52 protein-coding genes, 2 tRNA genes and 3 pseudogenes (1 of these 57 only partly in view) are annotated in these 56,355 nt (G+C 62.2%); 23 read left to right on the top strand and 34 right to left on the bottom strand.

Translation table 11 applies throughout. The annotated features are described in order from the left end of the window. Positions 1–780, top strand: partial view of a cell division protein FtsZ gene (gene ftsZ, locus ABT24_RS01280; RefSeq protein ID WP_276729040.1) — the 3' portion only. 408 nt of this gene lie to the left of the window's left edge; only the last 780 of its 1,188 coding nucleotides appear in the window; its start codon lies beyond the left edge, outside the window; the stop codon is at positions 778–780. Between the two features lie 338 nt (positions 781–1,118). Further along, positions 1,119–2,045: a UDP-3-O-acyl-N-acetylglucosamine deacetylase gene (gene lpxC, locus ABT24_RS01275; RefSeq protein WP_276729044.1), complete on the top strand. Its 927-nt coding sequence runs from the start codon at positions 1,119–1,121 to the stop codon at positions 2,043–2,045. A 13-nt stretch (positions 2,046–2,058) separates the two neighbouring features. Here lpxC and ABT24_RS01270 read toward each other — a convergent pair whose 3' ends face one another. Next, a complete protein-coding gene (locus tag ABT24_RS01270; RefSeq protein WP_276729047.1) occupies positions 2,059–2,499 on the bottom strand; it encodes a DciA family protein in 441 nt (146 codons plus the stop codon). A gap of 173 nt (positions 2,500–2,672) precedes the next feature. On the opposite strand from ABT24_RS01270, the gene secA reads away from it, so the two are divergent. The 4 genes from secA (at position 2,673) to ABT24_RS01250 (ending at position 8,146) form a co-directional block, all read left to right on the top strand. Then, positions 2,673–5,462, top strand: a complete 2,790-nt coding sequence (gene secA, locus ABT24_RS01265) for a preprotein translocase subunit SecA (RefSeq protein WP_013104542.1) — start codon at positions 2,673–2,675, stop codon at positions 5,460–5,462. A 67-nt stretch (positions 5,463–5,529) separates the two neighbouring features. Then, positions 5,530–6,765 (top strand): bifunctional glutamate N-acetyltransferase/amino-acid acetyltransferase ArgJ, encoded by a 1,236-nt coding sequence (gene argJ, locus ABT24_RS01260; protein ID WP_276729051.1) that lies wholly within the window; start codon positions 5,530–5,532, stop codon positions 6,763–6,765. 89 nt (positions 6,766–6,854) lie between these two features. Next, positions 6,855–7,736 (top strand): ATP-binding protein, encoded by an 882-nt coding sequence (locus ABT24_RS01255; protein WP_276729178.1) that lies wholly within the window; start codon positions 6,855–6,857, stop codon positions 7,734–7,736. Further along, complete coding sequence (locus ABT24_RS01250; protein WP_276729052.1) at positions 7,733–8,146, top strand: NUDIX domain-containing protein; 414 nt, start codon at positions 7,733–7,735, stop codon at positions 8,144–8,146. Before ABT24_RS01255 ends, ABT24_RS01250 begins: the two co-directional genes overlap by 4 nt. A gap of 36 nt (positions 8,147–8,182) precedes the next feature. Here ABT24_RS01250 and ABT24_RS01245 read toward each other — a convergent pair whose 3' ends face one another. The 6 genes and pseudogenes from ABT24_RS01245 to pilB all read right to left on the bottom strand — a co-directional run bounded on the left by ABT24_RS01245 (position 8,183) and on the right by pilB (position 13,751). Beyond that, the gene (locus ABT24_RS01245) at positions 8,183–8,428 is read right to left on the bottom strand and encodes a DNA gyrase inhibitor YacG (protein ID WP_276729054.1); all 246 of its coding nucleotides are present in this window, start codon (positions 8,426–8,428) and stop codon (positions 8,183–8,185) included. 28 nt (positions 8,429–8,456) lie between these two features. Beyond that, positions 8,457–9,209 carry a cell division protein ZapD gene (zapD, locus tag ABT24_RS01240; RefSeq protein WP_013104547.1) on the bottom strand — a complete coding sequence of 251 codons (753 nt, stop codon included), beginning with the start codon at positions 9,207–9,209 and terminating at the stop codon, positions 8,457–8,459. 115 nt (positions 9,210–9,324) lie between these two features. Further along, a complete protein-coding gene (gene coaE / locus ABT24_RS01235) occupies positions 9,325–9,945 on the bottom strand; it encodes a dephospho-CoA kinase (protein ID WP_276729057.1) in 621 nt (206 codons plus the stop codon). After that, on the bottom strand, positions 9,942–10,811 hold the full coding sequence (locus tag ABT24_RS01230) for a prepilin peptidase (RefSeq protein WP_276729060.1): 870 nt from the start codon (positions 10,809–10,811) through the stop codon (positions 9,942–9,944). Before ABT24_RS01230 ends, coaE begins: the two co-directional genes overlap by 4 nt. Beyond that, positions 10,811–12,031, bottom strand: a complete 1,221-nt coding sequence (locus ABT24_RS01225) for a type II secretion system F family protein (RefSeq protein ID WP_276729063.1) — start codon at positions 12,029–12,031, stop codon at positions 10,811–10,813. The genes ABT24_RS01230 and ABT24_RS01225 overlap by 1 nt, the downstream gene beginning before the upstream one ends. A gap of 14 nt (positions 12,032–12,045) precedes the next feature. Beyond that, positions 12,046–13,751, bottom strand: a pseudogene (gene pilB / locus ABT24_RS01220) (type IV-A pilus assembly ATPase PilB). A gap of 403 nt (positions 13,752–14,154) precedes the next feature. On the opposite strand from pilB, the gene ABT24_RS01215 reads away from it, so the two are divergent. From ABT24_RS01215 to rlmD, 7 genes are all read left to right on the top strand, one after another. Then, a tRNA-Leu gene (locus ABT24_RS01215) sits at positions 14,155–14,247 on the top strand. An 82-nt stretch (positions 14,248–14,329) separates the two neighbouring features. Further along, complete coding sequence (surE, locus tag ABT24_RS01210; RefSeq protein ID WP_276729066.1) at positions 14,330–15,085, top strand: 5'/3'-nucleotidase SurE; 756 nt, start codon at positions 14,330–14,332, stop codon at positions 15,083–15,085. 233 nt (positions 15,086–15,318) lie between these two features. Then, positions 15,319–15,933 carry a protein-L-isoaspartate(D-aspartate) O-methyltransferase gene (locus tag ABT24_RS01205; protein WP_276729069.1) on the top strand — a complete coding sequence of 205 codons (615 nt, stop codon included), beginning with the start codon at positions 15,319–15,321 and terminating at the stop codon, positions 15,931–15,933. Between the two features lie 29 nt (positions 15,934–15,962). Continuing rightward, a complete protein-coding gene (locus ABT24_RS01200; RefSeq protein ID WP_276729074.1) occupies positions 15,963–16,928 on the top strand; it encodes a peptidoglycan DD-metalloendopeptidase family protein in 966 nt (321 codons plus the stop codon). 8 nt (positions 16,929–16,936) lie between these two features. Next, entirely contained in the window at positions 16,937–17,992 is a 1,056-nt protein-coding gene (gene rpoS, locus ABT24_RS01195; protein WP_276729076.1) for an RNA polymerase sigma factor RpoS, read from the top strand. A gap of 58 nt (positions 17,993–18,050) precedes the next feature. After that, positions 18,051–18,860 (top strand): 3'-5' exonuclease, encoded by an 810-nt coding sequence (locus ABT24_RS01190; RefSeq protein ID WP_013104556.1) that lies wholly within the window; start codon positions 18,051–18,053, stop codon positions 18,858–18,860. 19 nt (positions 18,861–18,879) lie between these two features. After that, positions 18,880–20,328, top strand: a complete 1,449-nt coding sequence (rlmD, locus tag ABT24_RS01185) for a 23S rRNA (uracil(1939)-C(5))-methyltransferase RlmD (RefSeq protein ID WP_276729082.1) — start codon at positions 18,880–18,882, stop codon at positions 20,326–20,328. Between the two features lie 63 nt (positions 20,329–20,391). On the opposite strand, the gene ABT24_RS01180 is transcribed toward rlmD, so the two are convergent. From ABT24_RS01180 to ABT24_RS01100, 17 genes and pseudogenes are all read right to left on the bottom strand, one after another. Next, positions 20,392–21,093, bottom strand: coding sequence for a Bax inhibitor-1/YccA family protein (locus tag ABT24_RS01180; protein WP_013104558.1), 702 nt, complete (start codon positions 21,091–21,093; stop codon positions 20,392–20,394). Between the two features lie 138 nt (positions 21,094–21,231). Beyond that, on the bottom strand, positions 21,232–22,176 hold the full coding sequence (locus tag ABT24_RS01175) for a carbohydrate kinase family protein (protein WP_276729086.1): 945 nt from the start codon (positions 22,174–22,176) through the stop codon (positions 21,232–21,234). A gap of 5 nt (positions 22,177–22,181) precedes the next feature. Continuing rightward, positions 22,182–23,702, bottom strand: coding sequence for a lysine--tRNA ligase (gene lysS, locus ABT24_RS01170; protein WP_276729090.1), 1,521 nt, complete (start codon positions 23,700–23,702; stop codon positions 22,182–22,184). Between the two features lie 110 nt (positions 23,703–23,812). Next, complete coding sequence (locus ABT24_RS01165) at positions 23,813–25,063, bottom strand: MgtC/SapB family protein (protein ID WP_276729093.1); 1,251 nt, start codon at positions 25,061–25,063, stop codon at positions 23,813–23,815. Positions 25,064–25,082: 19 nt separating this feature from the next. Continuing rightward, the gene (locus tag ABT24_RS01160; protein WP_050985890.1) at positions 25,083–25,571 is read right to left on the bottom strand and encodes a GspH/FimT family protein; all 489 of its coding nucleotides are present in this window, start codon (positions 25,569–25,571) and stop codon (positions 25,083–25,085) included. 188 nt (positions 25,572–25,759) lie between these two features. Beyond that, a complete protein-coding gene (locus ABT24_RS01155) occupies positions 25,760–26,227 on the bottom strand; it encodes a type IV pilin protein (protein ID WP_276709232.1) in 468 nt (155 codons plus the stop codon). Between the two features lie 14 nt (positions 26,228–26,241). Beyond that, positions 26,242–29,097 carry a pilus assembly protein gene (locus tag ABT24_RS01150; RefSeq protein ID WP_286737292.1) on the bottom strand — a complete coding sequence of 952 codons (2,856 nt, stop codon included), beginning with the start codon at positions 29,095–29,097 and terminating at the stop codon, positions 26,242–26,244. Continuing rightward, complete coding sequence (locus ABT24_RS01145; RefSeq protein WP_286737291.1) at positions 29,036–30,022, bottom strand: hypothetical protein; 987 nt, start codon at positions 30,020–30,022, stop codon at positions 29,036–29,038. Before ABT24_RS01145 ends, ABT24_RS01150 begins: the two co-directional genes overlap by 62 nt. Before the next feature lie 52 nt (positions 30,023–30,074). Next, the gene (locus ABT24_RS01140) at positions 30,075–30,662 is read right to left on the bottom strand and encodes a pilus assembly PilX family protein (protein ID WP_276729099.1); all 588 of its coding nucleotides are present in this window, start codon (positions 30,660–30,662) and stop codon (positions 30,075–30,077) included. Between the two features lie 3 nt (positions 30,663–30,665). Beyond that, positions 30,666–31,706, bottom strand: coding sequence for a PilW family protein (locus ABT24_RS01135; protein ID WP_276729102.1), 1,041 nt, complete (start codon positions 31,704–31,706; stop codon positions 30,666–30,668). Then, complete coding sequence (gene pilV / locus ABT24_RS01130) at positions 31,703–32,230, bottom strand: type IV pilus modification protein PilV (RefSeq protein WP_276729105.1); 528 nt, start codon at positions 32,228–32,230, stop codon at positions 31,703–31,705. The genes ABT24_RS01135 and pilV overlap by 4 nt, the downstream gene beginning before the upstream one ends. Next, a complete protein-coding gene (locus ABT24_RS01125; protein ID WP_276729179.1) occupies positions 32,202–32,705 on the bottom strand; it encodes a pilus assembly FimT family protein in 504 nt (167 codons plus the stop codon). Before ABT24_RS01125 ends, pilV begins: the two co-directional genes overlap by 29 nt. Positions 32,706–32,868: 163 nt before the next feature. Beyond that, a complete protein-coding gene (locus ABT24_RS01120; RefSeq protein ID WP_276729109.1) occupies positions 32,869–33,717 on the bottom strand; it encodes a UDP-2,3-diacylglucosamine diphosphatase in 849 nt (282 codons plus the stop codon). A gap of 51 nt (positions 33,718–33,768) precedes the next feature. Next, positions 33,769–34,178 (bottom strand): annotated as a pseudogene (locus tag ABT24_RS01115) (peptidylprolyl isomerase). 22 nt (positions 34,179–34,200) lie between these two features. Further along, on the bottom strand, positions 34,201–34,668 hold the full coding sequence (locus ABT24_RS01110) for a peptidylprolyl isomerase (protein ID WP_502689008.1): 468 nt from the start codon (positions 34,666–34,668) through the stop codon (positions 34,201–34,203). A 176-nt stretch (positions 34,669–34,844) separates the two neighbouring features. Then, a complete protein-coding gene (locus ABT24_RS01105; protein WP_276729116.1) occupies positions 34,845–36,188 on the bottom strand; it encodes a L,D-transpeptidase family protein in 1,344 nt (447 codons plus the stop codon). 68 nt (positions 36,189–36,256) lie between these two features. Beyond that, a complete protein-coding gene (locus ABT24_RS01100; protein ID WP_276729119.1) occupies positions 36,257–37,351 on the bottom strand; it encodes a nuclear transport factor 2 family protein in 1,095 nt (364 codons plus the stop codon). A 176-nt stretch (positions 37,352–37,527) separates the two neighbouring features. Between ABT24_RS01100 and cysS the strand changes: the two genes are divergently transcribed. The 9 genes and pseudogenes from cysS to ABT24_RS15635 form a co-directional block, all read left to right on the top strand. Next, complete coding sequence (gene cysS / locus ABT24_RS01095; protein ID WP_276729121.1) at positions 37,528–38,910, top strand: cysteine--tRNA ligase; 1,383 nt, start codon at positions 37,528–37,530, stop codon at positions 38,908–38,910. After that, complete coding sequence (locus ABT24_RS01090) at positions 38,910–39,575, top strand: DNA-3-methyladenine glycosylase family protein (protein ID WP_041608863.1); 666 nt, start codon at positions 38,910–38,912, stop codon at positions 39,573–39,575. Before cysS ends, ABT24_RS01090 begins: the two co-directional genes overlap by 1 nt. A gap of 57 nt (positions 39,576–39,632) precedes the next feature. Continuing rightward, a complete protein-coding gene (locus ABT24_RS01085; RefSeq protein ID WP_276729124.1) occupies positions 39,633–40,610 on the top strand; it encodes an acetyl-CoA carboxylase carboxyltransferase subunit alpha in 978 nt (325 codons plus the stop codon). Between the two features lie 61 nt (positions 40,611–40,671). Further along, positions 40,672–41,658: a tRNA lysidine(34) synthetase TilS gene (gene tilS / locus ABT24_RS01080; RefSeq protein WP_276729127.1), complete on the top strand. Its 987-nt coding sequence runs from the start codon at positions 40,672–40,674 to the stop codon at positions 41,656–41,658. Between the two features lie 81 nt (positions 41,659–41,739). Continuing rightward, a complete protein-coding gene (locus ABT24_RS01075) occupies positions 41,740–42,993 on the top strand; it encodes an aspartate kinase (RefSeq protein WP_276729129.1) in 1,254 nt (417 codons plus the stop codon). Between the two features lie 114 nt (positions 42,994–43,107). Next, positions 43,108–43,198 (top strand) — tRNA-Ser (locus tag ABT24_RS01070). Between the two features lie 160 nt (positions 43,199–43,358). Next, entirely contained in the window at positions 43,359–44,561 is a 1,203-nt protein-coding gene (locus ABT24_RS01065) for a tyrosine-type recombinase/integrase (RefSeq protein WP_156054205.1), read from the top strand. A gap of 84 nt (positions 44,562–44,645) precedes the next feature. Further along, positions 44,646–45,257 (top strand): LysE family translocator, encoded by a 612-nt coding sequence (locus ABT24_RS01060; RefSeq protein ID WP_112487929.1) that lies wholly within the window; start codon positions 44,646–44,648, stop codon positions 45,255–45,257. A 111-nt stretch (positions 45,258–45,368) separates the two neighbouring features. Next, positions 45,369–45,495, top strand: a pseudogene (locus tag ABT24_RS15635) (Tn3 family transposase); the annotation flags it as partial. A gap of 139 nt (positions 45,496–45,634) precedes the next feature. Here ABT24_RS15635 and ABT24_RS01050 read toward each other — a convergent pair. From ABT24_RS01050 to ABT24_RS01005, 10 genes are all read right to left on the bottom strand, one after another. Continuing rightward, complete coding sequence (locus ABT24_RS01050; RefSeq protein ID WP_112487931.1) at positions 45,635–46,201, bottom strand: DUF2867 domain-containing protein; 567 nt, start codon at positions 46,199–46,201, stop codon at positions 45,635–45,637. Then, the gene (locus ABT24_RS01045) at positions 46,194–46,739 is read right to left on the bottom strand and encodes a DinB family protein (RefSeq protein WP_112487932.1); all 546 of its coding nucleotides are present in this window, start codon (positions 46,737–46,739) and stop codon (positions 46,194–46,196) included. Before ABT24_RS01045 ends, ABT24_RS01050 begins: the two co-directional genes overlap by 8 nt. 243 nt (positions 46,740–46,982) lie before the next feature. After that, positions 46,983–47,546 carry a MarR family winged helix-turn-helix transcriptional regulator gene (locus tag ABT24_RS01040; protein WP_172981003.1) on the bottom strand — a complete coding sequence of 188 codons (564 nt, stop codon included), beginning with the start codon at positions 47,544–47,546 and terminating at the stop codon, positions 46,983–46,985. Beyond that, positions 47,515–48,129, bottom strand: a complete 615-nt coding sequence (locus tag ABT24_RS01035; protein WP_112488560.1) for a gamma carbonic anhydrase family protein — start codon at positions 48,127–48,129, stop codon at positions 47,515–47,517. Before ABT24_RS01035 ends, ABT24_RS01040 begins: the two co-directional genes overlap by 32 nt. A gap of 528 nt (positions 48,130–48,657) precedes the next feature. Beyond that, a complete protein-coding gene (locus tag ABT24_RS01030; RefSeq protein WP_112487934.1) occupies positions 48,658–49,227 on the bottom strand; it encodes an NADPH-dependent FMN reductase in 570 nt (189 codons plus the stop codon). A 180-nt stretch (positions 49,228–49,407) separates the two neighbouring features. Continuing rightward, the gene (locus ABT24_RS01025) at positions 49,408–51,027 is read right to left on the bottom strand and encodes an ABC transporter permease (RefSeq protein ID WP_276729145.1); all 1,620 of its coding nucleotides are present in this window, start codon (positions 51,025–51,027) and stop codon (positions 49,408–49,410) included. Between the two features lie 39 nt (positions 51,028–51,066). Continuing rightward, positions 51,067–52,053, bottom strand: coding sequence for an ABC transporter substrate-binding protein (locus ABT24_RS01020; RefSeq protein WP_276729149.1), 987 nt, complete (start codon positions 52,051–52,053; stop codon positions 51,067–51,069). A 28-nt stretch (positions 52,054–52,081) separates the two neighbouring features. Continuing rightward, positions 52,082–53,143, bottom strand: a complete 1,062-nt coding sequence (locus ABT24_RS01015) for an ABC transporter ATP-binding protein (RefSeq protein ID WP_276729152.1) — start codon at positions 53,141–53,143, stop codon at positions 52,082–52,084. 11 nt (positions 53,144–53,154) lie between these two features. Next, a complete protein-coding gene (locus ABT24_RS01010) occupies positions 53,155–54,474 on the bottom strand; it encodes an OprD family outer membrane porin (protein WP_276729155.1) in 1,320 nt (439 codons plus the stop codon). 299 nt (positions 54,475–54,773) lie between these two features. Further along, positions 54,774–55,193 carry a tautomerase family protein gene (locus ABT24_RS01005; protein ID WP_276729158.1) on the bottom strand — a complete coding sequence of 140 codons (420 nt, stop codon included), beginning with the start codon at positions 55,191–55,193 and terminating at the stop codon, positions 54,774–54,776. A gap of 96 nt (positions 55,194–55,289) precedes the next feature. Here ABT24_RS01005 and ABT24_RS01000 point away from each other — a divergent pair, with 96 nt between their 5' ends. Then, positions 55,290–56,228 carry a LysR family transcriptional regulator gene (locus ABT24_RS01000; protein ID WP_276729161.1) on the top strand — a complete coding sequence of 313 codons (939 nt, stop codon included), beginning with the start codon at positions 55,290–55,292 and terminating at the stop codon, positions 56,226–56,228. Positions 56,229–56,355: the final 127 nt, after the last annotated feature.

The following is a 56,355-nucleotide window of genomic DNA, read 5'->3' as shown; positions in this document are numbered from 1 at the left end:
CGCCCGTTCGACTTCGAGGGCTCCAAGCGCATGGCCAACGCCGAGCAAGGCCTGGCCGAGCTGGAGGCCAATGTCGATTCGCTCATCGTCGTGCTCAATGAAAAGCTGCTGGAGGTTTACGGCGACGACATCAGCCAGAAAGAGGCCTTCGCCAAGGCCAACGACGTGCTGAAGAACGCCACCGGCGGCATTGCCGAGATCATCAATGTGCCGGGCCTGATCAACGCCGACTTCGAGGACGTGAAGAGCGTGATGGGCGAGCCGGGCAAGGCGATGATGGGCACTGCGGTGGCCAGCGGCCCCGACCGCGCCCGTCTGGCGGCCGAGCAGGCTGTGGTCTGCCCGCTGCTCGACGGCGTCGATCTCTCGGGCGCCAAGGGCGTGCTGGTGAACATCACCGCAGACGACTCGCTGCGCCTGGGCGAAACGCGCGAGGCGATGAACGCCATCCGCGCCTATGCCTCGCCGGAAGCCAACATCATTTTCGGCACGGTCAACGACCCGACCATGGGCGATTCGCTGCGCGTCACTGTGCTGGCTACCGGCTTGTGCGGCAAGGCTGAAAAGGCCGCGCCGGAACTCACCATCATCCGCACCGGCACCGACAACATGCCGCTGCGCACGCAGGGCTATGGCGGCCAGGCCGGCGCGGACCCCTATCAAAGCCCGGCGATCTGGCGCAGCGGCCGCGGCGCACCGTCGGCGCATGTGAACGCGCTGATGCAAAGCGGTATGGAGGAAATGGAAATTCCGGCTTTCCTGCGCAAGCAGGCGGACTGAACCTTTCCGCGAAAAACGCGCCCGGTGACGGGACGCGGCGATGCACTGTGGCGGCATGGGCCGTACCGCAGAGCTGGCCCGTCCCCCCGACGGAGTGACCCGACTCCGCATGGGTTTGTCGCCGCCGCGCAGGAGCAAAGGCGTTGCTGCGCTCTGACAGATCACCTCCCTGTCAGGGCGCGGCAACGCGGGTCAACTAAGCGGGTCAACTACGCGTGCCAGCAACGCTGGCCGAAAGCGCCTCGGTGCTCCTTCAGGGTCTTCAGCAGAATTCAGGCTTGGCACCTAGAATGCATAGCATCTGGCAATCAAATTTAGAAATCCCATAAGTTATTGACATGTTGGCGCAACGCACCATTCAATCCGTCAACCGCGCTGTCGGCGTGGGTCTGCACAGCAGTGAGCGGGTGGAACTGACCCTGCGCCCCGCCCCGCCCGATACGGGCATCGTGTTCACTCGTACCGATCTGAGCGAGCCGGTCGAAATTCCGCTGAGTCCGTTTGCCGTGGTGGATACGCGCATGGCGACCACCCTGGGGCGCGACGACGTGAAGATCCACACCGTTGAGCATTTGCTGTCGGCCTGCTCCGGTCTGGGGATCGACAATCTGTATATTGACGTCACGGCGGAAGAAATCCCCATACTCGACGGCTCAGCGTCTTCGTTCGTCTATTTGCTGCAATCGGCAGGCATCGCGCTGCAAAACGCACCGAAAAGATTCATACGCGTACGCAAGCCCGTTGAATTTCGGCTCGGGCAAGGCAGCGACCAGAAATGGGCGCGACTGGAGCCCTACGACGGCTTCAAGCTGAGTTTCGACATCGATTTCGACCACCCTGCCGTCAATCAGACCGCGCAGTCCACGGTGTTCGAGCTGGGGCGCGACTCGTACGTGAAAGACATCGCCCGCGCTCGCACCTTCGGCTTCATGCGCGATGTCGAAACCCTGCGCAGCAATGGGCTGGCGCTGGGCGGCAGCATGGAAAACGCCATCGTCATGGACGAATACCGCGTGCTCAACCAAGAGGGCCTGCGCTTCGACGATGAGTTCGTCAAACACAAGACGCTCGACGCCATCGGCGATCTGTATGTGGCGGGCAAGGCGCTGATCGGGGCGTACAGCGCCTTTCGCAGCGGCCACATGGTCAACAACCTGCTGCTGCGCGAACTCTTTGCCGATGAATCCAGCTACGAGATCGTCAGCTTCGAAGACGCCGCCCGCGCCCCTGCGGCTTTTCGCGCCGTTCCCACCTTCGCTTTTTGACCGTTCGAAGGCCCTAGTCGGCCTGCTCCAGCAGTTGACGCAATCTTGCCTTGACCGCATCCGGGCATGAGGGCGGCTGGGTCGCTGCCGGGGCCGTTTGCGGCCCACGCTCTGCCCGTGGCTGTACCCGGATGCGCATGTCGCGCAGGGCAAAGCCGCGGTCTTGCAAGTGCCGCAGCAGGGTCGGCTTGAACTGACTGAGCTTGGCAGCCACCGAGCTCGAACTGGCGGTCAGGCTCCACACCCCGTCCTGCCAGCGCCCCGCCTGCACGCCGTCCAGCAAAGCCGGGGGTAGCAAGGGACGGGCGGATTGCCACATCTGGTGCGAAAGCGTGGCCGCATCGCGCAGCGCGGCTATGGGCGGAGAAACGCGCGCCCAGGCCGATAGCGATGCGGCGCCTTTTTGGATAAAAGGCGCAGGCGACACGGTGGCGGATGGACGTTGGGTGGGCATGGGAAGATGGAACAGACTGGAAATCCTGGAGTCCACCCCCATTGTGCCAGGGTGCGGACGGTAAAAACGCACGCATACAATGAAATGTTCTCGGAAAACTAGGCGGGTGTCAGCCGCTTCGGTCTTCCCTCAAAACCAAACTCAAAGACTGCGGGCCTGGAGTCCGCCTTCCCATGCCAGTCAAATTCCTCACCAGTCTGTTCGGTAGCCGCAACGAACGTTTGCTGCGCCAGTACCGGCGCGTGGTCGAGCGCATCAACGCCCTGGAACCGCAATTCGAAAGACTCAGCGACGATGAACTCAAGGCCAAGACCGCCGAGTTTCGCCAGCAAGTCGCAAATGGCCGCAGTCTCGACGATCTGCTGCCAGAGGCCTTTGCCGTGGTGCGCGAAGGAGGCAAGCGGGCGTTGAAAATGCGGCACTTCGATGTGCAGATGATCGGCGGCATGGCGCTTCACAACGGCAAGATCGCCGAAATGCGTACCGGCGAGGGCAAGACCCTGGTGGGCACGCTGCCGGTTTATCTCAATGCGCTTTCAGGCAAGGGCGTGCATGTGGTCACGGTGAACGACTATCTGGCCCGGCGCGATGCCGAGTGGATGAGCCGCCTCTACACCTTCCTCGGTTTGAGCGTGGGCATCAACCTGCCCAATATGACCAAGCCAGAGAAGCAGGCGGCCTACGCTGCCGATGTGACCTACGGCACCAACAACGAGTACGGTTTCGATTACCTGCGCGACAACATGGTGTACGAGCCGGCCGAGCGGGTGCAGCGCGGGCTGAACTATGCGCTAATCGACGAGGTCGACTCCATTCTGATCGACGAGGCGCGCACGCCGCTGATCATTTCTGGTCAGGCTGACGACAACACCGATCTTTACAAGAAGATCAACGTCATCGTCCCGCGGCTGGAGCGTCAGATCGGCGAGGAAGACCCGATCACCGGCAAAGGTGTGGAGAAACCCGGCGATTTCACCGTCGATGAGAAAGCGCATCAGGTGTTCCTCACCGAGTCGGGCCACGAAAAGACCGAGGCCATCCTCACCGAAATGGGGCTGATTCCCCCGGGCACCACGCTGTACGACGCGGCCAACATCGCGCTAATGCACCATGTGTATGCGGCGCTGCGCGCCAATCACCTCTACCACCGCGACCAGCATTATGTGGTGCAGAACGGCGAGGTCATCATCGTCGATGAGTTCACCGGCCGCATCATGGCGGGCCGCCGCTGGTCCGACGGGCTGCATCAGGCGGTGGAAGCCAAGGAAGGCGTGGACATCCAGAGCGAGAACCAGACGCTGGCCTCGATCACCTTCCAGAATTATTTCCGCATGTACGCCAAGCTCGGCGGCATGACAGGCACCGCCGATACCGAAGCCTTCGAGTTTCAGGAAATCTACAAGCTCGAGACCGTGGTCATCCCGACCAACAAGCCCATCCGCCGCAAGGATGCGCAGGACAAGGTGTACAAAACCGCGCACGAGCGCGATCTGGCCGTGGTCGAAGACATCCGCGACTGCCACGAGCGCGGCCAGCCGGTGTTGGTGGGCACCACCTCCATCGAGAGCAGCGAAAAACTCTCGATGCTGCTGCAGCAGAAAAAGCTGCCGCATCAGGTGCTCAACGCCAAGCAGCACGCGCGCGAAGCCGAGATCGTGGCGCAGGCCGGACGCCCGGGCATGATCACCATCGCCACCAATATGGCCGGTCGGGGCACCGACATCGTGCTCGGCGGCAATGTGGAAAAACAGTGCGAGATCATCGAGGCCGACCCCAATCTGTCGGACGAGGAAAAAGCCGCCAAGGTGCACACCCTCAAGAGCGAATGGCAATCGCTGCACGACCAGGTGATTGCCGCAGGCGGTCTGCACATCATCGGCACCGAGCGGCATGAAAGCCGCCGGATCGACAACCAGCTACGCGGTCGTTCCGGGCGGCAAGGCGACCCCGGCTCCACCCGCTTTTACCTCTCGCTCGATGACGCGCTGATGCGCATTTTTGCCGGCGACCGCGTCAAGGCCATCATGGAACGGCTGAAAATGCCCGAGGGCGAAGCCATCGAAGCCGGCATGGTGACGCGCTCGATCGAGAGCGCGCAGCGCAAGGTCGAGGCGCGCAACTTCGACATTCGCAAGCAACTGCTCGAATACGACGACGTGTCCAACGAGCAGCGCAAGATCATCTATCAGCAGCGCAATGAACTGCTCGACTCCACCGAGGTCAGCGAGCAGATCACCTCACTGCGCCAGGGCGCCTTCTCCGATCTGGTGCGCGCCTATGTGCCCGAGCAGAGCATGGAAGAGCAGTGGGATATTCCCGGCCTCGAAAAAGTGCTGCGCGATGAATGGCAGATCGAGCTGCCGCTCAAAGAGTGGCTGGAGTCTGACGAGAACATGACCGATGAGGACGTGCTCGAGCGCGTGCTCGAAGCCGCCGACACCGCTTACTCCACCAAGGTCGATCTGGTCGGACGCGACAACTTCGCCCAGTTCGAGCGCGTGGTGCTGTTGCAGACCCTCGACCAGCAATGGCGCGAGCATCTGTCGTCGCTCGATCATTTGCGCCAGGGCATCCACCTGCGCGGCTATGCGCAAAAGCAGCCCAAGCAGGAATACAAGCGCGAGGCGTTCGAGCTGTTTGGCATGATGCTCGATTCGGTGAAGTCCGAAGTCACCCGCGTGCTGATGACCGTGCAGGTGCAAAGCCCGGAGCAGGCCGAACAAGCCGCCGAGAACATGGAGCAGCAGGCGCAGCGCATCCACATCAACTTCCAGCATGCCGATGCGACATCCGGCATTTCCGTGCTCGACAGCACCGAGGCGGCGCTGGCCGGCATGGCCGTCGCAGGCGGCGCCGCCGCTGCATCGCTGTCGGAAAATCCTTACCCCAAGGTCGGTCGCAACGACCCCTGCCCTTGCGGCAGCGGCAAGAAATACAAGCATTGCCACGGCAAGCTGAGTTGAACTTGGCTGCAGGGCCCGTCGGGCCTACAGCCCTTCCTGAATGGCATCACGTTGTGGAGAGTCTGTCATGGCGGTGAATCTTCAAGTCCCTGATCCAAGTCGCCTGCACGCCGTTGAGGGCGTTTTGCTGGGTGTCGCCGAGGCGCAGATCCGCAAGCCGGGGCGCAAGGATGTCACCGTCATCCAGATCGCACCCGGCGCCAGCGTGGCGGGAGTGTTCACCCAGAACCGGTTTTGCGCCGCGCCGGTGCAGGTGTGCCGCGAGCATCTGCAAAGCACGGGCGGGCAGGACGTGCGCGCCCTTGTCATCAACACCGGCTGCGCCAATGCCGGAACCGGCGCTCAGGGTCTGGCCGATGCGCGGCAGACCTGCGTGGAACTGGCGGGCCTGCTTGGTGTGCAGCCCGAGCAGGTGCTGCCGTTTTCCACCGGCGTGATTCTGGAGCCGCTGCCCATGCAGCGCCTGCTTGGCGGTCTGCCCGCCGCGATGGCCGCAGCGCGCAGCGAAGGTTGGCTCGATGCCGCTGCCGCGATCATGACCACCGACACCTTGCCCAAGGCGGCGAGCACGCAGGTGGTGATTGACGGCGTCACCGTGACGCTCACCGGCATCAGCAAAGGCGCGGGCATGATCCGCCCGAATATGGCGACCATGCTCGGCTTCATCGCCACGGATTGCGCAGTCGCGCCCGAAGTGCTGCAGCAGCTCACCCGCGCCGCGGCGGACGAGTCGTTCAACAGCATCACCATCGATGGCGATACCTCGACCAACGATTCCCTCGTCGTCGTCGCCACGGGCAAGACAGATCTGGCGAAAATCACCCACGCGGACAGCCCGCAGGCGCAGGCCTTGCAGGCCGCGCTCACCGCGCTAGCGCAGCAACTCGCCCAGGCCATCGTGCGCGACGGCGAAGGCGCCACCAAGTTCATCAGCGTGCGGGTCGAAGGCGCACGCAGCCGCGACGAGGCGCGCTTGGTGGCTTATGCCGTGGCGCATTCGCCTTTGGTGAAAACCGCGTTCTTCGCCAGCGACCCGAATCTGGGCCGCATTCTGGCGGCAGTGGGCTACGCCGGGGTGACCGATCTCGACGTGGAGGGCGTCGATCTCTATCTCGACGACGTGCATGTCGCCACGCGCGGCGGCCGCCACCCCGCTTACCGCGAGGAAGAGGGCCAACGCGTGATGAAACAGGCCGAGATCACCGTGCGCATCGCCTTGGGCCGCGGCGCGGCGGCGGCGACGGTGTGGACCTGCGATCTGTCGCACGACTATGTGTCCATCAATGCCGATTACCGCTCCTGAAACCCATGCCGACCCAAACCGGAACCCGCCGCAAGACGGCCCGCACCCAAGCCCGCGTTGAAGTGGATGCCTCTCGTGCCGATGCGCCAATGTCCATTGATCTGAGCGGCCAGCTTGCCGCGCTGTTTCAACGAGCCCATGGCCTGCTCGATCGGCTGGAAACGCTGCTGCCCACACCGTTATCCGGGCCCGATTGGGCGGCGTCGGTCGCCTTTCGCTGGATCAGCAAGGGCGGGCGCAAGCAGTTGGTGCCCGTGCATAAGCTCTCGCCCATCACTTACGACGATCTGATCGGCATCGAAGATCAACGCCGCAAGGTCGAGCGCAATACCCGCCAGTTCGTGCAGGGCAAGCCGGCCAACAATGTGCTCATCACCGGCTCGCGCGGCACCGGCAAATCGTCCCTGGTCAAGGCCAGTCTGAACAAATTCGCGCGCCAAGGGCTGCGTCTCATCGAGGTGGACAAGGCCGATCTGGTCGATCTGCCCGAACTCACCGACCTGCTCGCGGATCGTCCCGAGCGTTTCATCGTGTTCAGCGACGATCTGTCGTTCGAGGAAGGCGAGCCGGGCTACAAGGCGCTCAAGTCGGTGCTCGACGGCTCGGTCAGCGCGACTGCCGACAACGTGCTGATCTACGCCACCTCCAACCGACGGCATCTCATGCCCGAGTATCTGCAGGAGAACCTGAGTTACAAGCATCTCGAGAATGGCGAGATCCACCCCGGCGAAGTGGTGGAAGAAAAAATTTCCCTGTCCGAGCGCTTCGGGCTCTGGGTTAGTTTCTATCCCTACAGTCAAGACGACTATCTGCGCATCGCCGAGCATTGGTTGCGCGCCTTCGGCGTGGCCGACAAGCAGATGGACAAGGCCTTGCAGGAGTCGCTGGTCTGGGCGTTGGAGCGCGGCTCGAGGTCTGGCCGCGTGGCCTGGCAGTTCGCCCGCGACTGGGCGGGGCGCGGCGGGAAGTGAATCCGTCCCCGGCACAGCACACGCCGGTTGCGGTGGCGGTCGGGCTGATGGTGCGCGCAGACGGCGCCTTTCTCATGGCTTCGCGCCCCGAGGGCAAGCCCTATGCGGGTTACTGGGAGTTTCCAGGGGGCAAGCTGGAAGTCGGCGAATCGTTGCAGGACGCGCTGGCCCGGGAGTTTGAAGAAGAACTGGGGGTGCGGGTGCGGCAGGCCCAGTTCTGGCGCAGCCTGCGCGTGGACTATCCCCATGCCCTGGTCGATCTGCAGTTCTGTCGCATCACCGCGTGGGACGGCGAACCGCAGGGCCGCGAGGGCCAGCAACTATCGTGGCAAACACTGCCGGTCACGCTCAGCCCGGTGCTGCCCGGCGCGTTGCCGGTGTTGGAGTGGCTGGCGCAGGAGCGGGGCTGAACGCTGCGCACGGCTCGGTGCGCGCTCAGTGAAGTCTCAGTGGGGCTGGCCCCGGTTCTGAAGATTGCTGCGTTCGAGTTCTTGTTCGAGCGCGTCTATATCAGCGGCGTCGGGTTTGGTCGGCACGCGATAGCTCTCGCTGGCCCAGGCGCCGAAATCAATCGACTTGCAGCGCTCGCTGCAAAACGGTCGCCAGGGATTGCTCAGGCTGTAAACGGTGGGTGTGCCGCATTGCGGGCACCGCACCTTGGGACGCGAGGTAGGAGAAGAATCTGAGTCCATGGCAAGTTTCAAGGCCAATCAAGGACGATCAAGGACAAAGAGTCATGTCGAAAGGCACTTCATCCGTGCTGGGCGTGATGCGCCAATCGGCGTCAGGTTGCATGAAGCGCACCGACACCATCAGCCGGTGGCCGGTGATTTCCGGGATCAGGCCCAGAGCGCCGTCGATGCGCAGTCGCAGCAGTTGATACGTCTTGCCGGAGAGTTGCTGCTGGTAGGCGCCATTGACGGCCTGGATCTTGCGCGTACTGCCGGAGTCGCGCAGCAGACGCAACAGGAGTTCGATGCTGCTGGCCAGCGGTGCAAAGGACTGCAGCCATTGCGCCAGATTGCTCTGGCGCTGCTGTTGCGGCAAATGCTGCCAGGCGTAATAGGCGGGCAGGTCGAATTCACAGGTGCCGCCGGGAATGCCCGCCCGGCTGCGGATCGCCATGAGCCATTCGTTGTCCTGCAGGCTCTGGCCCACGCGGCCGTGCTGCTGACCGAGCGCCTGGTAGGCCTGATCGAGTTCGCCGAGCACGGCATCGAGCGCGGACTCGGCCACCGCCGGGTTGCCGCGATAGCCGATGAAGGTCTGCCGATGGCGTTCGAGTTCTTTGAGGATTTCAGACTTGAGATCCTGGCGGCTTGCGACATCCATGATCTCGAACAGGGTGACCAGCGCGAAATGGTGATGCTCCGGCAGGGCGCTTTGCTGCAACACATCGGCTCGGCGGAACAGGTGTTCCAGCCTGAGCAGGGTGCGCACGCGTTCGTGCAAGGGGTATTCGTACAGAATCACGGACCGATCCAGTGGGGTGCCGCAAGGGCTCAAGACCCTGTGCGAGAGATATTGGTTTTGTCGTCAGCGGGTGTTGCGGCGGCTGACCGCATTGTCCTGCAAGCCGCGACCGAACTCAATTTTTGTGCACAAGTTGCAAATACTGCGCATGCAGCAAGTCGACCTGATCGCTCAGGCTCTGCAGATCGCCGCTGTTGTCGATCACATCGTCAGCCACCGCCAGACGCTGCGCCCGCGTGGCCTGTGCCGCAAGAATGGCGTTGATGGTGGCAACATCCAGCCCCGAGCGCGCTTGCACCCGCGCGACCTGCATCTCGACGGGGCAATCGACCACGCAAAGGCGGTCGGTCTGCGGCCGCCAGCGCGCCAGATTTTCAACCAGCAGGGGCACGACGAAAACGACATAAGCGCCTTTCCGTTGAAAGGCGGCCTCGCGCATGGCCGCGCCGATGCGAGGGTGCAGGATGGATTCGAGCCGCGCGCGAGCTTGTGGGTCGCCAAACACCCGTTGGCGCATGGCGGCGCGGTCGAGCGCGCCGCTGGCATCGCAGATTTGTTCGCCGAAGGCCTCGATAAGCGCTGGCATGGCCGCGCCCCCGGCGGCGGTGAGCTGGTGGGCCAGCACGTCAGCGTCGACTATGGCGGCCCCGAGGGCGGCAAGTCGATCGGCCGCTGCCGATTTCCCCGAGCCGATGCCGCCCGTTAGGCCAATGCGCAGGCGGGGCGCCCGGTTCATGCCCCGGAGGCAGGAAGCAGCAGGGCCACCAGGGTGTTCGGCCCGATCAGCAGCAACAAAATGCCGGCGGCGGCGAGAAAGGGCCCGAAAGGAATCGGGCGGCCGCGCTCCGTCAGTTTGAGCAACTGCAAGGCGATGCCGATCACCGCGCCGCAAATGCTGGACAGCAAAATGATGGGCAGCAGCGCGGCAACGCCAAACCAGGCGCCGAGTGCAGCCAGCAGCTTGAAGTCGCCAAAGCCCATGCCCTCCTTGCCGGTCAACAGCTTGAAACCTTGGTAGACCGTCCAGAGCGCGAGGTAGCCGACAGCCGCACCCCACACCGCGCTGGAAAGCTGCTCCGGGTGCAGCCAGGCGTGCCACAGCAACCCGAGCCACAACAGGGGCAGGGTGATGCTGTCGGGCAGCAGCGTGGTGTCGAAATCGATCAAGGCCAGGGTGATCAGCGCCCAGAGCAGGACGATGTAGGCCAGGCTGTCCCCGCTCGCACCCCAGCGCACGACCACCGCCGCAGTCAGCAGTGCCGTGATGAGTTCGACCAGCGGATAACGCGGCGAAATCGTCGCGTGGCAACTCGAGCAACGCCCGCGGAGGAACAGATAGCTGAGCACCGGAATGTTCTCCCACCACAGGATCTGATGACCGCAGGACGGACAGCGCGAACGCGGTGCAATGAGATCGAAGCGCTCGGCAGCCTGGGTTTGAGCGTCCGGATGAAGTGTGGCGTGGGCGTCGGCCTGCCACTGTCGCTCCATCATCACCGGCAGACGGTAGATGACCACGTTCAGAAAGCTGCCCACCGCCAGGCCGAACAGCCCGGCGGCCACGATCCAGAACGTCAGCGGCAGCGCGCCGAAATCGGGCATCAACCGACCACCTTGCCGAGGTTGAAAATCGGCAGGTACATCGCCACCACCAGCCCACCGATGATCACGCCAAGGAACACGATGATGATCGGCTCCAGCAGGGCCGAGAGGTTTTTCACTAGCTCGTCCACCTCGGCCTCATAGATGTCGGCCGCCTTGCTCAGCATCGAATCGAGCGAGCCCGACTCCTCACCGATGGAGGTGAGCTGAATGACCAGCGGCGGAAACACCCCCTGCGTCTGCATCGACGTCGTCAGGCTGGTGCCGGTGGAAACATCTTGCTGGATTTTTTCCGTGGCGCGCAGATAAACGATATTGCCGGCCGCGCCCCCGACGGCATCGAGCGCTTCGACCAGCGGCACTCCGGCGCCGAACATCGTGGCCAGGGTGCGGGTCCAGCGGGCCAATGCGCCCAGACGCACCAGTTTGCCGAAGACCGGCACGCGCAGCAGCAGCCGATCCATGGTCTCCTGCATTTTGATGGACTTTTTCCACGACTGCAGAAAGAAGTAGCCGCCCAGAAAAATCGTGCCGAAAAGGATGTACCAGTAGTGCACGAAAAAGTTGGACATGGCCACCACCATCAGCGTGGGGGCGGGCAGGCTCGCGCCGAACTGCGAGAACACCTCGGTGAACACCGGTACGACGAACAGCATGATGATGGACACCACCACGAAGGCCACGACCATCACCGCAATCGGGTAGGTGAGCGCGCTCTTGATCTTGCTGCGGATGGCCAGCGACTTTTCCTGATAGGTGGCCAGGCGGTCGAGCACCAATTCGAGCATACCGGCCGTCTCGCCTGCTTCGACCAGGTTGCAATACAGCGCGTCGAAGTATTTGGGATGTTTGCGAAAGGCGTTGGACAAACTGGTGCCGGTTTCCACATCGCCGCGGATGTCCATGATCAGCCGGGCCATGTTGGGGTTGGGATGGCCGCGACCCACGATGTCGAACGATTGCAGCAGGGGAACCCCTGCCTTGATCATGGTGGACATCTGGCGGGTGAAGGTGGAAATGTCCTTGGCCTTGATCGCCTTGCCGCTGGTCAGGCGACGCTTCTTCACCTTGGTGACCAGGATGCCCTGGCGCCGCAGCGACGCGGAGACGATGGCCTCGCTGCCCGCGCGCAACTCACCGCGCTGCAGCTTGCCTTGTCGGTCTTTCCCTTCCCACTCGAATAGCGCTTCCTTCGCCGTTCGCGCTGCCGCTGTAGCCATGGTGCTTCCCCCGTTTACTCGTTGGACACGGCGATGATTTCTTCCAGGGATGTGACCCCCTGTTTCACCTTGATCAGCCCGGACTCCCGCAGAGAACGCACGCCTTCCTTGCGTGCTTGCTGGGCGATGTCCATGGCTGTGCCGTGATTAAGGATGATGCGTTGTATTTCTTCAGTGATCGGCATGACCTGATAGATGCCGACACGCCCCTTGTAGCCGGTGCCGCCGCAAGCGTTGCACTTTCCCGCCTTGTAGGGCTTCCAGCTACCGTCCAGGTCTTCTTCGCGAAATCCGGCCTCCAGCAGCGTTTGTGCGGGCAGGTCGACCGGGGTCTTGCACTGGGTGCAAAGCTTGCGCGCCAGTCGCTGCGCGGTGATGAGAATGACGCTGGACGCAATGTTGAACGCGGGAACACCCATATTCATCAGGCGGGTCAGCGTGGTGGGGGCGTCATTGGTGTGCACCGTGGAGAGCACCAAGTGGCCGGTTTGCGCGGCCTTGATCGAAATGTCGGCGGTTTCCAGATCGCGGATCTCGCCCACCATGATGATGTCGGGATCCTGGCGCAGGAAGGCGCGCAGCGCATTGGCGAAGTTCAGCCCGGCCTTTTCGTTGACGTTGACCTGGTTGATGCCGGGCAAATTGATTTCAGCCGGATCTTCGGCAGTCGAAATATTCACTCCCGGCTGATTCAGGATGTTCAGGCAGGAATAGAGCGACACGGTTTTGCCGCTGCCGGTCGGGCCTGTCACCAGAATCATGCCGTAGGGGCGATGGATCGCGCGAAGCAGCTTTTCCCGTTCCTCCGGCTCGTAGCCCAGCGCGTCGATGCCCAGCTTGGCCGAGGAAGAGTCCAGAATCCGCATCACAATTTTTTCGCCGTACAGCGTGGGCAGGGTGCTTACCCGAAAATCGATCGATTTTTCCGGGCTGATGCGCAGCTTCATGCGCCCGTCCTGCGGCACGCGGCGCTCGGCGATGTCCAGCTTGGAAATGACCTTGATGCGCGAAGCGAGCTTTTCTTTGATCGAGGCCGGGGGTTGCGCGATTTCCCGTAGCTCGCCGTCCACGCGAAAGCGGATGCGATAAAAATGCTCGAAGGGCTCGAAATGCAGGTCGGAAGCGCGCATATTGATCGCGTCGATCAGCATTTTTTGCAGGAACCTGACCACCGGCGCGTCATCGACTTCGGCAGTCTGCTCCTTGGTGTCGGATGCTTCGCTGCCGTCGCTGAGATCGCCCAGATCGAAATCTTCGCCAACCAGGGCGGAGATCTGCGAACTGGCCGATTGACCGGCCTGGTCGATGATGCGCGTGAGCTTGTCGTATTCGACGACGACCAGCTCGATCTGAGCCTGCGATTGAAACTTGATTTTGTCTCCACCAGACGGTTGCCGCGCTTGAGCAGAGGCAAAACCTTGTAGCTCTGAATGATCTTCGAGTCGATGGCCCCCGTCGCCAGACGGGTCGGGTCGTAGGCATCGAGGTCCAGCAGCGGCAATGAAAATGTTCTGCTGACCCAGTGCGCCAGATCGGGCGCATTCATCGACCCACTGCCGATCAGCGTGGCAATGAAGCTTGTACGCGTTTCCTGCCCACGCTGGTGGATCTGCTCGACCAGGGTCCGCGGCAGCAGTTCGGCCTGCACCAAGGCGTGCGCCAAGCCTGGCAAGGTCTTGGAAGGCGGCGAAGCGGATGCGGCGATCGAAGTGGCGGACATGATGCTGCAGAGAATAGGCCGCCCATAATGCGTGCGGTCGGGATGTTTTGTAAATCCTTCACGCTGCTCGCGGCATCGTGGTGGCGTGAAAAATCCACAGTTTAAAGGGGTAACGGCACGAATTTGAGGATCTTGAACGGTGTGGGCCGCAGTGGAAACGAAAACAGCGGCCAATGTGAAACGACGGTGGTCGTCTGCGAATTGGCCCTGAGCGCCAGACCGGCTCAATGCCCAGGGCGGACTCAGTAGAATTGAATTCAAGCACCGCTGTTCGGTTTTGTGCGCGAGGTCCCGGGAAACCTCCAAACGCCGCGCAAAAAAACTACGAAAACAAGTCAAAGCGCGGATTGCAGGGCGCTGTATTTCGCCTGCAAAGCCGTCGAGGCAGCGCGTGCTGCTGCTTGCCCGGATGGCGAAATTGGTAGACGCAGCGGACTTAAAATCCGCCGCTTTCCTGAAAAGGGGCGTGCGGGTTCGATTCCCGCTCCGGGCACCAACCAGCAATGACGACTTGAGTCGAAACCCTGTCGTTTTCAGGTCGGCATATTCTGGTCGCAATGACCCGATAAGATGCGGCCATGCGAATTCTTCTAGCCAACGATGATGGGTATCTGGCCCCCGGCCTTGCCGCGCTCTTTGATGGGTTGCGGGCGCACTGGGATGTGACGGTCATTGCGCCCGAACAAAACGCGAGTGCTGCCTCGAACGCGCTCACGCTGAATCGGCCTCTGTCGGTCTATACCGCCAGCAATGGTTTTCGGTATGTGAACGGCACGCCGTCAGACTGTGTGCACATCGCGCTGACGGGCTTGCTCGATTTCCGCCCGGATCTGGTGGTGAGCGGGGTGAACAACGGCGCCAATCTCGGCGACGACACGATTTATTCGGGCACAGTGGCCGCCGCGACCGAGGGTTATTTGTTCGGAATTCCCGCCTTGGCCATCTCGCTTGTCGAGAAGGGCTGGGGGCATCTGGACACAGCCGTCGCCGTGGCGGTTGAGGTGGTGGCCAAGCTGATCGAAGACCTGCCGCAGCAAGCGCAGTTGCTCAACCTGAACGTTCCTAACCGCCCTTTGAATGAGCTCGGCGGTGTGCGCGTGACCCGTCTGGGCAAGCGGCATCCGAGCCAGCCTGTGGTGGTACAGAAAAACCCTTATGGCGACACGATTTACTGGATCGGCGGCGCCGGTGCGGCGTTGGACCAGCAGGCGGGCACCGACTTCGATGCCATCGCTCAAGGGTTCGCCTCTCTCACGCCGCTGCAACTAGATTTAACGCACCATGCCCAGCTCCAGACCTGTGCTGCCCGTTTTGAAACGCGAGGCGGTGCGTGAGTGCGGGCAGCAAGTCGCCGCAGCGCTTTGTGCACTGGCCTGCGCGCCAAGCGCTTGATGCCGCGCTGAGCAAGACGCCCACAGCGCCACCCCCGCCGAGAGGGCAGTTGGGGGGCGCGCGAACTGTTGCGTTGCCCGTTCCATGTGAACCGCAAACGCGCGGAGCGTCGCAAGGCCCCTCGCGCTGCCTGCCGCGTCAGGCCGGACTTGACTCGGATGCGGTGCGTCGCGGCATGGTCGACAAATTGCGGCAATCGGGCCACTTTGACGATCGGGTGCTGCAGGCCTTGCAGGATGTGCCACGCCATCATTTCGTCGATCCTGGGCTGGCCGCTCAAGCCTATCTCGACAACGCACTGCCCATCGGATTTGAACAAACCATCTCCAAGCCCTCGGTCGTGGCCCGCGGTCTGGATGCGGCGCTCAAGGCCCTGGCGCCGCGCGCCAATCTGGGCAAGGTGCTCGACATCGGCACCGGCTGTGGTTACGCCGCGGCCGTGACGGCCAGGGTGGCAGCAGACGTCTATAGCGTCGAGCGCATACGCGCGCTGCACGATCTGGCGCGCAACAATCTGCGTGCCCTGAGGGTGCCGAACCTGCGTTTGATTCTGGGCGACGGTATGCTGGGGTGCCCGCAGGGCGCCCCGTTCGACGCGATTTTGTCGGGGGCTGCGGCGCTGACTTTGCCGCAGGTCTGGCTCGATCAGTTGGTAGTGGGCGGGGTGCTCATTGCGCCCATCGGCGACCCACAGCAACTCTTGCTGTACCGCAAGCGCTCAGCGACTACATTCGACGTGCAGCCACTCGAAGGCGCCAAATTCGTCCCCTTAAAATCTGGTTTGACCTGAATCGACGTTGTTCATTGACATTGCCCACCATGCGGATCGCCCTGCTCGCCCTCACTCTTTCTGCCGCTGCCATGCTGGGCGCCTGTACCTCGGTGGCGCTGGCCCCCGTGCCGGTCGAGTCCAAGACCTTCCAGAAAGTGCCCCCGGTCTACGCGCCGCCCGCCACGGTGGCTGCGGCGCCTGCGGGCATCGCGACCGCCGCTTCGTCCTCTCTTGCGGGACAGCCGGGGTACTACACCGTGCAGCCCGGCGACACCTTGCGGCGCATCGCCCTGCAATACGGGACGACCTGGCAGGCCCTGGCGCAATGGAACAACCTGGACGACCCGAACGTGATCGAGGTCGGTCAGGTGTTGCGCGTTGCTCCGCCACAAGGTGGGACGCAAGTCGCCGGGGCAACCGCGCCCGCTACTTCTGCCCCGTCGCTGCCAGCCGGGAGCACGGCGCAGAGCTTTGCCGTCACGCCGCTGGCGCCTGCAGCCCCGGTCACGGCGCCGCCGCCCGCTCCAAATCCCGTGAAACCCTCGGCGGCCGCTGCAGTGCCGCCCGCACCTGTCACCCCCGCCAGCCCACCGCCCTCGGGGCCTGCGGTCATGGCCAGCAATCTGACCACAGCCACGCACGACGGCATCGTCTGGTCATGGCCAGCCAGCGGCAAGATCATTCAGGGCTTCAATGGCACGACGAGCAAAGGCATCGATATTGCGGGTAATCTGGGCGACCCGGTGTATGCCGCGGCGGCGGGTCGGGTGGTGTATGCGGGCTCGGAATTGCGCGGCTTCGGCAAGCTGATCATCATCAAGCACAACGACGATTACATCAGCGTGTACGCCCACAACAACGTCATGCTGGTGAAAGAAAACGAAACCGTGAAGCGCGGACAGAAGATCGCCGAGATGGGTTCGACCGATGCCCCACGCGTTGAACTTCACTTCGAGATCAGACTGCGCGGCAAGTCCATCGATCCCATTGGGCTCTTGCCCAAACAGCCCTGACCGCTCGCATGCCGCGCCGCCCCAAACCGGTCTCCGACTCGCCTTCTGAACAAGGGGTGTCTGTCCCAGCGGCAGGCGATCCGCCGGGCAGATCCGCCCCACAAAACGGCGCAGAACCCTGGGAAATGATCGCGCATAAGAGCCCTGCCGCGCCGGATGCGCAGCCTGCTCCCGCGCCGACAGGTTTGCCCTGTCCACCGGCGTCCATTGGGGCCATCGACGATGAATCGGGCGTCAGTGCCTTGCAGGCCTATCTCAACCACATCCGCGCCAAACCGCTTTTCACGCCCGAGCAGGAATTTGAGACGGCGACCCGCGCCAAGGCGGGCGATTTCGAGGCGCGTCAGGCGATGGTGGAGCACAACCTGCGACTGGTTGTGAGCATCGCCAAGGCCTATGTCGGCCGCGGCGCGGCACTGGGCGACTTGATCGAAGAGGGCAACCTCGGCCTGATTCACGCCATCGAAAAATTCGAGCCCGAACGCGGGTTTCGTTTCTCCACCTATGCGAGCTGGTGGATCCGCCAAAGCATCGAACGCGCGCTGATGCAGCAGGTGCGCACCATCCGCCTGCCGGTGCACGTCATTCGCGAACTCAACCAGGTGCTGCGGGCGCGCAAGCATCTGGAACAGGCGGCCGACTATCGCGGCCAGACCTCCGACGAAGACGTGGCCGCGCTTCTGGGGCGCAGTACGGAAGAGGTGGCGGACTTGCTCGCCCTGGCCGAGCAGCCGACTTCTCTGGACGCCCTGCGCGAAACGCAGAGCGGCGAGAGTTACGCCGATCAGTTCGCCGACCAGAACGCGCTCAGCATGGAAGAGCAGACGCAGACCCGCGAAGTCGAGGCCCTGGTCGATTCCTGGGTAGGGGAGTTGGCCGAGCGTGAGCGCGAAGTGATTGAAGCTCGTTTTGGGCTGCACGGACGCGAGCTGGAAACCTTGGAGTCGCTGGCGCAGCGCCTCGGCCTCACTCGTGAGCGCGTGCGCCAGATCCAGCAGGAGTCCTTGCTCAAGCTCAAGGGCCGACTGGCGCGCAATGGGGTCGACCGAGGTTCGCTGCTTTAAGGTTGGCGAAACTGGCTTGCTCTGGCTGGTTCTGCCTTGTTGATGTTTGCTTCCCGCCATGATTCGCACACCCATCGTCACCTTTGATATTGAGACCATCCCCGACCCTGCCGCGCTGCGCGCTGCGGGTCTGGCCGACCCCGAGCTCGACGACGCGGCCGCCGTGCTTCAGGCTCAGGCCCGCCGTCTGGAAAAGACCGGGAGCGATTTTCTCCCGGTTCATTGTCAGCGCGTGCTGGTCATCTCGTGCACCTTTCGTAATCACGAAGGGCTGAAGATCCACTCCTTCGTCGATCAAGGTGGGCAGGAAGGGCAGGTGGTGCAGAGCTTTTTCCGCGTCATCGAGAAACACGCGCCTCAGCTCGTTTCCTGGAACGGGGGCGGTTTTGACCTGCCCGTGTTGCACTACCGTGGTCTGGTGCATGGGGTGACGGCGCCGAAATACTGGGATATGGGCGAAGATGACCGCGAGATGAAGTGGAATAACTACATTTCCCGCTACCACACCCGGCATCTCGACCTGATGGACCTGCTGGCCCTCTATCAGCCGCGCGCCAATGCGCCGATGGACGTGCTGGCCAAGCTGTGCGGCTTTCCCGGCAAGCTGGGCATGGACGGCAGCAAGGTTTTTGATGCCTGGCTTGCCGGGCAGACCGACGACATCCGCCGCTATTGCGAGACCGATGTCATGAACACCTATCTGCTGTATTGCCGCTTCCAGCTCATGCGCGGGGCCTTGTCCGCGAGCGAATACGCGGACGAAATCGACCTGGTGCGACACACCCTGGGCACCCTCGCGGCGCAGGAATCGCATTGGCAGGAATATCTTGCCGCCTGGCCGGAGCAAGCCGCCGCGCGGGAAGGCTAGGGTCTGTTCCAATAGCCGGATGGAACAACGATTGGAATGGCTGCAAATCGACAGCCTGGATCTTGAAGCCCGCGGGGTCGGGCGCAGCGAAAACGGCAAAGTGGTGTTCGTCGCCAATGCCTTGCCCGGAGAACGGGTGCAGGCGCGCATCCACCGCAGCAAGCGCAACTGGGAGTCTGGCGAGGCCGTGGCCTGGGCCAGCACGGCGAGCAGCCGGGTGACGCCGCGATGCCCCCATTTCGGCGTTTGCGGCGGCTGCAGCATGCAGCATGTCGATCCGGCTGCGCAGTTGGCGTTCAAGCAGCGCATTCTCGAAGATGACTTTTGGCATTTGAGCCGCCTGAAGCCGCAACTCCTTCTGCGGCCCATTGCCGGGCCCAACTGGGGCTATCGCACCCGCGCGCGGCTGACCGTTCGCCTGGTGGTGAAAAAGGGCGGGGTGTTGGTCGGTTTTCACGAAAAAGGCTCCAGCTACGTTGCGGATATGCGCAGTTGCGCAGTTTTGCCGAGGGCAGTGTCCGATCTGTTGCTGCCCTTGCGCGAGCTGATCGCCGGCCTGTCCCGGCCTGAGCGCGCGCCGCAGATCGAGCTGGCGATGGGCGATCGGGTGACCGTTCTGGTGTTGCGCCACCTCGAACCCTTGACCGACGCGGATCGGCAACGCCTGCGCGACTTTGGACAGCAGCACGGCGTGCAGTGGTGGCTTCAGCCCAAAGGGCCTGATTCGGTCGCGCCGCTAGACCCCGACGCCGAACCCCTGAGCTATGCCTTGCCCGAGTTCGGCGTTGTCATGCCGTTCCGCCCGACCGATTTCACCCAGGTGAATCCGCAGATCAACCGCGTGATGGTGGCGCGGGCCTTGCGCCTGCTGGGCGCCCGGCGTACCGACCGGGTGATCGACTGGTTTTGCGGTCTGGGCAATTTCACCCTGCCCATCGCCACGCAGGCGCGGCAGGTGCTGGGCGTGGAGGGCAGCGCCACGCTGGTGGCGCGGGCGCTGGACAACGCTTTGCACAACGATCTGCAAGACAAAGTCGTGTTCACCGCCCGCAATCTGTTCGAGATGGATGCAGACGATCTCAGAGCCTACGGCGAGGCCGACCTGTGGTTGGTGGACCCGCCGCGCGATGGCGCGCTGGCACTGTGCAAGGCGCTGGCCGAGGCGGTGAACGGGCCGCTGGGAACGCCGGGCGAGGAGGAGACGCGGGCCGCAGGGGAGGCAAGCGCGGCGCCCAAGCCGGTCGCCCCCTCGGTTGCCCCCCCGGTCGTCCCCGCGGTCGTCCCCGCGGTCGCGCCATTCAAACCGCCGCGCCGCATTGTTTATGTGTCCTGCAATCCGGCAACCTTGGCGCGTGATGCCGGCCTGCTGGTGCATCAGGCGGGTTACACCTTACGTGCCGCAGGGGTGATGAATATGTTTCCTCACACAGCCCATGTGGAATCGATGGCGGTGTTCGAGCGCGATTGAGCCCATCGTTGCCCACAAAAAACGACCGCAACTGCGGGCGTTTTTCGTGGGACTGTTTCGCGCTTACCGGCGCCCGCCGCCACTGAAAAAGCTCAGAATGGACAGCAGGTTGACGAACACGTTGTAGATGTCGAGGTAGATCGCCAGCGTGGCGGTGATGTAGTTGGTTTCACCGCCGTTGATCACCCGCTGCACGTCGATCAGCATGAAGGCCGAGAAAATCACAATGGCCACGACCGAGAAGGTCAGCATCAGCGCAGGCAGTTGCAGCCAGATATTGGCGATGCCCGCGAGGATGAGCAGGATCACGCCGACGAACAGCATTTTCGACAGGCCGGACAAATCACGCTTGACCACATTCGCCAGCGTGGCCATGGCGCCGAAAATCACCGCCGTACCGCCGAAGGCCAGCATGATGAGCTGCGGCCCGTTGCTCATGCCCAGCACGAAGCCGAGCATCTGCGACAGCATGACGCCCATGAAGAAAGTGAACAGCAGCAGCAGACCCACCCCGGCGCTGGAATTTTTGGTGCGCTCAATGGCGAACATCAGGCCGAAGGCGCCGACCAGAAAGACGATCATGGTCATGCCGGGGCTTTGCGCCATGGCGAGATTCAGCCCCGTGGCCATGCCGACCCACGCGCCGATCACGGTGGGAATGAGAGAGAGGGCCAGCAGCGAATACGTCTGCCGCAGTACCTTGTTGCGCACAGTCGCAGCGCCGCCGGGTTGGGCGTAGATGGTGTAATCGCGTTGTTCATTCATGGCAAAACTCCGTTCCTGGAAGTGGACGCTGACAGTCAGACTAACACAGGCTAAATACGTTCCACGGCTTGCATTTCAATCCCGCGCGCATGAATTTGCAAGCGCTGGCGAGCGCGGGTTAAGCCCGGGTTCAGGCTGTCAAGCCGCTTGCGGGGCGCTGCCGTAGACGGTTTGCAGGCGTTCGAGCGCGCCCTGCAGGGTGATGTGGTGATTTTGCGGACCGTGCACGGCGATTTTTTCCGCTCCGAGCACATTGCCCAGGCGGGTGCTGTCAGCCAGCGTCCAGCCTTTGGACAGCCCGAACAATAAACCGGCGCGGAAGGCGTCGCCGCAACCGGTCGGGTCGAGCACCTGGCTGGCGGGGACACCGGGAATGTCGGTGGCGACGCCGCCCTCGCTCCAGATGCGGCAACCGTGTTCGCCCCGGGTGACGATCACCCCGCGCACTTGGGAGGCGATGTGGTCGAGGCTCCAGCCAGTGCGCTCCACCAGCAGTTCAGCCTCGTAGTCATTCACCGCCACCCAACTGGCTTTGGCGATGAAATCGCGCAGATCGGCGCCGTCGAACAGCGGCATGCCCTGACCCGGATCGAAGACGAACGGAATGCCGGCACGAGCAAGCTGCGCCGCATGGTCGATCATGGCCGAGCGGCCGTCTGGCGCGATGATGGCCAGATCGACCCCGGCGTCCAGTGGCACGGGCAGCTCGTGCGCCCGGCCCATGGCGCCGGGGTGGAAGGAGGTGATCTGGTTGTTGTCGCGGTCGGTGATGATGTGCGCCTGCGCGGTAAAACTGTCGTCCAGTTGCCCGACGTAAGTGCGGGCAATGTGCAGCGCATCAAGGCGGTCGAGATAGCTCTGGCCGTCCGCGCCCAGGGCGCCGAGGATAAGCGGGTCACCCCCCAGCAGCGCCAGGCTGTAGGCGATATTGCCCGCGCACCCGCCGAACTCGCGCCGCATGGTGGGCACCAGAAAGCTGATGTTCAGAATATGCACTTTGTCGGGCAGGATGTGCTCGGCAAAGCGGCCGTCGAAGGTGGTGATGGTGTCGAAAGCAAGCGAGCCGCAGATGAGGGTGGACATGAGGTTCAGCCTTCGAAGCGCAGGGCGGGGAAGAGAATGACGTCGCGAATGCTGGGCGCGTCGGTGAGCAGCATGACCAGCCGGTCGATGCCGATGCCGCAGCCCCCTGCGGGCGGCATGCCGTATTCCAGCGCCCGTACATAATCGGCGTCGAAATACATGGCTTCGTCGTCGCCGGCTTCCTTGGCCTGCACTTGCGACTGAAAGCGGGCGGCCTGGTCTTCGGGGTCGTTCAGCTCGGAGAAACCGTTGGCGATTTCGCGGCCGGTGATGAACAGCTCGAAGCGCTCGGTCGTATTTGCATCGGCATCGGCGGCGCGGGCCAGGGGCGACACTTCCACGGGATAGTCGACGATGAAGGTCGGCTCCCACAGCAGATGCTCGGCGACTTGTTCAAAAAGCGCGAGTTGCAAAGCGCCCAGCCCCATGCCCTTGAGTTTGTGCGGGGCGTGATCGGCATCGAGACGGCGCAACTCGCCGCGCAAAAAGCCGTCATCGGCCAGTTGCGCGTCGGTGTAGTCGGGGGCGTGCTTCTGGATGGCCTGCGTCAAGGTCAGCCGCGCAAACGGCGCGCTCAAGTCCAGCGTCCGCCCCTGGTGGGTGAGCACCGCGGTACCGCAGGTGAGTTGCGCGGTGTTGCGAATCAGCGCCTCGGTGAAATCCATCTGGTCGCGGTAGGTCCACCAAGCGGCGTAAAACTCCATCATGGTGAACTCGGGGTTGTGCCGCGGGCTCAGGCCTTCGTTGCGGAAGTTGCGGTTGATCTCGAACACCCGCTCGAAGCCGCCCACCAGCAGGCGCTTGAGGTAAAGCTCGGGTGCGATGCGCAGATACATCTGCTGATCGAGCGCGTTGTGATGTGTGGTGAACGGCTTGGCCGCAGCGCCTCCGGGAATGGGGTGCAGCATGGGCGTTTCAACCTCCATGAAGCCCGCTGCCAGCATTTCGTTGCGCAGCGCCGCGATGGCCTTGCTGCGCAGCGCGAAGCGTTCGCGCGATTCCGGTGTGACGATGAGATCGACATAACGCTGGCGGTAGCGCGTTTCCACGTCTTCGAGGCCGTGAAACTTGTCGGGCAGGGGGCGCAGCGACTTGACCAGCAGGCGCACCTGCTCGGCCCGAATGGTCAGCTCGCCGGTGCGCGTTTTGAACAGCACGCCCTCGCAACCGATCCAGTCGCCCAGGTCGTAGTGTTTGAAGGCGGCATGGGCCTCTTCACCAGTGACATCGTTGGAAACGTGGATCTGAATGCGCCCCGTACCGTCCTGCAAAGTGGCAAAACTGGCCTTGCCCATCACGCGCTTGAGCATCATGCGGCCCGCCACCCGCACCCGCACGCCAGCCGCTTCGAGCGCGTCGGGCTCGTCGCCCCCATGTTGCGCCTGCAGACTCATGGCCTGATGCGCAGGCTTGAAGTCGTTGGGGAACGCCGGGCCGACCTCGCGCAACGCGGCGAGTTTGGCGCGGCGCTCCGCGATGAGGTGGCTGTCGTCGAAGGCGGGCGGATGGGGGGCGTCAGTATTCATGCGGGATGGAGGGACGGTCTCTCGGAAATGTCCACGATGTCAAGCGGTGCGGGGTGGTGGGGCGGCTTGCGCGCAGTACGCGCGTCAAACCGACCGATTTTAGCCGCCCCTCACGCCTGAGCATTCCCCAGCCACAACCCCAGCCAGAACAAGCCGATCAGGCCGAACTGCGCCGCCAGATTGATCATGCCGAACGTCCACTGCGCTCCAGCGAATCCGGCGACGATTTTGCTCACTGCGTTGGTCGCTAAGGCAATGCCGATGGCGAGCAAGGCCTGCCAGGACGAAAAAGCGCCGTTGACCGCCATTTGCGCGGCAGAAGCGGCCGCTGCGTGCGCGTCGGCAAATCCTGCCAGCCCGGTTGCCGCCAGTGCCGCATCGCTGCCCAGCATGCTGCGCGCGGCCTCTGCGGCCAACAGCACGCCCGCAAGAAGAGCCGCAAACAACAGCGCCTGCAGCGGCTGGAACGGACGCCGCGTTGCTTCTTCTGCCACGGACGAGGTCAGACTCTCCAGCGTACGCCGCGCCAGACGCCACGTCGCGCCCACCGCCAGCAGCGCGCCCGCCCCGTACAGCCCCACGGCGGGCAGCAGACCAGGGAGCAAAGCCGGATCGATCAGCGCGACGAGCAGGCTCAACTCCACCACGGTAGCCAGATTCGACAACAAAGCCGCCCGCAGGCAATCGCCCTGCAGGGCGGCATCCAGCTGTGCGCGTTGCGCCATGCTGGCAATGGTGGCTGTGCTCGAAACAAACCCGCCGGCCAGCCCGGAAAGCGCCAGGCCGCGCTGGCTGCCAAAAGCCCGCACCGCCACATGCCCCACCGACTGAATCGCCATCATCAGCACGGCCAGCAGCCACAGGGTATGCAGGTTCAGCCCCGCCAACCACGCAATGGGCTGATCGGGCAACAGTGGCAGCACGACCAGCGCCGCGGCTGCCAGCAACAGACCGGATTCCAGTTCCTGCGTGCTCAAAACACGGCGCGCGAACCCATGCAGCGTCGTTTTGGCGGCCAAAATCCCCGCGACCACCACGCCCAGCCCCGCAGCCCAACCGGGCGACTGCTGGGCGAGCGCGCCAATCAACACAGTGAGCAGCAGGGCGAATTCCGTCGTCAGCCCAGGGTCGGCTTTGCGCGTTTGCGTATATCCCGCAAACGTCAGCAAGGCAAAAGCCGCGAGTACCACCCCCAGCGCAACCGGCCCCAGCACGCCCGCAGTCGCACCCGCAAGCGCCGCCAGCACAAAACTGCGCAGACCCGCAGGCGATTCAGGCGGCTGACTGCGCTCGCGCTCGATGCCGATCAGCAGGCCGACGCCGAGGGCGGCGATCCAGGGAAGGACGGAAGACTCGATCAATCCGGACTTCCACGACGGATCAAGGACGCGCGCAATTTCCGGCCGAATGGTGTGGCTGAGCGCGGATATTGCCTGATTTGGACAAGATCAGATCGACACCCAAAACCGTGTTCAACGTGTTGCTGCATAGACGCAACGTTCCCGCTGCAAATGCGCCACTGGGTTGTTCGGCATGCCCAATGGGCTGGAAAAGAACGGGCTTCTGCATGGGGCGATTGGGCAGAATTTGAATGCCACTCTCCTGCGCCGTAGATCCGCTCTGAATCAAAGTGTCGTCGGCGTCACGGGCTCCATTTTGGTTGCGATCCGTGAAAATGAGCCATTCACCGCTCCCCCAATCTGAATGGCATCCTGACTCTGGGTTACCCGCGCAGAGCGCCACAACCTGATTTTGGGTGATGGCAGACTGTCGCGCCATCATGAAGGCGCTCATCAAGGCATTGCTGCTGACGGTGAGGCGATGCTGAGCAAGCAGATGAGAAAACGCAGGCGCTGCGAGTGCAGTCATCAACCCCCCGAGAGCCACGACGACCAACAACTCCGCATAGCTGACGCCACGGCAGTTGTCGATTCGAGATGGGTATGAACTCCGCACTGTGAGACCCTCTGAATGGTTGAGGCAGCCTCAATTATGGCAAGTTCAATCACTGAAAGCAAAACATTCTCTTGATTTTTTGACAAATTAAAAAATTTTTCTTACCAGCAGGAGGCCACCGTGCCTGTGCCGCTTATTGTTTTTGTTCCTGCCTGATTCAGTGAAATTGTGTTGCATTCAGTATCACGGCTAGCTTGAGATCCCTGCGGCACGGCACGCACTCGATAAGTGGACTGGCCGGGCGTGGCGGCAAAGCTGAATTTGTAATCAGTACTCAGATCTGAAGCGCATGAAAGCGTGGGTAGCGTGTTCGCTGTTCCTGCTGAATCTTGGTCATATCGCAAGTTGGTCGAGTAATACCGTTCCATATAGTTGGCATACTCACTGAGACAGGCTTCAGCGGCAACTCGTTTGGTTTTGGTGATATGGCTGATGTAGGAGGGGTAGCCGACAGCCGCGATGATGGCCACGATGGCCACGACGATCATCAGTTCGATCAGCGTGAAACCCCGTAGAGCCAGCTGGCGCGCACGGCCGGGGGCAAAAATTGCTCGGTTGAAATGCCGCATGAATAAGCCTCCGCTCAGGGGTTGATGAGTTCTGCCCAGGAAACGCGCCCGGGGTTGGAAACCTGCGGATTGACCTGGGTATTGAAAATGGTGCCGTTTTGATTGGCCAGTAGCGTCGTGCTGATGAAATTGCTCAAGCCGGTGAGCCCCGTGAGCCCGATGCCAGCGATCGGAATGAGGGTTTTGTCGCTCATGGTGACTTTGTCTGAGTCGTTGAAACGGCGATCTCCGTTGCGGTCGAAAAAGATGTCGGTCGGATTCGTGCCTGTGAACGGATTGACGGCCATGATCCAGCCGCGGCCTGATGGGGCGCACACATCGGCGTTGTCTGGAATGAGCGTGCTGCCAACGAGCAGGTTCTGATACGCCTGGTTCGCAACGATCATGCGCTCACCTTGGGCGGCATTAGAGGGAGGCAAGAGGTTCATATACCAGCCTTTTTTGGTGGCCATGTCACCAGCAGCTCCCACGCTGACAGTGCGTGCGGGCAAAGTTGCGGCGACTGGCGGAGTGGCGGTCGGATCGGCCGCTGTGCCAGCGATTTCTGAGGTGATGCTGCGCTTGATCAGATCGTTTTTGACCATCGGAAAACTGGCCTGCGACACATTCAGCCCATACCAGCTCTGTACATCCTTATTCGCGAGGTCGTCCTGGCCCAAATAGCGCCCGGTGCCAAAAAACAGCCAGAGATTTCCGGTGTCTGGGTCTTTGGCGGCAAACATGGGCGAGGTAATGGGTTGGGCCTTGTTGCTGCCGTCCTTTGCGGTGAACAGCAGGGTGCCGCCACTGGTTGCGCTGGTGAGATCGAATGACCACACATTGCCTTGCAGATCGCCGGCATAAGCCTTTGTACTGATGCCATTGGCAAGGTTGTCGATCCAGACCGCAGGCGTGGAGAGCCCGTTGTCTGTTGCGGTGTTTGTTGCATGACGGGAGACGGTGCCGTCGTTCAGGCTGATCTGCAACAGTTCGGCAGTGCCGCTGTCACTGTTCATGCCGTTGCCCACCAGAACCGACCATTGACCGTTCGCCGTCTGGGCGATGATGGGTTTGCCGATGATCTGCCCGAGATACCCAGCGGCAACTTCCCAGAGAAATTTCACAGATGCTGGGTCGGTGATGTCCAGGGCGTAGATGGTGCGCGTTGTGCCGCGGCCTGTTGTGCCGACCAGTACCGTACGCCAAGCTGCAGGCGAGCCGGTATAGACGTCCGCCACGGTGATCTCACCGTCGTTGAAATATTGATGGGGGTTTAGCCCAGAGCCATAACTCTTTTGAGCCAGCACACTGGGGTTGGTGGAGGCCGCGAGCACCGCGCCGGGCATGAAGGCAAAGGTTTCCACGCCGGTGTTGGCATTGAAGCCATGCAGCATGCCGTCGTTGGCCGAGACATAAATAGTGGGCGTGCGCGTTGCCTGCGTTGCGGCGAAGGTTTTGAAACTGGCGGAGCCGGTGAAAGTAGCGTTGGCATAGGGGCCCGCTTCGGGCTTGCCCACATAGATCGGCTGCGAGTTGATGATGTCGCCCAGCGCCGTGGTGCGGTTGCGATAGGCGCCGCCGTTGCGAATTTCCTTCGAGGCGTCGCCACGGATGTAATTCACCAGGTCGGTGGTCCAGCCGTACTTGCCGTTGACATGGGTGCCGTCGAACGCCACATAACTGCCGCCGACCAACGTGTAGACGGTACGGGCACCCGCTGCGGGTAGTTGGAGAGCCGCGTCCCAAGCTTCAGTGGTTGCTGCGCCGGTGGCTGCATCGATGTTGAAGGCTTTGAGCGAACCACTCCAGACACCCTCTTTGTAGCTCGCCTGGTAGACACGGCTGCCGCTGTTGAGCTGCGTGGAGTTGGTGGAAAGCGAAGCCGTGCTGCCGATGTTTTCGCTGGCAATCGCCGAGAAGGCCGCCTCGAGAGAGTCCTTCATGGTTTTGGCGTCGCCACCCGTGAAGAAATTGTCTGGGCGTTTGTCCTTCGTGCTCAGCGTCTGGCCATTGGTCCACCACGAAGCGTCTGGAAGCGCCGTTGTGTTGGCATAGGGGTCGTAGTTGGCCGGTACAGAGAAGCCACCGTACTTGGCCGCAAGCCAGTATTGGTTCTTGGCCTTGCCTTCCAGAACCTGGTTTTCCATCACATCGACCCAGTAGGTTGAGACGGTCTGCTTGCCGCTCAGGTCTGACCGCAGATCGACGGTATGGGCGTCGTAGGCTAGGCCGGCGATATAGGCGGAGTTAGAGCGGCCGCTGAAACCGGTACTGTCGTCAGCTGTCATGCCGTTGATGGTGATGCCTTCCAGCGCTGCCACTTTTTGTGTAGCTGTGACGACATTAACTGTCGTGTCGGCGCTGACTTCGCTAGGTACCGCGGGTTCATCATTGCCATTTCCGTTGCCCGGCAGGTTTTTGTCACGGTGGGTGTTCACGTCGCCGATGCCCAGAATGAAGCTACGCTGGCAAGAGTATTTCCAGGGGTCAGTCCAGGTGCGGACGACGGGGAAGCCGTCGGTCATCTTGTAAGCCGTGCCATCCGGATAGTTGCTGATGCTGTTGTACGACTCGACCGGGCCTTGATGTTTCAGGTAGCGCAGCGCGGCGTAATACATCTCGCTTACCGGGTCGTAGCTCTTGTCACTGGCCGTGGTCATCTGACCGAATTTGTTGATGTAATTGATGACTCCACTGTCTTGGATGGCCGGGTCTGCAGAATATGCGCTGGTTGTGTCGGACGCGGCAGTGGGTTGCGGGTTACGGATGAAGGTGCCGTCGGTGGCACTCCATTCGGCCTGAGCGTTGGTGGTAGGCGTGGCTCCCGGTTCATAGGTATTCGGGCCGACAAAGCCTTGCTGCGCTCGAAGCGCCGCGCCGTCCTGCAGCACCTTGGAAATATTGAGATAGCCGAAGACGCTGTAAGTGAATACGGAGGCGTATTTCTGGATCAGCCCTTGGGGCACCTTGGGGCTTGGCATTGCTGCCGTAAGCGACGCAGTTGTCTTCAAGCATGCCGCTTTTGCAGACCTGTACGTCGATGTTGACGGAATAGACCCAGCCAGACTTCACACCCTCAGACGGATCGAATTCGACTGCGCCTTTGCTCTGCGCGACGGCCGGATTATCGAGCAGATAGCGCAAGCTGCGGGATGTGCCGTCTTTGTCGTTGACGCTAGTGCTATTAGCTGAGATGAAGTACATCCGGTTTCCCAGGCCACTGAGTTTTGTCGAAAAGTAGCTAAGGCTGGAAGGAGTGTTGTTCGCTACCGTGGACGCACCGGAAATGTTGAGAGCGCCCGTCCCGGTTTGACCGGTATGCCGCGCCTTTTCCAGAATGGTGAGGTTGGCTGTGTCCACCACCCGGTTGCCACCGGTCAGCGTTGAGCGAAAGACATCGATGGTTTGGGTGGCGGCCCAGTTCAGGTAATTGCCGCTCCATGCTTTGGAGCATGTGCGATTGGTCGCGTCGCTGGCTGGCGCAAAGTAGTTCTTTGTGCCGCCGTTAACGCCCGTGAAGGCTGGCACCGACGTACCTGCGATGGTGTAGCCGTAGCACTTGTTGGGGTCAAAGTAGCCGTAATAGGTTTTGGTCGTATCGAAAGCGCCGACGTTGGCCATGCTCATGATCGTGGGCCATTCCACAGAGGGCGTGAGCACGAGATTGCCGGGGACGTTATTGCTCAGCGTCAACGGTTGCTGGGCTATCGATACCGCAGCCTGTGCGATGGGCGCGGTCAACAAGCTCCAAGTAACGCCAAGCAGGACGAATTTCTTCCAAAGTGGGGGACGATGGGGCATTGCTTGCGGGCTCATGGTGGGTCCCTTGGGGAATAGATTTATGAAATTGCTTGGCGATCAACCGGCGTTATTTGCGTACCCAGGCTTGCAGGGTGACGGTGGCCCGATCGGGCAAAGTGCTTGGGTCGGCGCTGCGCGCGGTGATGCGGTAGAAATGCGCCGTTGGGACAACCGGGGCAGCCCCGTACTGCGCGCTGTTGGCCGTTTGCTGGGGGCCAAGGGCCGTGCGGCGGTCATTCCAGAGGCCCATGTCTTCGATCACATACTGCGGCTGTCCCGCTGCATTGCTGCCCGCGGTGTACTGATTAGCGCCCGTGCCGGTCGGTACTGTCTGCCAAGCGTTGGCGATGGTTGCCTGTGCGGAGGGGTTGTTGTCGCACTGGGTGGCGGCGACGGTGCAGTCGCGCCAGATCACTGCGGTATTCGCTTGCAGCAATCCTTGCGCAACGCGCAGCCCGGCTTCACTGTTCTGCAGCGCGATTTGGCGGTCCTGCAGATTGCTGGACATCTTTTCCTGCAGGGTGGTGCTGCGGATGGCCGCCAGACCGATGACCGTGACGATGAGCAGCAAAATCAGCGAGACGATGAGCGCCACGCCACGTTGGCGCTGCGCGGCCCCTGCTTCAAATGAATGGGTCGAATAGATCGATTGCATGGCTTAACTCACACGGTTGCGCAGCGCGATGACGGTCGTCACGGTGCGGTTGAGGGATTTGGCGTTGCTATCCGTCACCGTTTGTTTGGTGGTGCTGGCCAGCGTCAGGGTGACCTGCATCGCATCAACTTCATTCCAGTTGGTCACAGACTTGGCATCGACGTAGTTGGCCGCATTACTCTGGTGATAGAGGATTTGCATGTCTGTGACATTGCGCACGATTTCCTGCGCAGTCGCTGCCAAGCTACCGCCGCTATTGCTCAGCGTCATGCGGTAGAGCGACTGCCCGCCCGTCGGGTTGGTGCCGATGTACCAGTCTGCCGCATTGAGACGCGAGGCCTGGGCATTGGTGCGGAAGGTGTAGGCCTCTGCGGTGCACGCGGTGGCGGGCGGAACTGGAGCGGCTGTTGGGAAGCCGAGGTCGGCGGTGCAGTTTCCAGGGTTGGCGCCAGTGGCGGCCCAAGTCAGTGTTGCGGTGCCTTCGCCGCCGCCCAGCTGAACCAGTGCCGCGTGATCCGGGTCGCAGATCAGCAGCGCGTCGCCGTTCTTCCAATCGGTTGCTGCCGACCATAGCGTGACGCTTGCCGCAGTGGCATTTTGAATGCTCAAGCCTGCGCTTTCGCTCCCGATCAGTTGTACCGAATCGGTGGCGGCAAGTCGGTTGCCGGTTGCCGTGCCAGTGGTGACTGCCGGATCGGTAGAACCGGCTTCGTAGCCGCGGACCGCATTGCCCCAGTTTGCCCACCAGTCTGTACCGCTGTTTTTCAGCACGTTGGCAATAAAGGTGCCGTTGCCGCAGCCGGTCAACGACGCCTGGCGAGCATCGCGTGTCAGCAATTCAAAGGCGATGCGTGAACCATCCTGCACTTCACCGATCGCCATATTGGTCTTGAAGGAGCTGCGACTGGCCAGAAAGACGCTGACCGCTACGCCGGTCACGACCAGACCAAGCAACATGGCCACCATGAGTTCAACGAGGGTCATGCCGCGCTGGCGGCTTGGTAACGCACCCTGCGCTTTGATGTGGGTAGAGCTTGGGTTCATAGCATGGCCTTGGTGACGAAGGTCTGTGTACTTGAACCGGCAGTGGCGCGACTGTCGTCGAAAGTAACGGTCACGGTGCAATCGCCGTTGCTGGTGCAGTCAATTTTTCCGGTGGCGCCATTTCCCAGGGCGGCTAGTCCGCCTGGTGGCGTGCCGCCAGAGCCCAGGCACCATGCTTGAACCTCGGTATCGGGCCGGCCCGTCAGATTTGTGGAAAGCGAACAGCTTGGCGTGCTACCTGTCAACTTGAAGGTGGCGGTCGTGTCGTAGTCGCCGTTGAGTGCGGCGGTTCGATTGGCGCGCAACGAATCGAGAATGGCGTAGGTGACCACGGAGGTTTGAGTGTGCGCCATGGCGCTGTTGTTGTTGGTCATCGATCGCACCAGCAATGTGGACATGCCGAGGAAACCAATGGACAGCACCAGTACCGCGATCAGGATTTCCAGCAAACCGGCGCCGACCTGAGACTGATGGCCTTTTTCAAAAGGCGCCGATTTACTGTTGGCAAGGGTTGGGTTGCGCATTGGGACAATTTCCAGTTCCGTTCACCGTGCAGGTCACGGCAGTGATGCCGGTAACCAAATAGACGCAGCGGTGTTGATTACTCGGTAGATTGCTGGCGTAGAGATCCATCACCAAGCCTGAGAATCCGGCGTTTGCCGTCGACTGTCTCAGGAATCCGGCTGGCGAAGCGATCAACGCCTTTCCGCTGACTTTTTGAACGCCCGCTGGCAGCGCTGGGGCGGCGGCGAGCGTTGTTCCGGCGGCGTCGGTGTTTTTGATCTGCGCGCTGTTGGTGAAACTGACATCCTGATTGCGTTTGACGGCTTCGGATTTGGCTAAATTCAGTGCATACACCACGGCGTTGGCGCTGGTGCTCAGTTTGTTGCTGAGCATCAGGTTCTGAAAGTTGGGGACGGCAACCGCCAAAAGAACTGCTGCGACCGTGATGGTGACGAGCAATTCGATCAACGTGAAGCCAGAAATTCTGTGGTACACAGTGGTTTCCAAATTGAAACAATGTGACCAAAGTTTTCCATGCCTCGCAGGCTCGTGCGCAGACTTTCCGACGAACGGTCGTTTATGACCGACGAACGGTATTTTTTGTATCAATCTGTGCAACAACCCCCCAGCCTGTGCGCTGGAGGGGGGTGAAAAGACGTCAGTCGCAGCGCTGGCTGCTGACTTCGACGCCTTGGCCCTGGGCGCTGAGCCAGAGGGCCTGCGCGCGGGGCGGGGCGCTGTGGGGGGCGTCGCAGTCCCAGTCGGAGAGGACTTGCCGGAGCTCTCCGCCTTGCCAGTGGTTGCGCGGGCGGTGGGTGTGGCCGTGGATCATCCAGGCGCAGGCGGCGCGGGCCAGCCAGTGGCGGGCCTCGGCGGGATCGGCGTCGGCCCAGTTTTCGGGGCGGGCTTGCGCGGCGTTGCTGGCTGCGCGCATGGCGCTGGCCTGCAGCACGCGGGCAGCGAGCGGCTGGGCCAGCACTTGCCGCTGCCACTCGGCGTTGCGGACGGTGGCGCGAAATTGTTGGTAGGCGGTGTCGGCGGTGCAGAGCTGGTCGCCGTGGGTGAGGAGGGTGCGCCCGGCCTGAAACGTGAGCACGACGGGGTCGGGCAGGATTTGCGCGCCGGTGGCTTGCTGGAACCGCTCGCCGAGCAGAAAGTCGCGGTTGCCGTGCTGCACGAACAGGGCGCGGCCCGAATCGGTGTAGGCGCGCAGCGCGCCCGCGATGTCTTGGGCGCAGGCGGCGTCTTCAGGTGCGACGGCCAGCGCGGAGGGGTCGAGCAGATCGTCGCCGATCCAGGCCTCGAACAGGTCGCCCAGGATGAACAGGGCATCGGCCGCGCGGGCGGCGTCGGCTAGCCAGGCGATGAAGGTCTGGGTGGTGCGCGGGGCCAGCGCACCTAGATGAAGATCGGAGACGAGGGCGATGCGCCGCCAGGTAGGCGGGGCAATCAGGCTGGGGAACGCGGGCTCGGGGCGGGGGGCGTGCGCGGCGTCCTCTGCGGACAAGGAGTTAGCCGACACGCGAACCGCCGCCCTGATTTTGCGGTGATGCCGTTGTCAGACTTCGACGGCTTTGAGGATGACCACGTCTTCTTGCGGCACGTCGTCGTGAAAGCCCTTGCGGCCGGTTTTCACGCTCTTGATCTTGTCCACCACGTCTTGTCCTTCGACCACTTTGCCGAACACGCCGAATGCGGATCGGAGGTGCGGGCCATGGCGAGGGTGTAGCGGTCGTTTTTCAGGCCGTTGTTGGCTTCGTTCTGAATCGGGGCGAGGGTGGGCTTTTACTTCATGCCGGGCTCGAAGCCGCCGCCCTGGATCATGAAGCCGTCGATCACGCGGTGAAAGACGGTGCCGTCAAAGTGGCCCGAGCGCACATAGGCCAGGAAGTTTTCGCTCGACTTGGGGGCGTGCTCGGTGTCGAGTTCGATGCGGATGTTGCCGTGGTTGGTTTGGAGTTCGACCATGATGGGCTTTCTGTTTTCAGCTTTAGTTGAGGAGTTTGGCGTCTTCGATGACGATGGGCTTGACGGGCACGTCCTGGAACATGCCTTCGTTCTTGGTCGGCACGGCCACGATCTTTTCGATCACGTTCATGCCTGAAATGACCTTGCCGAACACGGCGTAGCCGTAGCCGTCGGGCTTGGGATAGTCGAGGCTGGGGTTGTCGACCACGTTGACGAAGAACTGCGAGGTGGCCGAGTTGGGGTCGGAGGTGCGCGCCATGGCGATGGTGCCCTTGAGATTGCGCAGGCCGTTCTGACTCTCCAGCGGAATGGGCGCGCGGGTGGGTTTTTTCTGCATGTCGGCGGTGAAGCCACCGCCTTGCACCATGAAGCCGGGAATCACGCGGTGAAAAATGGTGCCTTTGTAGAAGCCGCTTTTCACATAGTCGAGAAAATTGGCCACGGTTTTAGGCGCCCGGGCCGGGTCGAGCTGCACTACGAAATTGCCCATAGTGGTGACGAATTCCACCTTGGGTTGCGCGGCGGGGGCTTCGGCGGCGTGTGCTGCGGGCAGGGCCGCTGCGGACACCAAGCTCAGCGCGGCGAGTACGGGGGCGATGTGCTGCCGCATGATGCGTCGCCAATTGGGGAGCGAAGAGTGGGACGGGGTGGTCAGGCTGGAATTCATTACGAAACGCTTCCTTGAAAAATGAGTTGCCACTGGTTGTTGCGCTGGGCCCAGTACTGACGATAGAGCGGGCTGGAGGGCGCACCGGCCGCACTGTACTGCACCACCCTTTGCCCCGGGTATTGCAGGACGGTGAGCGCGCCGGGGGTGATGGATGGGTTGCGCGCAGGCGCGTGCGCAGTATTCGGCGCCGAGGCGCTGGCGGCGAGCGTGTCTTGCGGACGCGCGCCTTGGGTAGCCGCCTGAACGACGTCGGTCTGCAACCGCGCCGTGATGCGCTGGCGCTGGGCAGTCCACTGCGAGACGCTCAGCCATTGCACATGGCGGGTGATGACCACCGGGGTGCTGCCCGCCGGGGTGTCGGCCATGAGGCTGAGCACGTCCGGGTTGGACAGCACCACGCAGCCGTCAGATGCCAGGGGAACGCGGGCATAGCTGCCCGGCGGTGTGCCGTGCAGCCAGACGCCAAAGCCAGTGTGGCCTTGCTGCTTGTCCCACTCGTTGGGGTAGTTCAGCGTGAGCGCGCCGGCGCCATAGAGCGGTTTGAGGTCTTTGGCGCCGATTTTGCGGGTGATGAAGTAAATGCCCAGCGGAGTTTTCATATCGCCGACCTGGGTCTTGCCCGCGCCGAATTTGCCCTGGCTGAAGTAGTAGCTCGCCTCGAGCTGGGGTACGCCGTTGCGCTGCTCAAAAAGATACAGACGCGAACGGGCGGTATCCACCACGATGGCGCGCTGCACGTCGGGCGCCAGCGCCACCAGATTGGCGGCAATCGCCCCGGTCGGGGGCGGTGCGGTGTAGGCGGCGAGGCGGGCCAGTGCCTCCGCCCGAAGTTCCAGAACGCGGGCGTGCTGTTGCGCCTGTTGTTCCGAAAGCGCGGGTGGCGGGGCCGCGGCGAAGCCCGCAGGGTTTCCGGCGCTGGCTTGCATGACATCGCCCAGAAGCAATTGCGCCAGGGAGAAATGCGGGTACTCCCGCGCCAGTTGCTCGGCCTGGGCCCGCGCCGCATCGAGGTGGCCGGCAGCGACTTCGGCGTAAGCGTGGAGCAGGCGCCGTTCCGCGCCGTCCTGGTTAGCAGGCGCGCTCAGCGAGGTGGTGAGTTTGAGCAGAGTGCGCGCCGAAACGACGGGTTGCTGCACTGAACCGGTGGACGGGCCTGCGGCGTTGCTGGCCAACTCGCCTGTCGGTTCGGCCGCCGGGTCATGCAGCAGGCGACTGCCCGGTGCGGCGCTGGGCATCGCGTTGTAGTCGGTCGCGGCGCGGGCCGCGAACACCAGCGGCACGCACAGCAGCGCCCAAGGCAACAGCTTGCGCAGAGGCGGGCGGCGGAATGCGGGCTTCACGGCGGATCGATGCGAGGGCTTGAAATCACAGCCTAAATGAGGCGCCTTGCAGAGGCTAGAGTGGCTGTTCAGCCGACGATCTCGCGCACGATCAGCCACTTGCCGTTTTCACGCTGCATTTGCAGGGTTTTCGGGCCGTCAAAATCGAGCGAGCCGGAGGTGTAGTGCTGACGAAAGCGCGCGGTGGCTTTGTCGCCGTCGATCTGCACCTTGAGGGCGTGCACTTTCACCGTGATCTTGGCTTTGTCGGAAATGCGGGCTCGACGCTGATCCTTCCAGGCGCTCAGGCTCATACCCTTCTCCGGCTTGAAATTGAGGGCGTAGGCGGCGAAATAGCCTGGCAGATTCTTGTTTTGCCAGGCGTCGGCCCAGCGCTCAACCGCTTCGGACACCGCCGCCTGTTCGCTGGCGTTGGTCTGCGCAGGCGCAGCGGCGGGCGCCGGTTTGTTTTCGGAGGGTGCGGGCACGGCAGGCTTGGTGGCAACCGGGGCCGTCGGCGCGGGCTCGGGTTTGGCCGCGGGTTTTTCGGCGGCTACCACTACCGGCTTCGGCGCAGGCGCGACTGCTGCGGGCTTGATCTCGGTTTTGGTTTCTTTCGCGGGCTGCGCCGTGGTGACTTTCAAGGGCGCCGCCGAGGCCGGATGAGCGGCGGGATTTTTGCCCTGATCGAACAATTCGCGAATCAGGTTGAGCTTGACTCGGGCGCTGGCGTTTTCGTCGGGGGCGAGTTGCAGCGCCTTTTGGTAGGCCTGGCTGGCGAGTTTGGCGTAAATATCGCCCAGGTTGGCTTGCGCGGTGGCGTAGCTCGGGTTGGTTCGTATGGCCATATCGAGCGCGGAGCGGGCCTTGTCGTACTGCCCTTGCTGGGCGTAGAGCACGGCCAGATTGTTATAGGGCTCGGGCAGTTCGGGGTATTGCTCGGTGAGCGACTGGAAGATTTTGATGGCCTGGGCGTCTTTTTTCTGCTCGGTGAGGATGACGCCTTTCAAAAACTGGTACTGCGGGTCTTTGGGCTTTTGCGCCAGCAGCGTGTCCACCTGCGTCAGCGCAATGCTCAGATCGCCTTTTTGCAGACTTTGGCTGACACTGGCTGCGTCTGCCGCCCAGACGGTTGGTGCACTCAGCGTGAGGGCGATCAGGGTGGCGAGGAGGCGATTTCGCATTGGGTGACTAAGTGAGTGGTCTGAAGTCTGGATAAGCGCCGTGCCGACTGGCGATGCGCAGCGCGGATTCAAGTGCAGCGCGTCAAGCCGAAAACTGGCTGCTTGTGCTAAGTTTTTAATTTTATCTGGGGACATGGCGCGCCCGCGCACAAACCGCTGTTCCCAAACCCAATTCCATGACTGCGTTGCATCTACACAATACCCTCACCCGCGGGAAAGACCGTTTCGTGCCCATCGAGCCGGGCCATGTCCGCATGTATGTCTGCGGCATGACGGTGTATGACTACTGTCACATCGGGCACGCGCGGGTGATGGTGGTGTTCGATCTGCTGCAGCGCTGGCTCAAGGCGCAGGGCTTGCGCGTCACCTATGTGCGCAACATTACCGACATCGACGACAAAATCATTCGCCGCGCGCAGGAAAACGGCGAAACCATCCGTGCCTTGACCGATCGCTTCATCGCCGCCATGCACGAAGATGCCGACGCCCTCGGCGTGGAGCGGCCTACGCATGAGCCGCGCGCCACCGACTATGTGCCGCAGATGCTCGACCTGATCGGCAAGCTCAAGACGCGCGGTCTGGCCTATCGCGACAGCGCGGGCGATGTGAACTTTCATGTGCGCGCGTTTCCCGGCTACGGCAAGTTGTCGGGCAAGTCGCTCGATGAACTGCGCGCGGGCGAGCGCGTGGAGGTCGATACCGCCAAGCAAGATCCGCTGGACTTTGTGCTGTGGAAAGCGGCTAAACCCGCTGAGCCCGAGGAGGTGAAATGGCCTTCCGATGACGGCCCGGGCCGTCCCGGCTGGCATATCGAATGCTCGGCCATGAGCTGCGCGCTGCTGGGCGAGACTTTCGATATTCACGGCGGCGGGGCCGATCTGCAATTTCCGCATCACGAGAACGAAATCGCGCAAAGCGAGGGGGCCAGCGGCAAGCCCATGGCCAATGTCTGGCTGCACAACGGGTTTGTGCGGGTGGACGGCGAGAAAATGTCCAAATCGCTGGGCAATTTTTTCACCATCCGCGACATTCTCCAGCATGTGGACGCCGAAACCGTGCGGCTGTTCATCGTCCGTGCGCACTATCGCAGCCCGCTGAACTACAGCGACGAACACCTGCAAGACGCCCACGCTGCGCTCACCCGTCTCTACACCGCGCTCGACCCGTTCGCCGAGCTACCCGCGCGTATCGACTGGAGCCACCCGCGCGCGCAGGCCTTTGCCGCGGCGATGAATGACGATCTCAATACGCCTGAGGCCATGGCGGTGTTGTTCGAGCTGGCGACCGAGGTCAACAAAACGGGCGATGCCGATCTGGCGGCGCTGCTCAAGGGGTTGGGCGAAGTGCTCGGTCTGCTGCAGCAGAATCCGCGCGAGTTCCTGCAAAGCAAGGCCGCCGCGGTGGATGCGGCGTGGGTGGAGCAGTTGGTGCAGGCCCGCATCGCCGCCAAACAGGCGCGCAACTTTGCCGAGGCCGATCGCATCCGCGCCGAACTCACGGCCAAGGGCATCGTGCTCGAAGACAAGCCGGGCGGAATCACGGTATGGAGGGCGGCTTGATGGCGCGAGCACCGGCTTGGTCGGATACGGTCGTCTCCACCAAAGGCCCCATCCCGCTCGATTGGGACAAGGCCTGCGCCCACCTGCAGCGCACCGATCGCGTGATGCGCAAACTCATCAAGACGCATGCGGGCACGCGGCTGCAAAGCCGGGGCGATCCGTTTCAGACGCTGGCGCGTTCCATCATCGGCCAGCAGATTTCTGTCAAGGCGGCGCAGACGGTCTGGGATCGGCTCTGTGCCGCCGTGCCGCAAGTCGCGCCGGAACATCTGGTCGGCCTCGATGATGAGGCTCTGCGTGCTTGCGGCCTGTCGGGTCGCAAGGCGGGCTATGTGCGCGACCTCGCTGTCAAATTCCACGCTGGGGAGGTGCATCCGGACCAATGGCAGGAGATGCCCGACGAGGCCATCGCCGCTGAACTGCTGACCATCCGCGGGATTGGCCGCTGGACGGCGGACATGTTTCTGATCTTTCACCTGATGCGCCCGGACGTCCTGCCCTTGGGCGATCTGGGGCTGATCAAAGGCGTGAGCCAGACTTACTTCGCCGGCGAGCCCGTGACCCAGAGCGAGGTGCGCGAAGTGGCCGCCGCCTGGGCGCCGTGGCGTTCAGTGGGGACTTGGTATATTTGGCGAAGTCTGGACCCGTTGCCGGTTGCGTATTGATTTGCGCATTGTTTTGCATGTTTGCAACGCAGGAGCGGATCATTTCCCGAGGTGAATATGAGCAAAAAAGTCTTTCTCGATTTCGAGCAACCGGTTGCCGAACTCGAGAACAAAATCGACGAACTGCGCTTTGTGCAGGATGAATCGGCGGTCGATATTTCCGAAGAAATCGGGCGCTTGCAGAAAAAAAGCCAGCAGCTCACCAAAGACCTCTACGCCAAGCTCACGCCATGGCAGACCACGCAGATTGCGCGGCACGCCCAGCGGCCTTACACACTCGACTACGCCAACCAGATCTTCACCGACTTTCACGAGCTGCACGGCGATCGCGCCTATGCCGACGACCTGTCCATCGTGGGTGGCCTGGCGCGTCTGGGCGGGCAGGCCTGCATGGTGATCGGCCACCAGAAGGGGCGCGACACCAAGGAGCGCGCGATGCGCAACTTCGGCATGCCCAAGCCCGAGGGCTATCGCAAGGCGCTGCGGCTGATGAAACTGGCCGAAAAATTCCACCTGCCCATCTTCACCTTTGTCGATACGCCTGGCGCCTATCCCGGCATCGATGCCGAAGAACGCAGCCAGTCCGAAGCCATTGGCCGCAATATCTACGAGATGGCGCAACTCGAAGTGCCCATCATTTCCACCATCATCGGTGAGGGCGGATCGGGCGGGGCGCTGGCTATTGCGGTGTGCGACCAGTTGCTCATGCTGCAGTATTCGATCTACTCGGTGATTTCACCCGAGGGCTGCGCCTCCATTCTCTGGAAGAGCGCAGAAAAAGCGCCGGAAGCCGCCGAGGCGCTGGGTCTTACCGCGCACCGCCTCAAGGCGCTGGGCCTGGTGGACAAAATCGTCAACGAGCCGGTGGGCGGCGCGCACCGCGACCCTGCGGCGATGGCGGCTTCGCTCAAGCGTGCGTTGGGCGAATCGCTGCGCCACTTCCAGCACACCAAGCCGGCCGATCTGGTGAAGCAGCGGCTGGAGCGGCTGCAAGGCTTTGGCAAATTCGAAGACACCAAGACGGCGGGACGTTGACCCCCTCGTCGGTTCACTTGATGGTTCCACCTCGTCGGCTTCACAGGTGGCGCTGCCCTTCTTGAACAACCCCGCGCTTGCCGCGCTCAGGCGCTTCGCGTCGCAGCACCCCGGCGTCGCCCAGGCCGAGCGCATCGGCATAGCTTTCAGCGGCGGGGCCGATTCCACGGCTTTGCTGCTCGCGGCCCGCACGCTCTGGGGCGGTGGGCGGCTTTGTGCCTTGCACGTCAATCATGGCTTGCAAACCTCGGCCCAGTTGTTCGCGCAACATTGCGCCCAAGCCTGCGCCGCCCTCGATGTGGCGTATGCCGAGACCATTGTGCAAGTCGATGTGGCGCGGGGACAGAGCTTGGAAGAAGTCGCGCGCGAGGCCCGCTATTTGGCGCTGGCCAAGCTTGCGCGCGAGCAGAACTGCGCGGTGGTTCTGCTTGCGCAGCATGGGGACGATCAGGTCGAGACGCTCTTGCTCGCCTTGTTGCGCGGGGCAGGGCCGCGCGGCTTGGCGGCGATGCCCGCGCAGATGCAGCGCCACGGCTGCAGCTTTGCGCGACCCTTGCTGGACTGCGGCGCGGCCGAATTGCGGAGCTGGCTTAAGGCGCAGGCGGTGAGCTTTCTGGACGATCCGATGAATGCCGACCCCGCGTTTCGGCGCAGCCGCATTCGGCATGAACTGGTGCCGGTTCTCGCCCGGCTCGAACCCGCCTATCGGCAGACGCTGGGCCGCAGCGCCGCCTTGTGCGCAGCGGCCGACGCGCAGATTCAATCGACGGCGGCGCAGCAATTGCGTCTCTGCCTGCAACCCCAGGGGTTGGATCTTGCCGCCTTGCGCGCCCTGGGCGCCGTATCTGCTAGCGAGGTCTTGCGGCTTTGGCTGCGGCAAAACGGGCAGCGCCTGGACCGTGCGCGGACTGACGAACTAGTGCGACAAGTCTTGCGGACTGGGCAGGGCGCGCATCGCCTCGAACTGCGTCTGCCAGGCGGCATCCTTCAGCGTCAGGGGGCTTGGCTGCGTTTGAAATGGGGCGATGCCGCAGCAGAGAACGCCTAGAATGTGAAGCTTTGCAGCGAAACGGTCAGGTGCATCGTGCGCCGGGCAAAGAGACTTTCGCAGCTCTCGAACGCATCTCTCATGGCACTCATCGTCCAGAAATACGGCGGCACCTCGGTGGGGTCAGCCGAACGGATCAAAAACGTGGCCCGGCGCGTGGCCAAGTGGCGCGAAGCCGGGCATCAGGTCGTGGTGGTGGTCTCCGCGATGTCGGGTGAAACCAATCGCCTGATCGCGCTGGCCAAAGAAATCCAACCCCAGCCCGATCCGCGCGAACTCGACGTCGTGGCTTCGACCGGCGAGCAGGTCACCATCGGCCTGCTGTCCATGGCGCTGCAGGCGCTGGGACGCAAAGCTCGAAGCTACACCGGCGCGCAGATCGCCGTGCATACCGACAGCGCCTTCACCAAGGCCCGCATCGAGTCCATCGACGCCGACAAACTCAAGGCCGATCTCGCTCAGGGCATCATCCCCGTCGTTGCCGGGTTTCAAGGCGTGGACGCGCAGGGCAACATCACCACCCTGGGCCGGGGCGGCTCAGATACCTCGGGCGTGGCGCTCGCAGCGGCCTTGCAGGCCGACGAATGCCAGATCTACACCGACGTCGACGGCGTCTACACCACCGATCCGCGCATCGTGCCCGAAGCCCGGCGGCTCGACACCATCACCTTCGAAGAAATGCTGGAGATGGCCAGCCTGGGCTCCAAGGTGCTGCAAATCCGCTCGGTGGAATTCGCGGGCAAGTACAAGGTTCGCCTGCGCGTGCTCTCCAGCCTGACCCCGTGGGACCTGCCGCTGGAGCAAGAGTCGCGCAGCGGCACACTCATCACCTTTGAGGAAGACGAAAACATGGAACAAGCCGTGGTGTCGGGTATCGCCTTTGCCCGCGACGAAGCCAAGATCATCGTGGTCGGCGTGCCCGACCGTCCCGGCATCGCCTATCAGATTCTCAGCGCCGTGGGCGAGGCCAATATCGAAGTCGACATGATTCTGCAAAACCAGAGCGTGGCCGGTTTCACCGACTTCACCTTCACCGTGGGCCGGGGCGATTACGCGCGTGCGCTCGACATTCTCAAGTCCAGCGTGCAGGCCCACATCGGCGCCAAGGAAATTCTCGGCGATCCGAAAGTGTGCAAGGTTTCCATCGTGGGCATGGGCATGCGCTCGCATGCCGGCGTGGCCAGCAAAATGTTCCGCACCCTGTCGGAAGAAGGCATCAACATCCAGATGATCTCCACCTCGGAAATCAAGGTCTCGGTGGTCATCGAAGAAAAGTACATGGAGCTTGCGGTGCGCTCCTTGCACAAGGCCTTCGACCTAGAACAAAGCGTCTGAGCCGCGACGTTTTCCGTCAAGGTGGCGATCGCAGGTGAATGCGTGTAATAATTGTCGACTTTGCTGAACGCATGAAGCTACAAGCAATTTGCCAAAAGGAAACTTGAGGCAACTGGAGACGTGACCGAGTGGCCGAAGGTGCTCCCCTGCTAAGGGAGTATGCGCCAAAAGCGCATCAAGGGTTCGAATCCCTTCGTCTCCGCCAGGATTGATCTAAAGTAGTCCCTCGAAGCCCCACGCAGTCTCTGCGGCGGGGCTTTTTCATTGGGGAGCGCGTCCATAATCGTCCCGTTGCATCCGGGGCGATACCACGCCAGCCAGCCGCCAAACGTGGTATCGTCCATGGCATCCTGAAGGGCGATACCATGAGTCTCACCGTGAAGGCTGTCGAGGCAGCCAAGCCGCAGGAGCGGCCCTACAAACTCACCGACGGCGGTGGCCTGTACCTCTTTGTGGCGCCCACCGGGCTGAAGAGCTGGCGCGCCAACTACGAGCTGAACGGCAAACAGCGCACGCGGACCTACGGCCGCTACCCGGCCATGACTTTGGCGCAGGCCCGAGCAGCGCATACGCAGGCCAAAAGCGCACCGGCCGAGGCGGCGACCGCCACGCCACTCGCGAAGGTCGCACCGACGTTCAAGGCCATCACGGAGCAGTGGCTGAAGATCAAACTTCCCTCCCTGTCCAACGGAAAGCACCAGGGGCAGGTAGCCGGGACGCTGGAGCGCTTCGCGTACCCCGCGATTGGTTCGCTCCCGATCGACCAGATCCCGCGCACGAAGCTCGTTGAGGTGGTGCAGGCCGTGCAGAAGGGCGGCCGCGTTGAAACGGCGCATCGGGTGGCCGGGCGCATCGCGGCGGTGTTCGATTACGCGCAGGATGTGGGCTACATCGAGAGCCACGGTGCCGGCGGCTTGGTGCGGGTGCTGCAGCCGCGCAAGGTGAAAAAGCCGATGGCCAGTATCCCGCCTAGCGAAGCTGGTGCGTTGCTTGTTGCGATCGACAGCTATGAAGAGCCGATCACCCGCCTGGGGTTGCAATTGCTGGCCTTGACCTTCGTGCGCGTTGGCGAGTTGCGCGGCATGCGGTGGGCTGAGCTGCGCGAGGACGGCACGGTCTGGGTAGTTCCCGAAGACCGCATGAAGGCGGGATTGCCGCACGTCGTACCGTTGTCCCAACAGGCGCGGGCGGTGCTTGAACAACTTCGGGTGCTCACAGGTGACCGCAATCTAGTGCTGGATTCACCGCTGCGCCCGGGGCATGCGCTGTCGGAGAACACCTTCCTGTTCGCGCTTTACCGACTGGGCTATCGCGGTCGGATGACGGCGCATGGATTTCGGGCTCTGGCGTCCACCGTGCTCAATGAGCAATCGGGCTTTGCGCACGATGTCATCGAGCGCCAGCTCGCGCACCGCGAGACGGATGCGGTTCGCGCGGCGTACAACCGGGCGCAATATCTGGACCAGCGCCGGGGGCTGATGCAGTGGTGGGCAGACTGGCTGGATCAACAGTGGCAAACCGATAAGCCAACCGAAAGCGTAATCACCAACCGCCAGCGTTTGTCATGACTCGGCCCATGTGGAATCCGGGCGGATCGTTGTCCGTCCGGCGATTCTTGAGCCGGTGAACCGTGTGATTGGAGACTGTTTCTGATGTTGCCAGAAAAAGCGCTGTTCTTCGGCCTAACCTGCCTCGGCTTCGGCTTCATTCCTGGGCCCGCGCTGCTACAGACCGTATCGTTGACGCTTCAGCACGGGCGGCGTGTCGGCTTCCTGTCCGCGCTCGGCATCCACCTCGGCGCCTTTTTCCAGATCTGCATCGTCGCGCTCGGTGCGGTCGCGGTGCTGAAGACATCACCGATGCTGTATCACGTGCTCAAGGGGGTCGGTGGAGGCTATCTGATCTGGCTCGGCATCCAGCGCATCCGTGCACCCGTAGGGCAGGACGCGGCGATCAAGGTGCCGAACAACGTTGTGTCTTCGAGCGCGTTCATCGAGGCGTCGAATCCGAAATCAGCGCTGTTCTATTTTTCGTTTCTGCTGCAATTCACGAATCCTGACGCGTCGCTCGGGCTCGGCTGGCAACTGTTCTTGCTCGGCGCTTGCGCCAATCTGCTGTTTTCCGCCGCCGACGTGTTCTGCATCCTGCTCGCCCATCCGTTGCGTGCCCGCGTGTCACCGGGCGGCCCGGCACTGCGGATCGGCCAAATTCTCGCCGGCACGCTGTTCGTCGTGCTGGGCGTGATGGCGATCATCAGCAATTAGCGCGGGTATGACCCCATGACGAACGACAGGTGTATCGACGGGGTGAGGCCAGGCTGCTCAATTGCAAGTCGCCCTCTCGATGCCGATTCCCTCCTTCGTGTCAACGCATGTCGCGCAGGACAAAAAGACCTGTTGAATGCGCTCGGCCTGATTGTGAACATGATCGTATTGCGGAACACGCGGTACATGGAAGGCGTGCTGATGCGGTTGCGCAGCGAGGGCTACCGGGTGTGGCCCAAGGAGGGGGGCGGCAGACGCCGTCGACGCAAGAACATCAAAATACTCGCGCGCCGTGTCGGCGTCCGACGCGCGTGGAGAGCTACGCCTGTTGTCCACAGGGATTGATTTATGAAATTTTGCAGATGCGTTCATGGGGTTTAACTGACTTCTCTTTCCCATTGCGGTCCAGACCCCCTATTCATTCGATTGCCGATCGCGTCGAGGACCGCGGGGACAATGACTCGATGCATTGGTTTTACCGGCAGCATATAGATGCGCCCAAGCGAGTTGTGCACATGAACCACTGTGGTGACGGTGATCAGTACCTTGGGTTCTCCAGGAAGCAAGGCGCGATGAACCGACAGAATGACGTTCAGGTGTTTGTCTTTGTCTCCGAGCAGCGCTTCGTCGAAGGTGTTCTCGAAGAGCGTGAAGATTCCGACGCGGTCGCCTAGGCGGTACTCTGAGGGCGACTTGCCGGGAATGAGAGCAGACAGGTGGCCAAGGTCCTTGAGCCCCAGCAGGGACGCCGTTCGGTTGCGCAAGGCCATGCACGCATTGACCCACTTGGGAGTATGTCCAATGGCAGCGATGAAGTGGTCAAGCGCTGGGAGTTCGACTGCGTTGGATTCAACTGACCAAGAGTCGTGGAAGTCGGAGCCGACGAGCAGACCTGCGACCAGGCTGCTTGGCGGTGCAGTAGTTTCGCGCGGACCTTCATTCATGCGGTTTGACGTGTGAACTGAGGGGTGAGCGTCGGGTTGGAGCCTCCCTTCGTGCGGGCTCGCTCTGGTGGAGGAACTTGGTGTATAGATCGCGAGGCGATGGGGGGGAGATGGACTTGAGGACTTGACCAACATTACCCCGGTGGTAGCCACCGTGTGCGATGACGTGGAGAAGGATTTCTTCTCGGGACATGCGCCCGCTGTCCCCGTCGGTAAACTCGAAGTCGATGACTTCGGCGAGATTGGTTGCGCTCAGGCTTGCAGCGTAGTGCTCGTACCAAGCATCGGTGGCCGCCACATCGGACCGCAATTGAGCAAGGGTGGGCGTGCTCTTGGTGTTCGTGGCGTCGAAGGGCCTTGGCTCGGCGCTCAGGTGGGCCTTGAAGATGCGATCAACGACGTAGATGTGGTTCAGCGTTCGGATACATGTGTGGAGATGTTCTGCGTGCTCGGCAGGTAGCCCTGCAAGGGTGGCGAATAACTCCTGATTGGCCCAGGACTTGTACCCGAACAGCGATCGAAGTGTGGTGCTTGACATGCGCGCGATTACTCCCTGAGATGCCTAACGCAATGTACGTCGGCGCAGCGAACCATGATTATGCCGAGCCAAATCATTGACGGCGAGGTTTTTGCAATTTCTTACTCCGCATATGCTCCGGACAAATCGGAAGGCCTTAGTATTGAACATACGATAGCTGTGGCCCTGGCGATCGTAGCCACCATCGTGCCAAGGCACTGCTGAGTTCGCATATCGGCTGTGTTGACGGCCCGTGTATGGCGCTCAGCCGCGCTCTTCGCCTTGCGCGGACTGCTCGATCTGCGTTGCGCGACAACCCACTGGACAAAGCGGCCCGTCGCAGACGCCATGGTCACAAAAGCGACAGATATGGCGCGCATCGGCTCGGTTCTCTACTGCTCCGGCGAGCAGTTTGTCGAGCAGGTTCGTGAACTCCGCTTGTTCTGACTTGGCCAGCGTGCTTAGCATCGCACTTAGGGTCGAAAGGCGCTGGGTTTGCAGGCGCATGGCTTCAACGCGGCCTGCTGCGAGGATTTCTACCAAAGTCTCGCGGGATCCGCTATGGGATTTCCGGACAAACCCAGAAGCTGCCAGGCGGTCAATTGCGCGCGAGCAAGCGGGTTGGGAAAGGCTCAGCACCTTGCCAAGTTCGCTCACGCTCATAGGTGGCCAATAGGAGAGCCAAAGCAGGATTGCCGCGCTGGATGGCGAATAGTCTTCCAACGCCCCGCTAATGGCTCGGTCAAGCACGGCCCACATGGCGCCCAGTTTATTGGCCTGCAGCGCCTGATTTCTCTCACGCTTGTTCATAGAGCCTGTCAGTTGCATGCATGCGCCGAAGCGCGGCTGCATAGCGCGGCATGACCGCGGCCATCATGGATTCCCCCTGCGGGGGACGTTCCGTGTTGAACACGTAACGCGGGAAGTCGAGCGGCTTCTGAACGGTCCAGATCCTTTCGTGATCCCCAGGAGGAAAAATTTGGGCAGGTGTCCCCACAGCGACCCAGCCGATGGGGACGGTTGCGTGAGCGGCAAGCTCCGTGCGGATATGCACCACGGCGTGGATTCGCACTTCACTGCCGCGCCGGAGAATGGCGCCATTGAAAACGGCCGCACCAGTTGCTATGAACACCTCATCTTCCACTGAGCATCCGACGAGGTAGGCGTGCGGCCCCACGAGAACGCAGCTTCCAATCTGCGTTACGTGCCCCGGCACGCCGCGAATAACCGCAGTGTCCATGATTACGCAGTTGTCGCCGATGCGAATCGGTCCGCCTTCAGAGATGAGTACAGCGCCGTGGCCAATGGAGCAATTCGCTCCGATGTGCACGTCGCCTGAGATGACAGCGGTAGATGCGACCCTGGCGCTTGGGTCAACGAATGGATGATCTTGATCGTTTTGAATCCACATATGAGTCTCCATATTGCATGCAGCATGCATGAATGATAGATGGGCAAGAGCATCATTGCCAAGCGTTCGAGGCACCGAACGTCGGGGCGCGACGCCCGCAGACTATCGGTAACGGGCGCGTTGGATGGAATGCAGACGATGCCCGCTCGCTGACGTATAGCAGTCAGCGTACTGAGGATGGGCGACGGCCGCATCGGTCCAGCTACTGTCACTCACGAACTCCGTCTGTAGCTCCACTCCGGCACCGGCCGCCGGGTATTGCTACGCGGCTTGCAATCGTCGCTAGCTGCCGCCGAGTAGAGAGCGCGCAAGCTGCCATGCGTTTTCCTGGCTCTCGCCAATACGGCGCAGCGCGTAGGGCCACCAGTCGCTGCCGAATGAGACGTAGAGGCTACTGCATTGGAGTTCGGACTGAGGATTGCAAGACAAACGCGCCGAGGACGAGCTGCGACCCCGGGGCTCCTTGAGCGGTCCCGATCAACGCTCAGACATGTCTGCGGTCCAGGAGAGGGCTGGACTGGATCAGGTTCATCGTGTCTTGCCCGAGGGGCCGGGCCATTCTGGTGAGAGCAGGTAAACCCTCAAGGCTTCGCCAATGTGGCGGATCGACTCCGCGACCTCACCGGAATTCACCATGGCGTCCTCAGTCACACATGCGCCAAGCAGGGCTATGTCGCGCGATGCGCCCTCGACCATCACGGCTGACATGGTTAGAAGCGTCTCACGCAGCGCATCGTAAGCATGATGGGCCCTGGGGGAGGTGTTGACCAGGGCCACGGGTTTGCCCACGAACCCTTCGTCACTGACCAGCCAATCCAAGGCGTTTTTCATGATGCCCGATACACCATGAGCGTATTCGGGGCTGGCGATCAACAGAGCATCTGCCTGTCGAACCGACTGCCGCAGGTGTCGAACCGAGGGAGGCGGATCGATCTCTCGATCCGGGTTGAACAGGGGGAGGTCGCCCAAGCCCGGATAGACCGATATCGACAGATCGGCAGGTGCCAGGCGAGCTGCTGCGCGGCAGAACGCGGCATTGATCGAAGCCGCGCGCAGGCTTCCGGCCATGGCCAGGACGCGCATGAGATCAGGGGGCATGCCGGGATTCTACGGTGGTGTTCATCACGTGGGGCGGTACGGACTATCGGAGCGATGGCGCATTCGGTGCGACCAGTTGACGCTGCGACAGTCCGTTATCACTTGAACGGGCAGGAGCGATGTTGCAAACAACAAGTCGGTGGATTTTCCCTACTGCTTCGGTCGAAGATCAAAGGCGCTCTATTTTGCAGACGCAGGCGCCTCCGCGGAACGGGTCTTGGACAAACCTTGAACCACGCCGCGCACCGCGATGAGCACAAGCAGCGTCGACGCAATGCCCACGACCGCCAAGGCCATGCCGTCGTTGACATTCCCCTGATCGAACTGCGCATAGACATAGGTCGAGATCACCTGAGTGCCAGGCGGCTGTAACAGAATCGATGCGGCAAGTTCGCGCATGCAGAACGCAAACAGAACCGCGCCGCCTGCGAGAACATGCGGCCAGGCCAGCGGCAGATGGATCTGAGTCAGCACACGGGGTGGTCGCGCGCCGTGCACGCTTGCTGCCTGGCTCAGCCCGACTGGAACCTGCTGCAGACCACTTGCGGCGTAGCGCAGCGCATAGGGGAGGGTGAGCGCCAGATAGGCCATGCCGATGATGGGCACATGACCATAGATCGGCAGCGGGTTGCCCGGAGCGTTCCAGAACAGAATCAGTCCGGTCGCCATCACCACGCCGGGAATCGCCTGCGGCGCATAGCCCAGCACCTCCAGGAATCTTCGGGTCCGCTCAGGAAACCGCTGAAGGATGAACAGGCCGGTCACCGCCAGCGCCATACCTGCCACGCTCGTACCGACGGACAGCCCGATGCTGGTTTGCAAGGCCGCGAGCCCGCCATCGCCCGGTGTGAGCACCTGCGCAAAATGCTTCCAGGTCCAATTGCCTGAAGCCAAACCGTTGGTGACGGCCTTCTGCAGGGCCGTTACCCCGATGGCCGCCAGCGGCAGCCCTGTGGCGATGACGGCGAACAGCAGCGGCGGCAAGGCACACCAGCGCCGCACCCTCCCAGCTTGCCTTTGCGCCGACGTTGCGGTCATCCGGGTCAGGGGCAAGGCGAGCAGCCAGATCATCAGGGCCAGTGTGCCCAGGAGCAAACCGATGCCCGCAGCTCGCGGCAGATTGACCGGCCAGACGTCGAGCGCCTGCTCCACCGCCACACTGAGCACCTGAACGCCCGCCATATCACCGAGCACCTTAGGCACGCCAAATTCTTCAGTGCTGGCGAGGAACACCAGCAAGGTCGCGGCCAACAACGCAGGAGCCACTCCTGGTCGATAGGCCATCCAGCGCGCACGCAGTGGCGATGCGCCATGAACCTGGGCCGTCTCGATGAGGCGATGATCGACGCCACGAAGCGCCGCGCTGGCCATGACATAGACCAGCGGCGTCAAGTGCAGGGCCATGACGATCGCCATGCCAGGCAGGGAGTACAGCAGCTTGGCAAGCGCCAGTCCACCATGACCGAGAACCTGGTTCCACAGGCCCACCGGCCCTGCGATCAGCGACCACGCCACCGCGGTGAGGTAGGGCGGCATGAGGAAGGAGCCGAGGAGCAGCGGCTCGAGCCCTTGTTGCCAGCGGACCGGCGTCGCCTCCACGAGGCCTGCGAGCAGGGCACCGGCGATCAGTGACAGCGCGGCCGTGAGCGCGGCCAGTTCGAGGGTGGCAAGCAGGTTGGCGAAGAGGTCGTGACCCAGCAGGGTACGCCAGCTCTGTCCGTGGGTAAGCGGAGTTGCCGCCTCGAAGAGCAGAGCCGCAACGGGAGCCAGGATCAGCAGGGCAAACGTGCCGAGCAGCAAGATCTCCGCAGTTCGGCGAAACGATCGTCCGCTCTGCATTCACCGGCCAAGAATCTGATGACTGAACCGGGCCAGAACGGTCTTGCGTTGCTGCGTCAATGCGGCCCAGTCCACCGGCAGTACATGGGACAGGGCCGAATCGGGCCAGACCGTCGCGGGCGGCACACTGGAGACTGCGGGGAGCAGCAGCGCCTTCGCCACATCGGTCTGGCCCGCAGGGGACATCGCGAAGTCGACGAAGCGCTCTGCCGCCGCTGCTTGGTGGCTGCTCTTCATGACGATTATTGGTCGGGGAATGAGGAGCACCCCGCTGCTGGGAATGATGAGATCAAGACTGTTGCCCGCGAGCTTGGCCTTGAGGGCGGTATGGCCGACCGCTGCCACCATGACGCTGCGCTCACCCATTTCCACCGGGCGCAAGGCGCTGGCATTGGGGCCGGGCCAGATGCAACCATTGGCTTTGAGGGCATCGAGCCAGGCCCAGCCTTTTTGGCCCTCATGCGCGGCGTAGGCGATGACAAAGTCAGAGGCGGTGCCCGAGAGCGTGGGGTCGGGCATGGTGAGCTGGCCCTTCCATTTCGCGTTGGTGAGATCGGACCAATCCTGCGGCGCCTGTTTGTCACCGACCAGATGCGTATTGACGACCAGACCGACGACATCGGCGCCAACCGGCAGGAAGGGGCCGGGCGCATTGACCTGGGGACGCAGGGTCTTGAGGATCGCGTCCGGCCGGTACGGCAGTACCAGACCTTGATTGGCCAGGGCGAGTCCCGCCGTCCAGTCCGCGAGAATGACCACATCCGCGTGAGGCTGGGCAGCTTCAGCAGCCAATCGCGCCATGATCTTCCCGGTACTGGCGGTGTAAAGATCCACATGCTGACCACTTTGTTTGGCATATCCAGCAGCCAGCGCTTTGGCCAGCGAGGCGGGAGCGCTGCTGTAGACCACGAGATCGGCGGCGTTCGCCATACGGGCAAAGAACGCAGTGAGGACGAGTGCGAAGGCAAAAAGGAGTTTGTGTTTCATGGCTGACTAATGAGAAAGGACGAAAGGCTCAGGCGGGATGGTTGTCGGCGGGGAGGAGCCAGCAGTGCTCCGAAACGAGGTCGATGGACACCGCATCCTGGGACAGATCGTGCGGGCTGGTGCCCTGGATGCGATCGCCGTTAGGGTGTTCGACTTCAACGTGGAAGAGCCCAGCTTCAAAGCGGCGCTTATGCACCCGCCAGGCGCCCGCCTGGGCGTGGATGCGAACCGCCTCAGGACGAAGCAGCAGGCGCGCAGGCCCGGTACGGAGCGAGGAGTGGGCGGGGGCTTGCCAAGCCCTGCCGTCGAAGGTGAATCGAGCGAGATCGTTCTGCTCAAGGAAATCGACGTTGACCGGCACGCTGCGAAAACTGCCGGTCAGTCCGGCCACGACCTCACTGGACGGCTCACGGTACACCGTCGCTGGCGTGCTCCATTGCACGATGCGTCCCTGCTCGAGAACGGCCACATGCCGTCCGAGGGCGAACGCCTCGGAGGGGTCGTGCGTGACGTGAAGCGCGGTCGTGCGGGTTTCGCCGAACAGGGTCTGCAGATAGCTCTGCAATTCTTCTCGGGTCTGGCCGTCGACGGCAGATAGAGGTTCGTCGAGCAACACCAAGCTGGGCTTAGCCACCAGCGCGCGGCAAATGGCCACACGTTGCCTTTGGCCTCCCGATAAGGTGGCGGGCTTGCGTCGGCCATACCCGGCCAGACCCACGCGATCCAGCAACTCCTCGGCCCATCGGTGATCGACCGGCAGTTTGCGTGCGCGCAAGGGGAACAGGATGTTGTCGATCACGTCGAGATGCGGCCAGAGATTAGCCTCCTGAAACACCATGCCCAGGCCGCGCTGATGCGGCGGACGGTCGATCGACTGGGTTGGATCGCAGACCGTTTCGCCATCGATCGAGATCTGCCCCGCATGGGGGTGGACAAACCCTGCAATCGCCGCGAGCAGGGTGCTCTTGCCCGATCCGGATCGTCCCAGGAGACAGGCATAGTCGCCCGGCTCCAGATCGAACTGAATGTCACGCAGAACGGGCTGACCTCCGTAGTCCGCCTGCAGTCCACGGATGCGCAATGCCGTCATGCCCGCCGCTCTCAGAACCGGTATTGCAGCATCAGGCGGTTGTAGACCAGTGAGCGATAGGCCGCCGAAGACGCCCCATTACTGATCGCCAGGCGCTCGCGAATGGACAGTCCCTTGAGCTTGCCGTTCAAAGCGTAGGTGGCATCGAAATAAACGGCATGCGGATTGCCGCTGTAGGTCGTGTGGAACTTCAGCGCGGCCACCTTCAGCTTGAGCTGATGGTCGAGGAAACTTCGGCTGTAGGCCAGCTCGGTGGCATCTCCCGGTCCGTAGGCCAGCAGGTTGGCGGTCATCACTGCCGCGTACATCGCGGTGTGATCGCCGTAGGGCGAAACGATGGAGCCGCCGCCAAAGGCGTTGGCGTGATCTTCCAGCTTGTTGTAGGCCAAGGAGACATTGTTGCCCGAGAACTTGACGCCGCCGCGCAGGCCCCAGAGCGTGGAATCGACCGCTCCGCCTTTGCCAAACAGCGTTGCCTTGTACTTCTGAAACATCGAGCCGCCCGTCTGGTGCATGAACTGCGCATCGACGTAGGGGGCGAAAGCGTCGTGGGCTTTGCCGAAAGCGTAGCCGCCGTTCAGATAGGTGCTGCGCGCAAAGTCGGTGTAGTCATAGAACCAGGCCTCACCATGAATGGGGCCGGAGTGATAGCGTGCGCCCACCACGCTGGTGCCGCTGGCCTCCGGCAGCACGGTTTTTTTAGGGAAAACGGTGGTTGTCCCATACAGCGTGTCTCCCTCGTAACCATTGGGGTAGTAGAGGTTGTCATGCGTGAAGCTATCGGAGGTCCGACTCCTGAAGGCGTTGATGCGCGTGGCCATCAACTGCAAACCCTTCACAGGCGCGATCGAGGCCCAGACTCCCTGGAAGGTCTGGGGGATCATCCGAGAGTCGCGCGCGCCCATCCAGGGGGTGTTGATGATCTGACGCCCGGCGCGAATCAGCGCGCCGTCACGCGCATACTGGGCATAGGCCTGTCCGACAGTGGTCAGCGAGGACTTGGCGCCCATCAACGTAGTCTCTTGCGCCTTGTCTCCAGCCGGGAAGGTTTCGATGGCATTGGCGTTGTAGACGCTCAGCCCGAGTCCGAAGCCCCCGAGAAAGGGATCTGTGGTGATGTTGAGGCCTTCGCCTAGGGCCGAGGAGCGCTGATCCGGCTTGGTCGGTGCGCCGTAGTTCTTGTTGAAACCATAGAGGCGCACAAATCCTGACACGTGAAAGAAGCTCGCTGGTGATGCGGCCAGGGACGGCGTTGGCAGGCTGAGCACAGAGGCGGCACTGAGAGCGAAGGCAAGCAAGGGCTTGCGCAAGGTGAATGGATGGGTCGTCATTTCAGGGGCGTGGTCTGATGGGTCCGGCCAGACATTCGTGGCTGGCCGTAAATGGACTCATGTTCCCGAGAAAAAGTGACGAAACGATGAAATTAATTTTTGGTCACTAAACGTTTCGCATGGTTGCAGTTATGCCCATGATTTTCACTCGTATAGTCCTCCAGCAGTCTCGGTGGAAGCGAGGTCACTTCAGCGGTGGCTCGATAGCACCGCTGATCGTTGGCGCCATGCGGTGGGTCGGCATCTGGGTGTCGTGAGCGTGGTGCTGAAGGCCGCCAGGAACAGCGGCAGCTATAGGATCAAGGGCCGTTGGGGACAGTACCCAAGTCCAAGCCCTGATAGTGTCTGTCCTGCGTGACGCCGCCGTAACCATAGGCGGTTGCACGACAGTCGATGACATGGATATTCGAATGCGGGTGCACATTACCGATCCAGGTCGAGAGCGCTTGGAATGCCTCGCGCTGAAAGATGGCCTTCTCGTCCCGCGTATTGGTTTCGTCCGTGACGGTCACTTCCAGGCGGAAGGCATTGCGCCCCAACTCTTGCAGCGACTGATCTGCGATGAACCAATCGGCATGGGGGACGTAGCGCACGAGGACAGAGGTACGCCTCAGATCCTTGCGCAACAGTTTGCAGGCGAGTGCGCCAATCCTCTTGCTCAGATCGCGGCTCAGTTCAGGGTCAGGGCTTCCAGAAAGATGCAGGGTGATGAAGGGCATGGGGCAGTTCCGAATCGTGAAGGGATGCCCGCAGGTTAGAAGGAATCCATTCACATCAAAAGCGGGAACTTATGATGGCATCCATCGGATAGGCCGATGGATGCCATGCACCATTTCGACATTACTCTCCTCCAGGCTCTCATTGCAGTTGCAGACGCGGGCAGCCTTACCGCGGCGGCCCCGCGGCTGTGCCGTTCACAATCGGCCGTCAGCGAACAAATCCGTAAGTTGGAGGAGCACTGCGGCGCGCTCTTGTTTCATCGGGGCAAGAAGGGAATCTCCCTGACGCCCGCAGGACAACGTCTACTCGGGCATGCCCGCCAGCTGGTGGCCCAGCACGAACGTGTTTACCAGGAGATGCGGGGTATCCAGCTGGCAGGCGACCTGCGTCTGGCGATCACCGACTACTTCCGCCCCACAGTCATTGCACAGCTGCTGCGCCAGGTTCGCATGCGATACCCGCACCTCCGCTTGCATGTTTCGATCCGAAAGAGCGAAATCATCGAAAGCGGACAGGCGGATACGGACTTCGACATCGGTCTATCCATGCGCATACTGGACAGCCACGCGGCGCGCAGGTCGCAAACGTCGAAGGCGAAACGTCTGCACGTGCTGCGTGAACCCTTGGCATGGATTGCCGAACCTTCTTGGGTACACGAAGGGGGCAAACCTTTACCCCTGGTCGTTCTCCCCGAGACCTGTGCCCTTCAGCAATTCATTGTGCGCACGCTGCACGCCAATCGCATGCCCTACTTCATCGCCCATAGTGCCTCCGGCGTTCTTGGCTTGCAGCTCGCTCTGGCGGCAGGGCTTGGTATCTCCTGTCTGAATGCATCGGCCATTCCAGCCGGAATGCGCCGGATGGACCCATCTGCGGATTGCCCCTTGCCGGATTTGCCCGATGTCGAGTTCAGCTTGCGCGTGCCCCATGAAAAGGCCGATGCGCTGGTGGAGGGCACTTTGTCCGTCTTGCTGGCCGCGTTTTCGGGGGACGCTTCCAACGCGACGGCACAGACCAGTCCGAACTGGACCTGATGCCCCACCGGCACCCTTCCCAGCTGATTGTTCGTGCCGATGGAATTTTGACCCACCGTGCCGATTCAATTTTGACCCGGGGTCTAAGGCCGACTGCGTCGCAGTCGGGTGTGGATAAGTCTACGGT

It is taken from the genome of Thiomonas sp. SCN 64-16 (genome assembly GCF_001725585.1).
Taxonomy (GTDB): Bacteria; Pseudomonadota; Gammaproteobacteria; order Burkholderiales; family Burkholderiaceae_C; genus Thiomonas; species Thiomonas arsenitoxydans.
This window is presented reverse-complemented; position numbering and strand designations above follow the sequence as displayed.

What these genes read in the sequence shown, in the direction of transcription:
- lpxC (WP_276729044.1), top strand. Translation starts at nt 1,119, where the DNA reads ATGTTGGCGCAACGCACCATTCAATCCGTCAACCGCGCTGTCGGCGTG.
- ABT24_RS01270 (WP_276729047.1), bottom strand. Translation starts at nt 2,499, where the DNA reads ATGCCCACCCAACGTCCATCCGCCACCGTGTCGCCTGCGCCTTTTATC.
- secA (WP_013104542.1), top strand. Translation starts at nt 2,673, where the DNA reads ATGCCAGTCAAATTCCTCACCAGTCTGTTCGGTAGCCGCAACGAACGT.
- argJ (WP_276729051.1), top strand. Translation starts at nt 5,530, where the DNA reads ATGGCGGTGAATCTTCAAGTCCCTGATCCAAGTCGCCTGCACGCCGTT.
- ABT24_RS01255 (WP_276729178.1), top strand. Translation starts at nt 6,855, where the DNA reads ATGTCCATTGATCTGAGCGGCCAGCTTGCCGCGCTGTTTCAACGAGCC.
- ABT24_RS01245 (WP_276729054.1), bottom strand. Translation starts at nt 8,428, where the DNA reads ATGGACTCAGATTCTTCTCCTACCTCGCGTCCCAAGGTGCGGTGCCCG.
- coaE (WP_276729057.1), bottom strand. Translation starts at nt 9,945, where the DNA reads ATGAACCGGGCGCCCCGCCTGCGCATTGGCCTAACGGGCGGCATCGGC.
- ABT24_RS01230 (WP_276729060.1), bottom strand. Translation starts at nt 10,811, where the DNA reads ATGCCCGATTTCGGCGCGCTGCCGCTGACGTTCTGGATCGTGGCCGCC.
- ABT24_RS01225 (WP_276729063.1), bottom strand. Translation starts at nt 12,031, where the DNA reads ATGGCTACAGCGGCAGCGCGAACGGCGAAGGAAGCGCTATTCGAGTGG.
- surE (WP_276729066.1), top strand. Translation starts at nt 14,330, where the DNA reads ATGCGAATTCTTCTAGCCAACGATGATGGGTATCTGGCCCCCGGCCTT.
- ABT24_RS01205 (WP_276729069.1), top strand. Translation starts at nt 15,319, where the DNA reads ATGGTCGACAAATTGCGGCAATCGGGCCACTTTGACGATCGGGTGCTG.
- ABT24_RS01200 (WP_276729074.1), top strand. Translation starts at nt 15,963, where the DNA reads ATGCGGATCGCCCTGCTCGCCCTCACTCTTTCTGCCGCTGCCATGCTG.
- rpoS (WP_276729076.1), top strand. Translation starts at nt 16,937, where the DNA reads ATGCCGCGCCGCCCCAAACCGGTCTCCGACTCGCCTTCTGAACAAGGG.
- ABT24_RS01190 (WP_013104556.1), top strand. Translation starts at nt 18,051, where the DNA reads ATGATTCGCACACCCATCGTCACCTTTGATATTGAGACCATCCCCGAC.
- rlmD (WP_276729082.1), top strand. Translation starts at nt 18,880, where the DNA reads ATGGAACAACGATTGGAATGGCTGCAAATCGACAGCCTGGATCTTGAA.
- ABT24_RS01180 (WP_013104558.1), bottom strand. Translation starts at nt 21,093, where the DNA reads ATGAATGAACAACGCGATTACACCATCTACGCCCAACCCGGCGGCGCT.
- ABT24_RS01175 (WP_276729086.1), bottom strand. Translation starts at nt 22,176, where the DNA reads ATGTCCACCCTCATCTGCGGCTCGCTTGCTTTCGACACCATCACCACC.
- lysS (WP_276729090.1), bottom strand. Translation starts at nt 23,702, where the DNA reads ATGAATACTGACGCCCCCCATCCGCCCGCCTTCGACGACAGCCACCTC.
- ABT24_RS01160 (WP_050985890.1), bottom strand. Translation starts at nt 25,571, where the DNA reads ATGACTGCACTCGCAGCGCCTGCGTTTTCTCATCTGCTTGCTCAGCAT.
- ABT24_RS01155 (WP_276709232.1), bottom strand. Translation starts at nt 26,227, where the DNA reads ATGCGGCATTTCAACCGAGCAATTTTTGCCCCCGGCCGTGCGCGCCAG.
- ABT24_RS01145 (WP_286737291.1), bottom strand. Translation starts at nt 30,022, where the DNA reads ATGAGCCCGCAAGCAATGCCCCATCGTCCCCCACTTTGGAAGAAATTC.
- ABT24_RS01140 (WP_276729099.1), bottom strand. Translation starts at nt 30,662, where the DNA reads ATGCAATCGATCTATTCGACCCATTCATTTGAAGCAGGGGCCGCGCAG.
- ABT24_RS01135 (WP_276729102.1), bottom strand. Translation starts at nt 31,706, where the DNA reads ATGAACCCAAGCTCTACCCACATCAAAGCGCAGGGTGCGTTACCAAGC.
- pilV (WP_276729105.1), bottom strand. Translation starts at nt 32,230, where the DNA reads ATGCGCAACCCAACCCTTGCCAACAGTAAATCGGCGCCTTTTGAAAAA.
- ABT24_RS01110 (WP_502689008.1), bottom strand. Translation starts at nt 34,668, where the DNA reads ATGGGCAATTTCGTAGTGCAGCTCGACCCGGCCCGGGCGCCTAAAACC.
- ABT24_RS01100 (WP_276729119.1), bottom strand. Translation starts at nt 37,351, where the DNA reads ATGCGAAATCGCCTCCTCGCCACCCTGATCGCCCTCACGCTGAGTGCA.
- cysS (WP_276729121.1), top strand. Translation starts at nt 37,528, where the DNA reads ATGACTGCGTTGCATCTACACAATACCCTCACCCGCGGGAAAGACCGT.
- ABT24_RS01090 (WP_041608863.1), top strand. Translation starts at nt 38,910, where the DNA reads ATGGCGCGAGCACCGGCTTGGTCGGATACGGTCGTCTCCACCAAAGGC.
- ABT24_RS01085 (WP_276729124.1), top strand. Translation starts at nt 39,633, where the DNA reads ATGAGCAAAAAAGTCTTTCTCGATTTCGAGCAACCGGTTGCCGAACTC.
- ABT24_RS01075 (WP_276729129.1), top strand. Translation starts at nt 41,740, where the DNA reads ATGGCACTCATCGTCCAGAAATACGGCGGCACCTCGGTGGGGTCAGCC.
- ABT24_RS01065 (WP_156054205.1), top strand. Translation starts at nt 43,359, where the DNA reads ATGAGTCTCACCGTGAAGGCTGTCGAGGCAGCCAAGCCGCAGGAGCGG.
- ABT24_RS01060 (WP_112487929.1), top strand. Translation starts at nt 44,646, where the DNA reads ATGTTGCCAGAAAAAGCGCTGTTCTTCGGCCTAACCTGCCTCGGCTTC.
- ABT24_RS01050 (WP_112487931.1), bottom strand. Translation starts at nt 46,201, where the DNA reads ATGAATGAAGGTCCGCGCGAAACTACTGCACCGCCAAGCAGCCTGGTC.
- ABT24_RS01045 (WP_112487932.1), bottom strand. Translation starts at nt 46,739, where the DNA reads ATGTCAAGCACCACACTTCGATCGCTGTTCGGGTACAAGTCCTGGGCC.
- ABT24_RS01040 (WP_172981003.1), bottom strand. Translation starts at nt 47,546, where the DNA reads ATGCAACTGACAGGCTCTATGAACAAGCGTGAGAGAAATCAGGCGCTG.
- ABT24_RS01035 (WP_112488560.1), bottom strand. Translation starts at nt 48,129, where the DNA reads ATGTGGATTCAAAACGATCAAGATCATCCATTCGTTGACCCAAGCGCC.
- ABT24_RS01030 (WP_112487934.1), bottom strand. Translation starts at nt 49,227, where the DNA reads ATGCCCCCTGATCTCATGCGCGTCCTGGCCATGGCCGGAAGCCTGCGC.
- ABT24_RS01020 (WP_276729149.1), bottom strand. Translation starts at nt 52,053, where the DNA reads ATGAAACACAAACTCCTTTTTGCCTTCGCACTCGTCCTCACTGCGTTC.
- ABT24_RS01015 (WP_276729152.1), bottom strand. Translation starts at nt 53,143, where the DNA reads ATGACGGCATTGCGCATCCGTGGACTGCAGGCGGACTACGGAGGTCAG.
- ABT24_RS01010 (WP_276729155.1), bottom strand. Translation starts at nt 54,474, where the DNA reads ATGACGACCCATCCATTCACCTTGCGCAAGCCCTTGCTTGCCTTCGCT.
- ABT24_RS01005 (WP_276729158.1), bottom strand. Translation starts at nt 55,193, where the DNA reads ATGCCCTTCATCACCCTGCATCTTTCTGGAAGCCCTGACCCTGAACTG.
- ABT24_RS01000 (WP_276729161.1), top strand. Translation starts at nt 55,290, where the DNA reads ATGGATGCCATGCACCATTTCGACATTACTCTCCTCCAGGCTCTCATT.